The sequence below is a fragment of the Pseudomonas sp. TE3728 genome (assembly GCF_056279145.1).
In genome coordinates this window covers 4,418,390-4,476,060 of record NZ_JBWBQT010000001.1, presented here as the reverse complement: position 1 = coordinate 4,476,060, position 57,671 = coordinate 4,418,390, and the positions used below count along the sequence as shown (strand labels likewise).

49 protein-coding genes, 1 tRNA gene and 1 pseudogene (2 of these 51 running past the window's edge) are annotated in these 57,671 nt (G+C 59.0%); 26 read left to right on the top strand and 25 right to left on the bottom strand.

Features of this window, described 5'->3' with window-relative positions:
- The 5 genes from ACZ89R_RS19605 to tauD all read left to right on the top strand — a co-directional run.
- Positions 1–238 carry the 3' end of an efflux RND transporter periplasmic adaptor subunit gene (locus ACZ89R_RS19605; protein ID WP_429544859.1) on the top strand. It extends 545 nt beyond the left edge of the window, so the window shows 238 of its 783 coding nt (coding positions 546–783); its start codon lies off the left edge, out of view; it ends in the stop codon at positions 236–238.
- On the top strand, positions 235–1,554 hold the full coding sequence (locus tag ACZ89R_RS19600) for an efflux RND transporter periplasmic adaptor subunit (protein ID WP_429544860.1): 1,320 nt from the start codon (positions 235–237) through the stop codon (positions 1,552–1,554). Before ACZ89R_RS19605 ends, ACZ89R_RS19600 begins: the two co-directional genes overlap by 4 nt.
- A complete protein-coding gene (locus ACZ89R_RS19595) occupies positions 1,555–3,651 on the top strand; it encodes a site-2 protease family protein (RefSeq protein WP_429544861.1) in 2,097 nt (698 codons plus the stop codon).
- A gap of 12 nt (positions 3,652–3,663) precedes the next feature.
- Entirely contained in the window at positions 3,664–4,161 is a 498-nt protein-coding gene (locus ACZ89R_RS19590) for a GNAT family N-acetyltransferase (RefSeq protein WP_429544862.1), read from the top strand.
- Positions 4,162–4,233: 72 nt separating this feature from the next.
- Complete coding sequence (gene tauD / locus ACZ89R_RS19585) at positions 4,234–5,070, top strand: taurine dioxygenase (RefSeq protein WP_429544863.1); 837 nt, start codon at positions 4,234–4,236, stop codon at positions 5,068–5,070.
- Between the two features lie 117 nt (positions 5,071–5,187).
- Here the strand turns inward: tauD and mgrA are convergent, their stop codons facing one another.
- Positions 5,188–6,225, bottom strand: a complete 1,038-nt coding sequence (gene mgrA / locus ACZ89R_RS19580; RefSeq protein WP_201061574.1) for an L-glyceraldehyde 3-phosphate reductase — start codon at positions 6,223–6,225, stop codon at positions 5,188–5,190.
- A 235-nt stretch (positions 6,226–6,460) separates the two neighbouring features.
- The gene (locus tag ACZ89R_RS19575) at positions 6,461–7,351 is read right to left on the bottom strand and encodes a LysR family transcriptional regulator (protein ID WP_429544864.1); all 891 of its coding nucleotides are present in this window, start codon (positions 7,349–7,351) and stop codon (positions 6,461–6,463) included.
- A 125-nt stretch (positions 7,352–7,476) separates the two neighbouring features.
- On the opposite strand from ACZ89R_RS19575, the gene ACZ89R_RS19570 reads away from it, so the two are divergent.
- Positions 7,477–8,217 (top strand): SDR family oxidoreductase, encoded by a 741-nt coding sequence (locus ACZ89R_RS19570; protein WP_429544865.1) that lies wholly within the window; start codon positions 7,477–7,479, stop codon positions 8,215–8,217.
- A 174-nt stretch (positions 8,218–8,391) separates the two neighbouring features.
- Complete coding sequence (locus ACZ89R_RS19565) at positions 8,392–8,652, top strand: hypothetical protein (protein WP_427624218.1); 261 nt, start codon at positions 8,392–8,394, stop codon at positions 8,650–8,652.
- A gap of 26 nt (positions 8,653–8,678) precedes the next feature.
- Here ACZ89R_RS19565 and betT read toward each other — a convergent pair whose 3' ends face one another.
- Positions 8,679–10,634 carry a choline transporter BetT gene (gene betT / locus ACZ89R_RS19560; RefSeq protein ID WP_429547834.1) on the bottom strand — a complete coding sequence of 652 codons (1,956 nt, stop codon included), beginning with the start codon at positions 10,632–10,634 and terminating at the stop codon, positions 8,679–8,681.
- Between the two features lie 367 nt (positions 10,635–11,001).
- Positions 11,002–11,928, bottom strand: coding sequence for a serine O-acetyltransferase EpsC (epsC, locus tag ACZ89R_RS19555; protein ID WP_192346547.1), 927 nt, complete (start codon positions 11,926–11,928; stop codon positions 11,002–11,004).
- A gap of 190 nt (positions 11,929–12,118) precedes the next feature.
- Between epsC and ACZ89R_RS19550 the strand changes: the two genes are divergently transcribed.
- The 13 genes from ACZ89R_RS19550 (at position 12,119) to ACZ89R_RS19490 (ending at position 25,637) form a co-directional block, all read left to right on the top strand.
- On the top strand, positions 12,119–13,111 hold the full coding sequence (locus ACZ89R_RS19550) for a D-cysteine desulfhydrase (RefSeq protein ID WP_429544866.1): 993 nt from the start codon (positions 12,119–12,121) through the stop codon (positions 13,109–13,111).
- A 317-nt stretch (positions 13,112–13,428) separates the two neighbouring features.
- Positions 13,429–14,223: a cystine ABC transporter substrate-binding protein gene (gene tcyJ, locus ACZ89R_RS19545; RefSeq protein WP_123498316.1), complete on the top strand. Its 795-nt coding sequence runs from the start codon at positions 13,429–13,431 to the stop codon at positions 14,221–14,223.
- Positions 14,223–14,888, top strand: a complete 666-nt coding sequence (gene tcyL / locus ACZ89R_RS19540) for a cystine ABC transporter permease (protein WP_007903115.1) — start codon at positions 14,223–14,225, stop codon at positions 14,886–14,888. Before tcyJ ends, tcyL begins: the two co-directional genes overlap by 1 nt.
- 4 nt (positions 14,889–14,892) lie before the next feature.
- Entirely contained in the window at positions 14,893–15,642 is a 750-nt protein-coding gene (tcyN, locus tag ACZ89R_RS19535; protein ID WP_008068688.1) for an L-cystine ABC transporter ATP-binding protein TcyN, read from the top strand.
- Between the two features lie 504 nt (positions 15,643–16,146).
- Complete coding sequence (locus ACZ89R_RS19530; RefSeq protein WP_429544867.1) at positions 16,147–16,911, top strand: hypothetical protein; 765 nt, start codon at positions 16,147–16,149, stop codon at positions 16,909–16,911.
- A 404-nt stretch (positions 16,912–17,315) separates the two neighbouring features.
- The gene (locus tag ACZ89R_RS19525; protein ID WP_429544868.1) at positions 17,316–18,557 is read left to right on the top strand and encodes an SfnB family sulfur acquisition oxidoreductase; all 1,242 of its coding nucleotides are present in this window, start codon (positions 17,316–17,318) and stop codon (positions 18,555–18,557) included.
- A 38-nt stretch (positions 18,558–18,595) separates the two neighbouring features.
- The gene (locus ACZ89R_RS19520) at positions 18,596–19,789 is read left to right on the top strand and encodes an SfnB family sulfur acquisition oxidoreductase (RefSeq protein ID WP_123498309.1); all 1,194 of its coding nucleotides are present in this window, start codon (positions 18,596–18,598) and stop codon (positions 19,787–19,789) included.
- Positions 19,789–21,147 carry an LLM class flavin-dependent oxidoreductase gene (locus ACZ89R_RS19515; protein WP_429544869.1) on the top strand — a complete coding sequence of 453 codons (1,359 nt, stop codon included), beginning with the start codon at positions 19,789–19,791 and terminating at the stop codon, positions 21,145–21,147. The genes ACZ89R_RS19520 and ACZ89R_RS19515 overlap by 1 nt, the downstream gene beginning before the upstream one ends.
- 178 nt (positions 21,148–21,325) lie before the next feature.
- A complete protein-coding gene (locus tag ACZ89R_RS19510) occupies positions 21,326–22,135 on the top strand; it encodes a MetQ/NlpA family ABC transporter substrate-binding protein (RefSeq protein ID WP_429544870.1) in 810 nt (269 codons plus the stop codon).
- Between the two features lie 2 nt (positions 22,136–22,137).
- Positions 22,138–23,259, top strand: coding sequence for a methionine ABC transporter ATP-binding protein (locus ACZ89R_RS19505; RefSeq protein ID WP_429544871.1), 1,122 nt, complete (start codon positions 22,138–22,140; stop codon positions 23,257–23,259).
- Positions 23,249–23,893, top strand: coding sequence for a methionine ABC transporter permease (locus ACZ89R_RS19500; protein ID WP_030128490.1), 645 nt, complete (start codon positions 23,249–23,251; stop codon positions 23,891–23,893). Before ACZ89R_RS19505 ends, ACZ89R_RS19500 begins: the two co-directional genes overlap by 11 nt.
- A 561-nt stretch (positions 23,894–24,454) precedes the next feature.
- Entirely contained in the window at positions 24,455–24,811 is a 357-nt protein-coding gene (locus ACZ89R_RS19495; protein WP_218396851.1) for a DUF6124 family protein, read from the top strand.
- Positions 24,812–25,007: 196 nt separating this feature from the next.
- Positions 25,008–25,637 (top strand): class I SAM-dependent methyltransferase, encoded by a 630-nt coding sequence (locus ACZ89R_RS19490; protein WP_429544872.1) that lies wholly within the window; start codon positions 25,008–25,010, stop codon positions 25,635–25,637.
- Between the two features lie 107 nt (positions 25,638–25,744).
- Here ACZ89R_RS19490 and ACZ89R_RS19485 read toward each other — a convergent pair whose 3' ends face one another.
- The 3 genes from ACZ89R_RS19485 to ACZ89R_RS19475 are packed head-to-tail and all read right to left on the bottom strand — an operon-like array spanning position 25,745 to position 30,959.
- Complete coding sequence (locus ACZ89R_RS19485; RefSeq protein WP_429544873.1) at positions 25,745–28,795, bottom strand: efflux RND transporter permease subunit; 3,051 nt, start codon at positions 28,793–28,795, stop codon at positions 25,745–25,747.
- Positions 28,792–29,859, bottom strand: coding sequence for an efflux RND transporter periplasmic adaptor subunit (locus ACZ89R_RS19480; RefSeq protein WP_429544874.1), 1,068 nt, complete (start codon positions 29,857–29,859; stop codon positions 28,792–28,794). The genes ACZ89R_RS19485 and ACZ89R_RS19480 overlap by 4 nt, the downstream gene beginning before the upstream one ends.
- Entirely contained in the window at positions 29,856–30,959 is a 1,104-nt protein-coding gene (locus ACZ89R_RS19475) for an efflux RND transporter periplasmic adaptor subunit (protein ID WP_429544875.1), read from the bottom strand. Before ACZ89R_RS19475 ends, ACZ89R_RS19480 begins: the two co-directional genes overlap by 4 nt.
- A 246-nt stretch (positions 30,960–31,205) precedes the next feature.
- On the opposite strand from ACZ89R_RS19475, the gene ACZ89R_RS19470 reads away from it, so the two are divergent.
- The gene (locus ACZ89R_RS19470) at positions 31,206–32,366 is read left to right on the top strand and encodes an AAA family ATPase (protein WP_429544876.1); all 1,161 of its coding nucleotides are present in this window, start codon (positions 31,206–31,208) and stop codon (positions 32,364–32,366) included.
- A gap of 269 nt (positions 32,367–32,635) precedes the next feature.
- On the opposite strand, the gene ACZ89R_RS19465 is transcribed toward ACZ89R_RS19470, so the two are convergent.
- The 5 genes from ACZ89R_RS19465 to ACZ89R_RS19445 all read right to left on the bottom strand — a co-directional run bounded on the left by ACZ89R_RS19465 (position 32,636) and on the right by ACZ89R_RS19445 (position 37,749).
- Complete coding sequence (locus ACZ89R_RS19465) at positions 32,636–33,418, bottom strand: MetQ/NlpA family ABC transporter substrate-binding protein (RefSeq protein WP_429544877.1); 783 nt, start codon at positions 33,416–33,418, stop codon at positions 32,636–32,638.
- A gap of 263 nt (positions 33,419–33,681) precedes the next feature.
- Positions 33,682–34,614 (bottom strand): sigma 54-interacting transcriptional regulator, encoded by a 933-nt coding sequence (locus tag ACZ89R_RS19460; protein WP_429544878.1) that lies wholly within the window; start codon positions 34,612–34,614, stop codon positions 33,682–33,684.
- Positions 34,615–34,675: 61 nt separating this feature from the next.
- A complete protein-coding gene (locus ACZ89R_RS19455) occupies positions 34,676–35,257 on the bottom strand; it encodes an alpha/beta hydrolase (protein ID WP_429544879.1) in 582 nt (193 codons plus the stop codon).
- 729 nt (positions 35,258–35,986) lie between these two features.
- Positions 35,987–36,418, bottom strand: a complete 432-nt coding sequence (locus ACZ89R_RS19450) for a hypothetical protein (RefSeq protein ID WP_429544880.1) — start codon at positions 36,416–36,418, stop codon at positions 35,987–35,989.
- Positions 36,419–36,675: 257 nt separating this feature from the next.
- Positions 36,676–37,749, bottom strand: coding sequence for a fatty acid desaturase (locus ACZ89R_RS19445; RefSeq protein WP_429544881.1), 1,074 nt, complete (start codon positions 37,747–37,749; stop codon positions 36,676–36,678).
- A gap of 100 nt (positions 37,750–37,849) precedes the next feature.
- Here ACZ89R_RS19445 and ACZ89R_RS19440 point away from each other — a divergent pair, with 100 nt between their 5' ends.
- Positions 37,850–38,854: an AraC family transcriptional regulator gene (locus tag ACZ89R_RS19440; protein ID WP_429544882.1), complete on the top strand. Its 1,005-nt coding sequence runs from the start codon at positions 37,850–37,852 to the stop codon at positions 38,852–38,854.
- A 145-nt stretch (positions 38,855–38,999) separates the two neighbouring features.
- On the opposite strand, the gene ACZ89R_RS19435 is transcribed toward ACZ89R_RS19440, so the two are convergent.
- Both ACZ89R_RS19435 and ACZ89R_RS19430 read right to left on the bottom strand, forming a co-directional pair.
- A complete protein-coding gene (locus ACZ89R_RS19435) occupies positions 39,000–39,365 on the bottom strand; it encodes a response regulator (protein WP_030131593.1) in 366 nt (121 codons plus the stop codon).
- 110 nt (positions 39,366–39,475) lie between these two features.
- On the bottom strand, positions 39,476–40,162 hold the full coding sequence (locus ACZ89R_RS19430; RefSeq protein WP_429544883.1) for a Crp/Fnr family transcriptional regulator: 687 nt from the start codon (positions 40,160–40,162) through the stop codon (positions 39,476–39,478).
- A gap of 85 nt (positions 40,163–40,247) precedes the next feature.
- Here ACZ89R_RS19430 and ACZ89R_RS19425 point away from each other — a divergent pair, with 85 nt between their 5' ends.
- A complete protein-coding gene (locus ACZ89R_RS19425; protein ID WP_429544884.1) occupies positions 40,248–40,766 on the top strand; it encodes an Mpo1 family 2-hydroxy fatty acid dioxygenase in 519 nt (172 codons plus the stop codon).
- Positions 40,767–40,881: 115 nt separating this feature from the next.
- Here ACZ89R_RS19425 and ACZ89R_RS19420 read toward each other — a convergent pair whose 3' ends face one another.
- The 6 genes and pseudogenes from ACZ89R_RS19420 to dibA all read right to left on the bottom strand — a co-directional run bounded on the left by ACZ89R_RS19420 (position 40,882) and on the right by dibA (position 47,319).
- The gene (locus ACZ89R_RS19420) at positions 40,882–41,871 is read right to left on the bottom strand and encodes a sulfate/molybdate ABC transporter ATP-binding protein (RefSeq protein ID WP_429544885.1); all 990 of its coding nucleotides are present in this window, start codon (positions 41,869–41,871) and stop codon (positions 40,882–40,884) included.
- Positions 41,872–41,874: 3 nt separating this feature from the next.
- Positions 41,875–42,744, bottom strand: a complete 870-nt coding sequence (gene cysW, locus ACZ89R_RS19415; RefSeq protein ID WP_429544886.1) for a sulfate ABC transporter permease subunit CysW — start codon at positions 42,742–42,744, stop codon at positions 41,875–41,877.
- Between the two features lie 13 nt (positions 42,745–42,757).
- Positions 42,758–43,576, bottom strand: a complete 819-nt coding sequence (gene cysT, locus ACZ89R_RS19410; protein ID WP_429544887.1) for a sulfate ABC transporter permease subunit CysT — start codon at positions 43,574–43,576, stop codon at positions 42,758–42,760.
- Positions 43,577–43,814: 238 nt separating this feature from the next.
- Positions 43,815–44,828, bottom strand: coding sequence for a sulfate ABC transporter substrate-binding protein (locus tag ACZ89R_RS19405; RefSeq protein WP_007899632.1), 1,014 nt, complete (start codon positions 44,826–44,828; stop codon positions 43,815–43,817).
- A gap of 143 nt (positions 44,829–44,971) precedes the next feature.
- A complete protein-coding gene (gene oscA / locus ACZ89R_RS19400; protein ID WP_007941032.1) occupies positions 44,972–45,154 on the bottom strand; it encodes a sulfur starvation response protein OscA in 183 nt (60 codons plus the stop codon).
- A gap of 246 nt (positions 45,155–45,400) precedes the next feature.
- Positions 45,401–47,319 (bottom strand): annotated as a pseudogene (gene dibA / locus ACZ89R_RS19395) (phosphodiesterase DibA).
- Between the two features lie 147 nt (positions 47,320–47,466).
- Here dibA and desA point away from each other — a divergent pair.
- Together desA and ACZ89R_RS19385 are read left to right on the top strand one after the other, a co-directional pair.
- Positions 47,467–48,651: a delta-9 fatty acid desaturase DesA gene (gene desA, locus ACZ89R_RS19390; protein ID WP_063341922.1), complete on the top strand. Its 1,185-nt coding sequence runs from the start codon at positions 47,467–47,469 to the stop codon at positions 48,649–48,651.
- A gap of 268 nt (positions 48,652–48,919) precedes the next feature.
- Positions 48,920–49,909: a GGDEF domain-containing protein gene (locus tag ACZ89R_RS19385; RefSeq protein ID WP_429544888.1), complete on the top strand. Its 990-nt coding sequence runs from the start codon at positions 48,920–48,922 to the stop codon at positions 49,907–49,909.
- A gap of 136 nt (positions 49,910–50,045) precedes the next feature.
- On the opposite strand, the gene ACZ89R_RS19380 is transcribed toward ACZ89R_RS19385, so the two are convergent.
- The 3 genes from ACZ89R_RS19380 to gabD all read right to left on the bottom strand — a co-directional run bounded on the left by ACZ89R_RS19380 (position 50,046) and on the right by gabD (position 54,294).
- The gene (locus ACZ89R_RS19380) at positions 50,046–51,260 is read right to left on the bottom strand and encodes an HDOD domain-containing protein (protein WP_429544889.1); all 1,215 of its coding nucleotides are present in this window, start codon (positions 51,258–51,260) and stop codon (positions 50,046–50,048) included.
- Between the two features lie 134 nt (positions 51,261–51,394).
- Complete coding sequence (gene gabT, locus ACZ89R_RS19375; protein ID WP_007899625.1) at positions 51,395–52,672, bottom strand: 4-aminobutyrate--2-oxoglutarate transaminase; 1,278 nt, start codon at positions 52,670–52,672, stop codon at positions 51,395–51,397.
- Positions 52,673–52,851: 179 nt separating this feature from the next.
- Entirely contained in the window at positions 52,852–54,294 is a 1,443-nt protein-coding gene (gene gabD, locus ACZ89R_RS19370; protein ID WP_429544890.1) for an NADP-dependent succinate-semialdehyde dehydrogenase, read from the bottom strand.
- 349 nt (positions 54,295–54,643) lie between these two features.
- Here gabD and ACZ89R_RS19365 point away from each other — a divergent pair.
- Positions 54,644–54,720: transfer RNA gene (locus tag ACZ89R_RS19365), tRNA-Arg, on the top strand.
- A 264-nt stretch (positions 54,721–54,984) separates the two neighbouring features.
- Here the strand turns inward: ACZ89R_RS19365 and ACZ89R_RS19360 are convergent.
- Together ACZ89R_RS19360 and ACZ89R_RS19355 are read right to left on the bottom strand one after the other, a co-directional pair.
- Positions 54,985–56,067 carry a hypothetical protein gene (locus tag ACZ89R_RS19360; RefSeq protein WP_429544891.1) on the bottom strand — a complete coding sequence of 361 codons (1,083 nt, stop codon included), beginning with the start codon at positions 56,065–56,067 and terminating at the stop codon, positions 54,985–54,987.
- 1 nt (position 56,068) lies between these two features.
- Positions 56,069–57,671 carry the 3' portion of a restriction system-associated AAA family ATPase gene (locus tag ACZ89R_RS19355; protein ID WP_429544892.1) on the bottom strand. The gene runs 35 nt beyond the window's last position, so only the last 1,603 of its 1,638 coding nucleotides appear in the window; its start codon lies beyond the right edge, outside the window — the gene reads right to left on this strand; the stop codon is at positions 56,069–56,071.

Sequence of the window (57,671 nt, the reverse complement as noted above, 5' to 3'; positions counted from 1 at the left end):
CCGCACCCTGGAAATTCACCTCTTGGTCCCGTCGCGCTGGATGGGCAAGCTCAAGCCCGGCCAGACATTCAGTTTTGTCCCCGATGAAACCGGTCAGCCGCTGGATGCCACGGTCAAACGCCTCGGCGCGCGAATCGATGAAGGCAGCCAGACTTTGCTGCTGGTGGCGGCGCTGCCCAACGCCAACGGTCTGTTGGCCGGCATGAGCGGAACGGCGCATTTCGCGGAGCTCAAATGAACGCCCCGGTGACCGGCGGCGCCGAGCAGGTGTTCGCCAGGTTTCTCGACCTCGAACGCCAGACCCGCGCCGCGCGCACGCCTTCGCAACTGGCTTACAGCCTGGTCAATGACGGTCAAGCGCTGTTCGGTTTCCGCCATGCCGCGCTGTTGATCGCCGGCAAGGTGCAGGCGGTTACCGGTGTTAGTGCCGTGGAACCGAATGCGCCGTTCGTGGCGTTTGTCGAGCAAGCGGTCGCACAGCTGTTCAAGCTTGAGGTGCTGAAACAGGCGCGGGTGATTGCGCCTGATCTCCTTAGCGAATCGATTCTGGCCGACTGGCAAAGTCTGTCAGCCGCTCAGGTGTTTTGGCTGCCGCTGATCGATCATCAGGGCGAGGTGTTCGGCGGTCTGTGGCTGGCGCGGGATGTGCCGTGGAACCCTTCCGAACAAGTGCTGCTGTCGCAACTGGGCGACACCTACAGCCATGCCTGGCTGGCGCAGCAACCGCGCAAACCCTGGCGACTGCGCTGGACGCGCAAGCGTCAGATGGCGCTGCTTGCCGTGTTGTTGCTCGGGTTGCTGATTCCGGTGCGCCAATCAGTGTTGGCCCCGGCCGAAGTCGTCCCGTTGGGCGGTCGGGTGGTCGCCGCGCCGCTGGACGGGGTGATCGCCGAGTTTCTGGTCAAACCCAATCAGGCGGTGAAAACCGGCGACCTGCTGCTGCGCTTCGAAAGCACCACGCTCAAGGCTCAGGCCGATGTGGCCGAGCGCGCCCTGGGCGTTGCCGAAGCGGAACTCAAGGCCAATTCCCAACGTTCCTTCGCCGATGCCGAGTCCAGTTCGAAAATCGATCTGCTGGCGGCGCGAGTGGAGCAGAAGCGCGCCGAACGGGATTACGCCCGTGAACTGCTCAAACGCAGCGAAGTACGAGCGGAGCGGGACGGTATCGCGGTGTTCGCCGACGCCGAACGCTGGACCGGCAAACCGGTGCAAACCGGCGAGCGGCTGATGGAAATCGCCGACCCGAACCAGGCCGAATTGCGCATCGAGTTGGCCGTGGGCGATGCGATTGCCCTGGAACCGGGCGCACAAGTCGCGCTGTTTCTCGACAGTGATCCGCTGCAGCGGCACTTGGCCAAACTCGAACGTTCGGCCTACGAGGCGCAGCCCACCGCCGCCGGGCAACTGGCTTATCGACTGGATGCGACGTTCGACGCCGCGCCGCCACGTATCGGCCTGCGCGGCACCGCGAAAGTCTTCGGCGACCGTGCGCCGCTGGCGTTGTACCTGTTGCGCCGACCGCTGGCCGGGTTGCGTCAGAGCGTGGGCCTGTAGATGAACTTGCCGAGCCTGCGGGCGGACCTGCAATTGACAACGGCAGCCCCGGCCCTCGACGGGTCGCCGCGCTGGACCCTGGCCGACCCGGTGCGCGGGCGTTATTTCAAACTTGGTGCGGCGGCGATGCGCTTGCTGCGCCATTGGTCCCTAGGAGATCCGGAGCACGTGCTGCGTGCCGCCAATCGCGAACCGGGGCTACCGCTGGATGGCGCGGCGCTTGAGCAATTGCTGGAGTTTTTGCGCGGCCACGATCTGATCAGCGCTCTCGACCCGTCGCAGCGCGCCAGTTACAGCCTGAAAGCCGCGGCCCAGCGCCAAAGCCTGTGGCAAATCCTGCTGCATCAATACCTGTTTTTCCGGATTCCGCTGTGGCGTCCGGACGCCTTTCTCAATCGCGCCTGGCCGTGGCTGGAGCGTTTCGGCCCGCGTGCATTGCGCTACGGATTGCCCGCGACTCTGGGGCTTGGGGTGTTTCTGGTGTCGCGGGACTGGCAGCGGTTTATCGCGACCTTTCCTCACCTGTTCAGCCTCGGCGGTGCCCTGGCGTTTGCTGTGGCGCTGTTTTTCGCCAAGCTATGCCACGAGTTCGGCCACGCCTTCATGGCCAAGCGCGCCGGTTGTCGGGTGCAGAGCATGGGCGTGGCATTCATTGTGCTGCTACCGATGTTTTACACGGACGTCAGCGACGCCTGGCGCGTCAATGACCGCCGTGCGCGGTTGCTGATTGGTGCCGGCGGGGTGCTGGCGGAACTGGTGCTGGCGTGTATCGCGCTGCTCGCTTGGTCACTGCTGCCTGACGGCCCCGGACGTACGGCGGCGTTCATGCTCGCCAGTGCGACCTGGATCACCACGCTGGTGATCAACCTCAACCCGTTTATGCGTTTCGATGGCTACTTCTTGCTCAGTGACTTTTGGGAAGTGGACAACCTTCAAGGGCGGGCCTTTGCCTTGTGCCGCTGGCGGCTGCGCGAGTTTTTGTTCGGCTACGCAGCCCCGGCGCCGGAGCCTTGGTCACCGAAGATGCAGCGGCGTTTGTTGATCTGGGGGTATGGCGCGTGGCTGTGGCGCGCGGCGTTGTTTTTCGGGATTGCGCTGGCGGTCTATCACCTGTTCTTCAAGGTGTTGGGGATTTTCCTGATGCTGGTGGAGTTGGTGTGGTTCATCTTCCTGCCGATCCTGAGCGAGTGGCGGCAATGGTGGAGCCGTCGCGAACAGGCGCATGCGCCTCGGGTACTGTTTAGCGGTCTGGTGTTGCTTGGGCTGTTGCTGCTGCTGGCGCTGCCATGGCGCAGCGCGGTGGAGTTGCCGACAATGCTTGAGGCCGGACGCGCCAGCGCCCTGCACGCGCCCGTGGCGGCGCGGGTCAAAACGGTGAATGTGCACGACGGCCAGGTCGTCGCTCAAGGTGAGGTGCTGATCGAGCTGGAATCCCCGGATCTGGATTCACGCCAGGCCATCGTCCGTCGCGAAATCCAGATTCAGCAATTACAGATGCGTCGTCAGGCCGGCCGTAGCGAAACCGCGGCCGACGCCGGAATCGTCGAGCAGCGCCTGGCCGAAGCCGTGGCCGAATACCGAGGCTTGGCCGCCCAGCGCGAGCGTCTGTTATTGCGCGCGCCCCATGCCGGCAAGGTGCGCGATCTGCTGCCGCAGTTAACGGTCGGCCGCTGGCTTTCGACCAAAAATCCTTTGGCTCGGGTGGTCGAAGACGGTGCGCGGTTGCGCGGTTATCTGGCCGAAGCCGAACTCTGGCGTGTCGCCCCGGGTGCCAGCGGACGGTTCATCGCCGATGATCCGATGCACCCGGCGATCGCCGTGCAATTGAGCGAAATCGACACCAACGGCGTGGCTTATGTCGATCAGGAAGCGCTGACTTCCGATCACCACGGGCCGATCGCCGTGCGCCGCGATCAGCATCAGCGCGCCGAACCGGTACAGGCGCAGTACGGCGCGCGGTTGAGCATCCTCGAAAATACCCCGACGCCGGTGCAGCCGTTGCGCGGCATTGTGGTGTTGCAGGGCAGTGGCGAGTCGTTATTGGGCGTTGCCTGGCGACGCATGGCGGCGCTGGGAGTCAGGGAAAGCGGTTTCTAAGGAGGAACAGCGATGGCGAAAACCGATTCAGTGGCAGCGGACGGCTTGGTAGTCAGGCCTTCGCGGACCAGCGATGGACCTTTTCTGCACAGCCTTTACCAAGCGGCGCGGCCGGACCTGCAATGGATCGACGGTGAGCAGGAAGTGGTTGAGCAGGTGGTTGCCCAGCAATTCAGGGTGCAGGAACAAGGACTGGGGGAGAACTTCCCCAACGCCATGCATTATGTGATCGAGAAACTCGACACGGCCATCGGCGCACTGACCACCGACTTTGGCCCCAATGAAATTCGCGTGCTGTACCTGGCGTTTATCCCCCAGGCCCGCGGCAAGGGTTACGGTCGGACGGTGCTGCAAGGCGTGCAAAAAGCTGCGCAGCAAATTCGCTGCCCGGTGGCGACGGTGGTCTGGGCCAATAACCTCCATGCTCGCCAGCATTACCTGTCGCTGGGGTTTCAGGTTGAAGAACGCAACCCGGCGGCAGAGCGGTTGGTGTGGTACCCACAGGGTTGAGCCCGGGGCAAGGTCCCCTCGCCACAGGCTCGCTCCCACAAAAGCTCGATACCGAATTCGAAGAGAACCACCATGAGTAACCTGACAATCGTCCCTCTCAGCTGCGCCCTCGGCGCGCAAATCAGCGGCATCGATATCAGCCAGCCGCTGAACGTTGAGCAACGCGATGCCATCGAGCAGGCGCTGCTCAAGCATCAAGTGCTGTTCTTCCGCAACCAGCCGATCGAGCCGCAGCAACAAGCGCGATTCGCCGCCTATTTCGGTGAGCTGCATATTCATCCGATCTACCCGAACGTGCCGGAGCAGCCGCAAGTGCTGATCCTCGACACCGCCGTCACCGACGTGCGGGACAACGCGATCTGGCACACCGACGTGACCTTCCTGCCGACCCCGGCCATGGGCGCGGTGCTCAGCGCCAAACTGCTGCCCGAATTTGGCGGCGACACGCTGTGGGCCAGTGGTATTGCGGCGTATGAAGCGCTGTCCGCGCCGATGAAAACCTTGCTCGAAGGGTTGACCGCTACTCACGATTTCACCCGTTCGTTCCCGCTGGAGCGCTATGGCAATACACCGGACGCGTTGGCCCAGTGGGAAGAAGCCCGGCGCAAGAACCCGCCGCTATCTCACCCGGTGATTCGCACGCACCCGGTGAGCGGGCGCCGGTCGCTATTCGTCAATGAAGGGTTCACGTCGAAGATCAATGAGCTGTCGGAAACGGAAAGCGAGGTGATTCTGAAATTCTTGTTCGCCCACACCACACGGCCGGAATTCACCATCCGCTGGCGCTGGCAGAAAGACGACATCGCGTTCTGGGACAATCGTGTGACCCAGCACCACGCGGTGGATGATTACCGCCCGGCACGGCGGGTGATGCAGCGGGCGACGGTGTTGGGGGATGTGCCGTTTTAAGATCAAAAGATCGCAGCCTTCGGCAGCTCCTACATTAACTGCGTTCGCCACAAATATTGCGGTCGAACATCGATCCTGTAGGAGCTGCCGAAGGCTGCGATCTTTTGCTTTTTAGGGTTATTCAGCCGTCGAAGGCTTCTCCCAAAGATTGACCCCACCCTCCTGGGCAAACCGGTCAATCTCCGCCAGTTCTTCCACGCTGAAACTCAGATTCTTCAACGCCCCGACGTTCTCGATAATCTGCTCCGGCCGGCTCGCGCCTATCAGCGCCGAGGTCACCCGTGGATCGCGCAGGGTCCAGGCCAGCGCCAGTTGCGCCAAGCTCTGACCACGGCGCTTGGCGATTTCATTGAGCGCCCGCACATGGGCGATGTTGGCTTCGGACAGGTGCGACGCCTGCAACGAACCACCCCCCGGACGATTGACCCGCGCATCCGCTGGCACGCCATTGAGGTATTTGTCGGTCAACAGCCCCTGAGCCAATGGCGTGAAGGCGATCACGCCGGTGCCGAGTTCATCGGTGGTGTCCAGCAGGTCCTTTTCCACCCAGCGGTTGAGCAGGTTGTAGGCCGGTTGATGGATCAGCAATGGTACTTTCCACTCCTTCAGCAACCCGGCGATTTCACGGGTTTTCACCCCGGAATAGGACGAGATGCCGATGTACAGTGCCTTGCCCTGCTGCACGGCAGTGGCCAGTGCGCTGGCGGTTTCTTCAAGCGGCGTGTCCGGGTCAAAGCGGTGGGAATAGAAGATGTCTACGTAATCGAGGCCCAGACGTTGCAGGCTCTGGTCGAGGCTGGCCAGCACGTATTTACGCGAACCACCGCCCTGACCGTAAGGGCCGGCCCACATGTCCCAACCGGCCTTGCTGGAGATGATCAACTCGTCGCGGTACTGCTTGAAGTCTTCACGCAGCAAACGACCGAAGTTGATCTCGGCGCTGCCATACGGCGGGCCGTAATTGTTGGCCAGGTCGAAATGGTTGATGCCCAGATCGAATGCCGTGCGCAGCAACGAACGCTGGGTGTCGATCGGCGTGCTGTCGCCGAAGTTGTGCCATAAGCCCAGAGACAGTGCCGGCAGCACCAGCCCGCTGCGCCCCACGCGGCGGTAAGGGATGGAATCGTAGCGGTTTTCGGCAGCGGTGTAGGTCATCGAATCCTCTCTTGTCGGTCTTGAATGGGGTATCGACTGCTTTGCAAGTTGCCCAGCATACGCCCAGACAAACGCCAGAAAACCCCGGATTCGACTAATTGCTGAAACGTTTCACAGATTTTATCTTCAGGGTCAGCCCAATCGCCAAGATCGCAGCCTTCGGCAGCTCCTACGCTCGACCGCATATCACTGTAGGAGCTGCCGAAGGCTGCGATCTTTTGATCTTCGCTTGACTTCAAACGGCATCCGAAAACACTTCCCCCAACCAATCCACAAACACTCGAACCCGTGGCGACATGTGTTTGTTATGGGGATACAACACGGAAACCGGCATCGGCGGCGGTGGTGTGTTGACCAGAATTTCCTGCACCAAACCTTGGGAAATCAAAGTTTCCATTCGGTAATGCGGGCACTGGATCAGGCCCAATCCGGCAATCGCCGAGGCCGCGTAGATTTCCGCACCGAACACTGACAGCGCACCATCGATGGCCACTTCCTTGAGTTCGCCATCGACCATGAATTCGAACGGAAACAACTTGGCGGTGGTACGTGAAACGTAGTTCACCGCGCGGTGGCGGCTCAGGTCATCGAGGCTTTTCGGTTCGCCATATTTGCGCAGGTAGGCAGGACTGGCGCAGGTAATCTGTCGCAGGTTGGCGACACGTTTACCGATCAGTGCCGAGTCGCCCAAGGTGCCGGCGCGCAACACGCAATCAACGCCTTCGGCGATCAGGTCGACGAAGCGATCGGCCTCGCTGATGGACAGGTCGATGTCCGGGTAGCGCGCCATGAATTGCGGCAACGCCGGGATCACGAAGTGCTTGGCCAAGGTGCCGTGCAGATCCACTCGCAACCGCCCTTTCGGCGCTACGCTGCGAAATGCCAGTTCGGCCTCTTCCAGTTCCGCCAGCAACTGCACGCAACGCAGGTAATACGCCTCTCCATCCAGTGTCGGACGGACCTTGCGGGTGCTGCGCTCCAGTAAACGAGTGCCGAGCCAGGCTTCGAACTGATTCAGCGTGTGGGTCAGCGTCGCCCGTGGCAGATTCAGGTCATCGGCCGCCAGGGTGAAGCTGCTGCGCTCGTAGATCCGCACGAACACCTTCATCGCTTTGACTTGGTCCACGGGTCACTCCTGGCGCTGGATTGTTGGTGATTATTGAACAGTCAAGGCAACTCTCATGCATTTATCGGCCTGAGTAAACATGTGAGTCTGGCTCCCACTTCAAACCACTCCAAGGAATCAACGCCATGACTGCTCAAACTTCGAAAGTTGCCATCGTGACCGGCGCCTCCCGCGGCATCGGCGCTGTCATCGCCAGGCAACTGGCCAGCGAAGGTTTCGCCGTCGCCATCAACTACGCCAGCAGCGCCACTGAAGCCTCAAAACTGGTGGTGGAGCTGCGTCAGGCCGGGCATCAGGCCATAGCGGTCAAGGCTGACGTGGCCAATGCCGACGACGTGCGCCGGTTGTTCGACGAAACCGAAACGCAATTGGGCAAGGTCGATGCGCTGATCAACAACGCCGGCATCCTCAAAGTGATGCCGCTGGCGCAGCACACCGACGAACTGTTCGACCAGACTTTCAACATCCACGCTCGCGGCACCTTCAACACCTTGCGTGAAGCGGCGACGCGTCTGAACAGCGGCGGCCGGATCATCAACTTCTCCAGCAGCACCGTTGGCCTTAACTTGCCGGGCTACGCGGTGTACATCGCCAGCAAAGCGGCTGTGGAATCCCTGACCCAGGTGTTCGCCAAGGAAATGCGCGGGCGCAACATCACCGTCAACGCGGTGGCGCCTGGCCCGGTGGCGACTGAGCTGTTTTTGCACAGCAAGAGCGAAGAGCAAATCCAGACTTTCGCCAAGATGCCTCCGCTGGAGCGTTTGGGTCAGCCGGAGGATATTGCTCGCGTTGTGTCGTTTCTGGTGGGGCCGGATTCGGCTTGGGTCAATGGGCAGATTTTGCGGGTGAATGGTGGGTTGGTTTAAGCGCAGCGGTGCCTATGCTCAATAAGTAGCAAGGACACCGAGGTGACCCCATCGCGAGCAGGCTCGCTCCCAAAGATGACCGAGCTCTCATCCAGCAACGCGGTTGAATGTGGGAGCGAGCCTGCTCGCGATGGCTGCCTCAAAAGCAATGCATACCTGAAGGGTGGACTCACCATGCACACAGCAATCATCATCTTCTTCGGCCTGGTCCTGCTGGCGCTGATGCTGTTCATCGGCGAGAAAATCGGTTTCCCCCGCCAGACCCTGGCCTACAGCTTTGTCGTGCTGTGGCTGGCGTTGACCTTGATCAACGGCGCGGTCGGCATGGTCAACGCCGGCCAGCCGTTGAGCACGGAACTGGTGGTGGGTAGCGCGGTATTCGGCGTACCGGTTGCGGCGCTGGTGTTGTTCATGACGATGAGCACTGACGCCTGACAAGACGTCAGCGCCACCCTTCTCAATCAACGCACCAGGTGCAAGAACTGCATGTGCCGCTCGTACTGGTCGAGGATATCGTTGATGACCTGCTCCTTGGTGTAGCCCACCAGATCGTAATCCTGACTGCCCTCTCTCAAATGCACTTCGGCGCGGTGGTAACGACGGTTGTTGAGTTGCTTGGAACCCATGCCGCCACGGGCGAACGATGGCGTGAAGTACCCGCGCATCTGCACCTGATAGATGAACGGATGCAGTTCGCCGTGACCGATCTCCAGGCTGACGTTGTCATTGGCCGGATCGGGCTGAGTGACCACGTGCAAGCCCTTCTCGACGAACACAGCCGTCACTTCTTCAATCGCCGGGCGCACCGTCGTATCGAGGAAGCGATAGACCTCATCGCGCGACGGGAAATGCACCGCCTGACTCAAGCGCTGACGCCAACCTCCGCGTCGCGAGCCGGACACCGGCGCGAGGGAATGCAGTTGCGCGATCTGCTTCTGCGATTCCAGATAAAACGCCTTGTGCAGCCCCCACATCATCAGCAGCAAAATCAACGAGAACGGCAATGAGGTCAGCACCACCGCTGACTTCAAGGCGTCGATGCTGCCGGAGAACAACAGCGCGCTGGTCACCAGCGCCGTCATCGCGCCCCAGAACACTCGCAGCCATTTCGGCCCGTCTTCATCCGGGTTACCGCCCTTGGCGGACAACGTCGACAACACCACAGTGCCGGAGTCGGCGGACGTCACGAAAAATACGAAACTGATGAACACCGTGACCGCAATCACGGTTTTGCTCCACGGGTAGGTTTCCAGCAGCAGGTACAGGGTCATCGACGGGTTGTCGACGGCCGACATACCGAGCGCGCTCATGCCGTGGTTGAGAACCTGGTCGATGGCGCTATTGCCGAAGATCGACATCCACGCCAAGGTGAAACCCAGCGGGATCAGCAACACGCCGAAGACGAATTCGCGGATCGTCCGACCCCGGGAAATCCGTGCGATGAACAGGCCCACGAACGGCGACCATGCAATCCACCAGGCCCAGTAGAACACCGTCCAGCCGCCCAGCCAGTCGCTCGGCTTATCGTAGGCGTAGAGGTCGAAACTCTTCATCGGCAAGGCGCCGAGGTAGTCGCCGATGTTCTGGATCAACGTGTTGAGCAAGTGCTGGGTGGGGCCGGCGAATAACACGAACAGCAGCAGCGCACAGGCCAGCAGCATGTTGATGTCGGACATCACCCGTACGCCTTTATCGACGCCGGACACCGCGACGATGATCGCCGCGCCCATCATCAGCGTGATCAGGCCGACCTGAATCCACTGGGTGTGGGCGATGCCGAACAGGTAATCGAGGCCCGAGTTGAGGTGCAATACGCCAAAGCCCATATCCGCGCCGAGGCCGAACACCGTGGCAATGATGCCGAAGCCGTCCACCGCGTAGCCGATCGGGCCGTTAATGCGCTTGCCGATCAGCGGGTACAGCGCCGAACGCAGAGCCAGCGGCAGGTTATGTCGATAGGCGAAATAGGCCAGCGCCATGCCGACGAAGGCGAACACGCCCCAACCGTGCAGGCCCCAGTGCAGAAACAGAATCTGCATCGCCTGACGCGCCGCATCCGCCGTACCAGCCTCACCTTGCGGCGGTTGTGCCAAGTGCGTCAGCGGTTCGGACACACAAAAGAAAAACAGCGTGATGCTGATCCCGGCGGCGAACAGCATGCCGGCCCAGGACAGGTAGCTGAATTCGGGCTCGTCGTGGTCGGCACCGAGCTTGATCTTGCCGTAGCCAGACAAGGCGGTGACCACCACGAAGACCAGATACAGCGTCATCGCGAGCATGTAGTACCAGCCGACCGTATTGGCCGCCCAGTTTTGCGCTTCCAGAAGCCAGGCACCGGCCTGTTCGGGTATCGCCATGACCACAACGGCGAACAACAGAATAAAGGTCGCCGCGAAATAAAAAACCGGCGGATTCATGCGGACCTGGCCGCTTGTGGGGGTGGACGGTGCACTCATGAAAATTGCACCTCAAGGGGATGAAACAGGGCAATCAATAACGGACTCGGCAAAGGCAAGCCTCCTGTTGTGAGCGGGCAGCAAACCGACGGTTTAACTTGAATGAGCGTTCAAGTTAAACATGGATAGGGGGCTAAGGACTAATCGCAGGGCTCGGCGGTAGTTTTCGTACGCTAGCTCAAGGATGGGTATTACGCGGGGTTTGGGGGATTTTGTAGGAGCCGTAGGAGCTGTCGAGTGAAACGAGGCTGCGATCTTTTCAAGGTCAAAAGATCGCAGCCTCGTTTCACTCGACAGCTCCTACAGCCAGTGAAGACTGTTTATCTGTCTACTTCTGCGTCCCATCATCATGCTGCAAATTCGCCTGGCTGAGGTTGCACCCCGCCGGCACACTGCGGGTCAGCCAGACGTTGCCGCCGATGGTCGAGCCTTTGCCGATGGTGATCCGCCCCAGAATCGTCGCGCCGGCATAGATCACCACATCGTCCTCGACGATCGGATGGCGCGGATGGCCCTTTTGCAACTGGCCGTCTTCATCCGCCGGGAAGCGCTTGGCGCCCAGGGTCACCGCCTGATAAATCCGCACGCGCTCACCAATGATCGCGGTCTCGCCGATCACCACACCCGTCCCGTGATCGATGAAGAAACTGCGACCGATCTGCGCCCCCGGATGGATGTCGATGCCGGTGGCCGAGTGGGCGATTTCCGCGCTGATCCGCGCCAGTAGCGGCAAGCCGGCGCGATACAAATGATGGGCCAGACGATGGTGAATCACCGCCAGAATTCCCGGATAGCAGAGCAACACTTCATCGACACTGCGAGCCGCCGGGTCGCCGTGATAGGCCGCCAGCACGTCGGTGTCCAACAGAGTGCGCAACCCCGGCAAAGCCAGTGCGAAATCCTGAATGATCTGGATGGTTTTGGCTTCGACTTCAGTGTCGGCCTGGGCACTGTGGCGCGCGGCGTAACGCAGTTCGAGCCGCGCCTGAGCCAGCAACGCGTTCAGCGCCACGTCGAGTGTGTGGCCGACGTAGAAATCTTCACTCTCCTCGCGCAAATCCACCGGGCCCAGACGCATCGGGAACAGCGCACCGCACAAGGCTTCGAGAATATCCGCCATGGCCGCTCGGGACGGCAACTCGCGACCGCCCTGCTCGCCGCTGGCACGGCCGTTTTGTGCGCGCCACTGCTCGCGCGCCGTACGCAGTTGGCTGACGATGGTCTGCAATTGCCAATGGCTGGAACGCTCGCTCACGGTAAAAACTCCTCACGGGCGGCCGGACTGTCTGGCCGCATTAACCGCGATTACTTTACGGCAACGGCTTGCAGCCGAATTAAGAACCAATAGTGCTGTGCTCAATACTTTTGGCTATAAGCGATTGGCAGTTGCCCCACTAAATACCCGTGCCTATAGTCCTGACATCTTCCTCCGCCAGTACGGACCCATGATCAAACAACAGCTTGCCCGCTTTAACCGCCTCGACCTGCTCGGTCATCCTACTCCCCTGGAAAAACTCGAACGCCTGTCGACCTGGCTGGGCCGCGATGTCTACGTCAAACGCGATGACCTGACGCCATTGGCACTGGGCGGCAACAAGCTGCGCAAACTCGAATACCTGGCCGCCGATGCCTTGGCCCAGGGCGCTGATACGTTGATCACTGCGGGCGCGATCCAGTCCAACCATGTGCGCCAGACGGCTGCCATTGCGGCCAAGCTTGGCCTGGGCTGCGTGGCCCTGCTGGAAAATCCGCTCGGCATCGACGACAGCAACTATGTCGGCAACGGCAATCGGCTGTTGCTGGACCTGTTCGATGCCAAGGTCGAGCTGGTGGAAAACCTCGACAACGCCGACGAGCAATTGGAAGCGCTGGCCGGGCGTCTGCGCAGTAACGGCAAGAAGCCGTATCTGGTGCCGATTGGTGGCTCGAATGCATTGGGCGCTTTGGGTTATGTCCGTGCAGGCCTGGAACTGACCGAACAGATCAAGGACACCGGGCTGAATTTCGCCGCCGTGGTGCTGGCGTCCGGCAGTGCCGGTACCCACAGCGGCCTGGCGCTGGCCTTGAGCGAAGCAATGCCGGATTTGCCAGTGATCGGCGTGACCGTTTCCCGTAGCGATGAAGATCAACGACCGAAAGTCCAGGGCCTCGCCGAGCGCACGGCCGAGCTGCTCGGCGTGAGCCTGCCGGCGAATTTCAAAATCGAACTGTGGGACGAGTATTTCGGCCCGCGTTATGGCGAGCCGAATGCCGGGACACTGTCGGCGCTGAAGCTGCTGGCGAGTCAGGAAGGGTTGTTGCTGGATCCGGTGTACACCGGCAAGGCCATGGCCGGTTTGCTCGACGGCATCGGGCGCCAGCGCTTCAATGACGGCCCGATCATCTTCCTGCACACCGGTGGGGCGCCGGCGTTGTTTGCCTATACAAGTTTTTTGTAAGGATCGAAGATCAAAAGATCGCAGCCTTCGGCAGCTCCTACATGGATAGGGGTTAACCCGGAATTTGCGGCGCGCATGATCCATGTAGGAGCTGCCGAAGGCTGCGATCTTTTCGAAGACATCTGATATCTCCAAAAAGAATAACAAATTTAATATTTAGTATTTTCCTATCTAAAGGCAACATCATATAGTCACGCCGCAGGCGAATTTGCAGCAAGACGCATAAGCTGCTTTAGGGCAGGATATCGCAGTCGTTCAAATCCCGAATTTGCCAACTTTCCTTAAGCGTCTTCCATAAGAAAACACAGGGGCTTGTCATGAATTTTTCCGCATTACGTCGAAATCTGCTGGTGGGTTCGCTGGGCCTGGCGCTGAGCGCCGGCCTGCTCGGGCAGGCAGTGGCTGGTGAGCAGCTGCAAAAAATCAAGGATGCAGGCGTGATCAACGTCGGTCTGGAAGGCACTTATCCACCGTTCAGCTTCGTCGATGCCGACGGCAAACTGAGCGGCTTCGAAGTCGAGTTCTCCGAAGCCTTGGCCAAAGAGCTGGGCGTGAAGGTCAAACTGCAGCCGACCAAATGGGAAGGCATCCTCGCTGCGTTGGAATCCAAGCGTCTGGACGCGGTGATTAACCAGGTGACCATCACCGAAGAGCGCAAGAAGAAGTACGACTTCTCCACGCCTTACACCGTTTCCGGGATTCAGGCGCTGACCCTGACCAAAAACAAAGACACCATCAAGACCGCCGCCGATCTGGCCGGCAAGAAAGTCGGCGTGGGCTTGGGCACCAACTACGAGCAGTGGGTGAAAGAGAATGTGCCTAAGGCTGACATCCGCACCTACGAAGATGATCCGACCAAGTTCCAGGATCTGCGCGTCGGCCGCATCGACGCCATTCTGATCGACCGCCTGGCCGCGCTGGAATATGCCAGGAAGGCCAAGGACACTGCCGCCGCCGGCGAAGCGTTCTCCCGCCAGGAAGCCGGTATTGCCCTGCGCAAAGGCGAGCCTGAGCTGCTGGCCGCGGTGAACAAAGCCATCGACAAGCTGCGTGCCGACGGTACGCTGAAAAAGCTGTCGGAAAAATACTTCAGCGCTGACGTCACTCAATAATGGGAGAAGCTTTCCAACTTGCGCTGGACTCCGCGCCCTTTCTGCTCAAGGGCGCGTACTACACGGTCATCCTGAGCCTGGGCGGAATGTTCTTCGGCCTGCTGATGGGCTTCGGCCTGGCGTTGATGCGGCTGTCGCGCTTCAAACTGGTGAGCTGGATCGCCCGCATCTATGTGTCGTTCTTTCGCGGCACGCCGTTGCTGGTGCAACTGTTCGTGATCTATTACGGCTTGCCGCAACTGGGCATCGAACTTGATCCATTGCCAGCGGCCCTGATCGGCTTCTCGCTGAACATGGCCGCCTACGCCTGCGAAATCCTGCGTGCCGCCATCAGCTCCATCGAGCGCGGCCAATGGGAAGCTGCCGCCAGTATCGGCATGACCCGCGCGCAAACCCTGCGCCGGGCCATCCTGCCGCAAGCGGCGCGCACGGCCTTGCCACCCTTGGGCAACAGCTTTATCTCGCTGGTCAAGGACACGGCGCTGGCAGCCACCATTCAGGTGCCGGAGCTGTTCCGTCAGGCACAGCTGATTACCGCTCGCACCTTCGAAATTTTCACCATGTATCTTGCCGCTGCGCTGATCTACTGGGTTCTGGCGACTGTACTGTCGCACCTGCAGAACCAGTTGGAAGCGCGGGTCAATCGGCACGACCAGGAGTCCTGACCCAATGATTGTCGTGGAAAAACTGACAAAGCAGTTCAAGGGTCAGGTGGTGCTCAACGGCATCGATCTGCAGGTGAAGGAAGGCGAGGTGGTGGCGATCATCGGCCCCAGCGGCTCGGGCAAGACCACCTTCCTGCGTTGCCTGAACTTTCTCGAGGAGCCTAGCAGCGGCCGGATCAAGGTCGGCGACATCGAGATCGATGGCAGCCGCCCCCTGAACCAGCAGCAGAGCCTGGTACGGCGCTTGCGCCAGCACGTGGGTTTTGTGTTCCAGAACTTCAACCTGTTCCCCCATCGCACGGCCCTGGAGAACGTGATCGAAGGCCCGTTGGTGGTGAAAAAGATCCCGCGCGCCGAAGCCGTTGCCCTGGGTAAAAAGCTGTTGGCCAAGGTCGGCCTGGCGGGCAAGGAAGACGCTTACCCGCGACGCCTCTCTGGCGGTCAGCAACAGCGTGTGGCGATTGCCCGGGCGTTGGCGATGGAACCGGAAGTGATCCTGTTCGATGAACCGACCTCGGCGCTGGACCCGGAACTGGTGGGTGAAGTGTTGGCGACTATCCGTGGCCTGGCCGAGGAGAAACGCACCATGGTGATCGTTACCCACGAAATGGGCTTTGCCCGGGACGTGGCCAACCGTGTGGTGTTTTTCGACAAGGGTGTGATCGTCGAACAAGGCGAAGCCAAGGCACTGTTTGCCAACCCGAAAGAGGAACGGACGAAACAGTTTCTCAGCAAGTTTCTTAATAACGCTTAGTGCTGCCCCACTCGAAAACTGTCAACTTCCATGGATGGAAGTGACATTAACTCCGCTTTATAAAAGCAAATAGCATCTTTCAACGACTTACACCATTCGCCCCCACCCTAAATAACTTCCCGGCCTCCCATGCGGTACATATATATGTCCTGCAACAGATTCATATCGCCTAAAATTTACAAAATACCCTGCTACCCACGCTCAGAGGGTTGCTGCCTAAGAGGCATAAAACCCACCAAATACCCCACTTTATTCGACAGAGTGATGCGGTTTATTAACCCTACTGCGTAGGAGCTTTCTGAATCACGCAAGAACTAACCTTTAACCAACCCACGCTATTGACACCTATTCAAACGCACTCTTATCTAGTTCCCAACAGGCAACAGCCATCACACTCATTATTATTTAATCGCGCCAATAGCGAATCGTTTTGTTGCTTGGTAATTCACGCCTTTCGATCTTTCAGAAATGGACTTCGCGGCAAAGCCTCAAGGAGAGAAACCCATGACCAGCACTTCCAACAAACCTGAACTTGCAGCCCCGACCCTGGCGCAAAGCCACAAGGCCGGTATCAACATCACCTCGGCCGCTCATCTTATGATCGACGTGCCACCCTACCCCGGCATGGATGAAGGCGATCTGATCGAGCTGTTTTGGGACAACTGCTATGTCGCCTCCAGCGTGTTGGGGGCCGACCATGACAGTAAAGCCGTGAGCCTGCGGGTGCCGGAAAGCTTCATTGCCAATGGTTCTGCCCGCGTCCATTACAAGGTCATGCAGGTGGGGCAAGGGCCAGCGGTATCACCGGCGGCGCGCGTCCAGATCAAACTCGATTGCCCGGGCGGCCTGCCCTCGCCCCTTTGCGATGAGGAAAACCAGAGCCTGGCGCCGGTGTTTATCCCCGAGACCATTCGCCGTCAGGGGGTCAATCCGAACCAGGTCAAGCGCGGTGTCCCGTTGACCATCGAACCGTACCTGAACATGGCCGCCGACGACGAAATCACCTTGCGCTGGGGCGACGTGCGCATGGACCTGCCCAAGCTCAAGGCTTGCGATGTGGGTCAGCCGATTCAGGTGTGGGTGCCCCCGGCGATCATTGTCGAAGCCGGCGAAGACCTTCGACTGGAAGTGACCTACTGCATCCTCGACCGCGTGGGAAACAACTCGCGGTGGGCACCGGCCCGCACACTGAAGATCGGTTGCGCCAATCCCTACCTGAAAGTGCCGCCGAAAGAAGCGCTCATGGCTGCTGAATCCCGAAAGAAGTGAAGCCCCTGTAGCAACACTCCTGTTGTGTCATGAGGTTTTTTTGTGGCGAGGGAGCTTGCTCCCGCTGGGGTGCGAAGCGCCCCTGAAACCGACAAACGCGTTCTTTCAAATTGAACCCCGTTAACGGTTTTTGCGACTGCTGCGCAGCCGAGCGGGAGCAAGCTCCCTCGCCACAGGGGCTCCGACCACTTGGGCGAAGTCACCCTTCTATGCATATTCCTAAAAGTTAGTTCATTAATTATTTATACACGTTTAGGGTATATACACCGGACCACCGGACATTCGTGTTTTTCGTTCGCCGCAACCTGCGGCGCTTTCATGAGATGTGAGGTAGGTATGGTCCGGAACACAATCACCCCAGTGCAAATCGCCAGGGCATTGCGTGCAGCCAAGGAGCGGCACTGATGTCCAGTCTGGCAGACGCAATCGTCCAGAGTGATCTGGACATCGCCCCATTGTTGTTGCCCGCGCAGGTCTTGCGCAACGACGCACAAGCCATCAAGGCTGCCCACGAGCTGGCGCAAGTCGCCCGCCTGCAAGCAGCCAAACGTGACCAGCAACGCAAGTTGCCGTGGTCGGAAATCGAGCAGTTCACCCGCAGCGGTCTGGGCAGTATTTCCATCCCGCGAGAATACGGTGGCCCGCAGGTTTCATTCGTCACCCTGGCCTCGGTGTTCGCGATCATTTCAGCGGCCGATCCTGCGTTGGGGCAGATCCCGCAGAACCAGTTCGGGATTCTCAACCTGATACTCGGCGCCGCCACCGAGTCGCAGAAAAAGCAGCTGTTCAAAAGCGTCCTCGAAGGCTGGCGGATCGGTAACGCGGGACCGGAGCGCGGGACCAAAAACACCCTCGAGCTCAAGGCGCGGATCAGCGCCGACGGCGATGGCTTCGTCATCAACGGGCAGAAGTTCTATTCCACCGGCGCATTGTTCGCCCACTGGGTGGCCGTCAAAGCGCTGAACGACGACGGCAAGCAAGTGCTGGCCTTCGTCCGTCGTGGTACCCCGGGGTTGCGCATCGTTGATGACTGGTCGGGTTTCGGCCAGCGCACCACCGCCAGCGGCACCCTTTTGCTCAACAACGTGCGGGTCGACGCCGAGCTGGTGGTGGATAACTGGAAGATCAACGACAGCCCGAATACTCAAGGCGCCGTGTCGCAGTTGATTCAAGCAGCCATCGACGCCGGCATTGCCCGGGGCGCCATCGATGACGCCATCGAATTCGTGCAAAAACGCGCACGCCCCTGGATCGACGCCAAGGTCGACCGGGCCAGCGACGACCTCTACGTGATCGCCGACATCGGCAAGCTGAAAATCGAACTGCATGCCGCCGAAGCGTTGTTGCGCAAGGCCGGGCAAATACTCGATCAGGTCAACGCCGCGCCGCTCACCGCCGAGTCCGCTGCGCGCGCCTCGATTGCCGTGGCTGAAGCCAAAGTGCTGACCACCGAGATCTCGCTGCTGGCCAGCGAAAAGCTCTTCGAACTGGCCGGCAGCCGCGCCACCCTCGCCGAATTCAACCTCGACCGCCACTGGCGCAATGCCCGAGTGCACACGCTGCACGACCCGGTGCGCTGGAAGTATCACGCGGTCGGCGCTTACCACCTCAATGGAACATTGCCTGCGCGGCATTCCTGGATCTGACGACCAGAACCTTTTTGACCAGATCCCTGGAGAAACACATGACTCTTTCTCACCACGTCGCGGTCATCACCAGCGATGAGCAAGCCCTGATCGTCGCCAGTGACCTGGCCGACGATTTCAAACGCGACAGCGCCCTGCGCGACCGCGAGCGTCGTTTGCCGTACCCGGAACTGGAAGTATTTTCCCGTTCGGGTCTTTGGGGCATCAGCGTGCCAAAGGAATACGGTGGCGCCGGGGTTTCCAACGTCACCCTGGCCAAGGTCATCGCGTTGATCGCCCAGGCCGACGGCTCTCTCGGACAAATCCCGCAGAACCATTTCTATGCCCTCGAAGTGCTCCGTGTGAACGGCACCGACGAACAGAAAAAGCGCCTCTACGCAGAAGTGTTGGCCGGCCAGCGCTTCGGCAATGCACTCGCGGAACTGGGCACCAAAACCGCCCATGATCGCGTCACCAGTCTGACTCGCGATGGCAACGGCTACCGCATCAACGGCCGCAAGTTCTACGCCACCGGCGCGATTTACGCCCAGCGCATCCCCACGTCAGTGGTGGACGAAAACGGCGTGCAGCAATTGGCCTTTGTCCCGAGCAACAGCAAAGGCCTGACGGTGATCGACGACTGGAGCGGTTTCGGCCAGCGTACCACCGGCAGCGGTTCGGTGGTGTTCGAGGATGTCTACGTCGCCGCCGAGGACGTGATCCCGTTTCAAAGCGCGTTCGAGCGCCCGACCACCGTCGGCCCGCTGGCGCAGATTCTCCATGCCGCCATCGACACCGGCATCGCCCGCGCCGCGTATGAAGATGCGCTGCATTTTGTGCGCACCAAGACCCGGCCGTGGATCGACGCCACTCATGAAAAAGCCACCGAAGACCCGCTGACCATCAAGAGCTTCGGCCACTTGAGTATCCGTCTGCACGCCACCGAAGCCCTGCTGGAACGCTCCGGCGAACTCCTCGACCAGGCCCAGGCCGACACCAACGCCGAGACCGTCGCCGCTGCGTCGATTGCCGTCGCCGAAGCCCGGGCCATCAGCACCGAAATCTCCCTCGCCGCCGGCAGCACACTGTTCGAACTGGCCGGCAGCCAGGCAACCCTGGCCGAACACGGCCTGGACCGCCACTGGCGCAATGCCCGGGTGCATACCCTGCACGACCCGGTGCGCTGGAAATATCACGCCATCGGCAACTACTACCTCAACGATGAAAACCCTCCATTGCGAGGGACCATTTGATGGCTGATGCCAAAAAGAAAATCCTGCTCAACGCGTTCAACATGAACTGCATCGGGCACATCAACCATGGCCTGTGGACCCATCCACGGGACACCTCGACCCAATACAAAACCATCGAATACTGGACTGAACTGGCTCAGTTGCTGGAACGCGGACTGTTCGACGGTTTGTTCATCGCCGACATCGTCGGCGTGTACGACGTCTATCAAAACTCGGTGGACGTGCCGCTTAAAGAGTCGATCCAGTTGCCGGTCAACGACCCGCTGCTGCTGGTTTCGGCCATGGCTGCAGTCACCAAAAACCTCGGCTTCGGCCTGACCGCCAACCTGACCTACGAACCGCCATATCTGTTCGCCCGGCGTATGTCGACGCTTGATCATTTGAGCCGTGGACGGGTCGGCTGGAACATTGTCACCGGCTATCTGGACAGCGCCGCCAAAGCCATGGGCCTGAGCGAGCAGGTGGAACACGACCGCCGCTACGACCAGGCCGACGAGTACCTGCAAGTGCTCTACAAACTCTGGGAAGGCAGCTGGGAAAACGGCGCGGTGCTCAACGACCGAGAGCAACGGATCTACGCCCAGCCGGACAAAGTGCACAAGGTCGAGCACAAGGGCGAGTTCTATCAGGTCGAGGGCTATCACCTCTGCGAACCGTCGCCGCAACGCACGCCAGTGCTGTTCCAGGCCGGCAGTTCCGATCGCGGTTTGCTGTTCGCCGGTCGGCATGCCGAGTGCGTGTTCATCAGCGGTCAGAACAAACCGGCGACCCGGGTTCAAGTGGACAAGGTGCGCGCCAGCGCCGTCGAGGCCGGGCGCAATCCCTGGGACATCAAGGTGTTCATGGGCTTGAACGTGATCGTTGGCGAGACAGAAGAGCTGGCCTGGGCCAAGCACGCCGAGTACCTGAGCTACGCCAGTGCCGAGGCCGGTGTGGCGCATTTTTCGGCGTCCACCGGGATCGATTTTTCCGAGTACGAACTCGACGAACCAATCCAGTACGTGAAAAGCAACGCCATCCAGTCCGCCACCAAGAACCTGCAAAACAACGACTGGACCCGCCGCAAACTGCTGGAACAACACGCCCTCGGTGGTCGCTACATCACCGTGGTCGGCTCGCCGCAGCAGGTGGCCGATGAACTGGAATCGTGGATCGCCGAAACCGGCCTGGACGGCTTCAACCTGACACGGATCGTCACCCCGGAAAGCTATGTGGACTTCATTGAGCTAGTGATTCCGGAGTTGCAACGCAGAGGGTCGTACAAGACCGCTTACGACGACGGCAGCCTGCGGGAAAAGCTGTTTCACGAAGGGGCGCATTTGCCCGAGCAACATACGGGCTCAGCGTTCCGGCGCTGATCCCTGTGGCGAGGGAGCTTGCTCCCGTTTGGCTGCGCAGCAGTCGCAAAACCTGCTGACGAGTTTCAACTGACTGACCTCATTGAATGGTTTTTGGGCCGCTTCGCAGCCCAGCGGGAGTAAGCTCCCTCGCCACAAAGGTGTGCAACAAATTTAATCATTGACTGGAAGACATCTCATGATCAAAAAACTGTTCAACCACCCAGTCAAAGCACTGGCCCTGGCCCTCGGCCTCTTCAGCTCCATCACTTTCGCCGCCGACGCACCACTGAAAGTCGGCACCACCGCCGCCTTCGCCATTCCCCTGGAAGCCGCCGTAGAAGAAGCGTCCAAACAAGGCCTGAAAGTCGAACTGGTGGAGTTCAGCGACTGGATCGCCCCCAACGTCAGCCTCGCCTCGGGCGACATCGACGTGAACTATTTCCAGCACATCCCGTTCCTGGAAAACGCCAAGGCCGCCGCCGGTTTTGACCTGGTGCCGTTCGCCCCGGGCATCATCAACAACGTCGGCCTCTACTCGAAGAAATACAAAAGCTTCGACGCGTTGCCCGAAAGCGCCAGCGTGGCCATCGCCAACGACCCGATCAACAGCGGTCGCGGCCTGCAACTGCTGGCCAAGGCCGGGCTGATCACCCTCAAACCGGGTGTCGGCTACAAGGCCACCGAAGAAGACATCATCGCCAACCCGAAGAAAATCAAAATCCTTCAGGTCGAGGCCGTGCAACTGGTGCGCGCCTACGACGATGCCGATCTGGTCCAGGGCTACCCGGCCTACATTCGCCTGTCGAAGACCTTCGATGCCAGTTCCGCCCTGCTGTTCGATGGCCTCGATCACAAGGAATACGTAATCCAGTTCGTGATCCAGCCGAAAAGCAAAACCGATCCACGCCTGATCAAATTCGTCGACATCTACCAGCATTCGCCAGCTGTTCGCGCGGCGCTGGATAAAGCCCACGGCAAGCTCTATCAAGCCGGCTGGGAAAGCTGAGCATGACGGCCGCGATCCAACGGCGACTGGAACTTCCGGAGCCACATAACGCCACACAAACCGAACTGCACCCAGACCTCAATCGCGCCCATGTGCGCTTCATCGGCCTGGGCAAAACCTACAACGGCCAGCAAGGTCCGGTGGCGGCCTTGCACGGCATCGACCTGGCGATCCAGCGCGGTGAAGTATTCGGCATCATCGGTCGCAGCGGTGCCGGCAAGTCATCGCTGATCCGCACCATCAACCGCCTCGAACAACCGAGCAGCGGGCGGGTGCTGATCGATCAGGTGGACATCGGCGAGTTCGATGAAGACCGCTTGGTGGCGCTGCGGCGGCGGATCGGCATGATCTTCCAGCACTTCAATCTGATGTCGGCCAAGACGGTTTGGCAGAACGTCGAATTGCCGCTGAAAGTCGCCGGCGTACCTAAGGAGCAGCGCGAGCAGAAAGTCCGCGAACTGCTGGAACTGGTGGGCCTGCAAGAGAAACACAAAGCCTACCCGGCGCAGCTGTCCGGCGGGCAGAAACAACGCGTCGGCATCGCCCGCGCACTGGTCCATGATCCCGAGATTCTGCTGTGCGACGAGGCGACTTCGGCGCTGGATCCGGAAACCACGCAATCGATCCTCGGCCTGCTGCGCGAGATCAATCAGCGCCTGGGCCTGACCATCGTGCTGATCACCCACGAGATGGCGGTGATCCGCGACATCTGTGATCGGGTCGTGGTGCTGGAACACGGGCGAATCGTCGAGCAAGGGCCGGTCTGGGAAGTCTTTGGCAACACGCAGCATGAGGTCAGCAAGACCTTGCTCGCGCCATTGCAACACGCTCTGCCGGAAGAACTGCAAAGCCGCTTGCGTCCACAGCCGCAGTCTTCGGATGCCGCTGTAGTGTTGCGTTTGCAATTCACCGGTAGCGCCAGCGAGGAGCCAGACCTGGCGGCGCTGTTCAGCGCCCTCGGTGGTCGCGTGCGCTTGCTGCAAGGGGGCGTGGAACGGATTCAGGGGCATGCCCTCGGGCAATTGCTGCTGGCGGTGACCGGCTCGTCCCTCGGCGCCGAGGAATTGCGTCAGCGCGCCGGCCACTGGGCGCAACAGGTGGAGGTGCGGGGTTATGTGGTTTGATCGCTTGCTTCAGGGTTTTATCGACACGTTTTTGATGGTGGGTGTGTCGTCGTTGATTGCGCTGCTGGCGGGCATTCCGTTGGCGGTGATTCTGGTCACCAGTTCCAAGGGCGGGATCTACGAAGCACCGGCGTTAAACCGCGCATTGGGTGCATTCGTGAACCTGTTTCGCTCGATTCCGTTTCTGATTTTGATGGTGGCGCTGATTCCGTTTACCCGGTTGATTGTCGGTACCACGTATGGCGTTTGGGCTGCCGTGGTGCCACTGACCATCGCCGCCACGCCGTTCTTTGCACGCATCGCCGAGGTCAGTTTGCGCGAGGTCGACCATGGGCTGATCGAAGCGGCGCAAGCGATGGGCTGCCGGCGCTGGCATATCGTCTGGCATGTGCTGTTGCCCGAGGCGCTGCCGGGGATTGTTGGTGGTTTCACCATTACGTTGGTGACGATGATCAACTCGTCAGCCATGGCCGGGGCGATTGGGGCTGGTGGGTTGGGGGACATCGCTTATCGGTATGGGTATCAGCGCTTTGATAGCCAGATCATGTTGACGGTAATTGTGTTGCTGGTGGTGTTGGTTGCGGTGATTCAGTTGGGTGGGGACCGGTTGGCGCGTGGACTCAACAAGCGCTGATCGAGATAGCAGCCGCGATGCTCACCTTGTAGCAGCTGGCGAAGCCTGCGTTCGGCTGCGAAGCAGTCGCAAATCCTGCTTTCACAGTCTTCCTGAAACACCGTGAACTCTGATTTCACGACTGCTTCGCAGCCGAACGCAGGCTTCGCCAGCTGCTACAGACCGCGTTACGTCTTAACTGACTGGCATTAAGACAATCCCCTCGCCGAAGCGTAAGTTTTCTCACAAGAAAATCAGAGTGCCAGCAGGCCCGATCCCTTTCATTTGCAGGACGTTTCCTAGATCATTCCGCTCGCTTGCGCCGACAGAATCTGGTGGCTAGTCTCGGTTCGTCACTGCTCATCAGTGATCGGGTTTAGTCGCCCGGATCTTTCCAGGCGCACAGCGCCACCTCATGTCAGGTGTTTTTCATTGCCTGAAAGTTATGGTGGCTGTGCGCAGGGCACCCTCGGGTGCGCCGGTATTGCCTGGAGACCGGTCGACTAACCTGCGTGCAGCCGCCACCCCTATTCGTTTAGTCGCGATAACGGTTGGCTCCAATTAATTCCAGGAGTTTTACCAATGAAAAAATCCGTACCCGATCCACCTCCCGAAAACCCCACCAACGAAACCGCCACCGACGACCTGCTCAGGGATCGATCGGCGCTCTACCGTGCGATCGATTTCCACCTCACCGGCAAGCAACCCACAGCACCCGATGAATTACGCTTCTACAACGTCAGCAAAGACGTGAGCTTCGAAGACGCCCAGCTTTATGTGGCGGATCTGTTGCGCTGCGCCTCGGTCACGGCGTATCAGTGCGGCGATCAACTCAAGGGGGCCGATCGGGCATTGGTGTTCTCCGTCTGGCATTTGCTGGAGATTGCCAAGGCGATGGTTGATCGGTCCATTGAATGCCTGGGGATGAAACAGAGTTGAGTCTGGCTGAAGTCATTGGTCGCCAGTGATACCGCTTTCGCGAGCAAGCCCGCTCCCACATTCGATCTTCGGTGAACATGGAATTTGTGTTCGACGCGATCCAGTGTGGGAGCGGGCTTGCTCGCGAATGGCTGCGCAGCAGCCCCCGGCGTCATGGCGTATATTCGACGAATCCCAATTACCTGCGCAGCCAACCATGAAACAGACTCCCGACGACCTGGAGCAGATCACTTCCACCACCCTGGGCCATTACAACGCGGTGGCCGAGGACTTCCGTGAAGGCACTCGCGATCACGATGTCAGCCAGAACATCGATGCCCTGTTGCGGCATATCCAGGGTGAGGCGCCGTTCAGCATTCTCGATTTTGGCTGCGGCCCTGGCCGTGATCTGAAAACCTTCACCCGCCTGGGCCACAGCGCCGTCGGGCTCGACGGTTCTGAAAAGCTTGCACAGATGGCCCGGGAGGACAGTGGTTGTGAAGTCTGGCAGCAAGACTTTCTGAAACTCGATTTGCCGGCCGAACGCTTCGACGGAATTTTTGCCAATGCCGTGCTGTTTCACATTCCGAGTCAGGAGTTGCCTCGGGTGCTGAAGCAACTGCGCGGGGCGTTGAAACCGGGCGGTGTGTTGTTCAGCTCTAATCCGCGTGGCGAGAATCAGGAAGGCTGGAACGGGCCGCGTTATGGGGCTTATTACGATCTTCAGGTGTGGCAGCAAATGCTGACTGAAGCGGGGTTTGTGGAGCTTGAGCATTACTACCGGCCAACGGGGCTGCCGCGGGAGCAGCAGCCTTGGTTGGCGAGTGTCTGGCGTAAGCCTGTGTAGCCTGTCAGGACGCCATCGCGGGCAAGCCCGCTCCCACAGTGATTTCTGGCGTTCACAAAATCCCTGTGGGAGCGGGCTTGCCCGCGATGAGCGCGCAGCGCTCGCCTCTATGCCTCTTTCTTCGGCTCGCGAACCTTGTACCAGGCCACATACAACGCCGGCAAAAACAGCAGCGTCAGCAACGTGGCGATGATGATCCCGCCAATCATCGCGTAGGCCATCGGCCCCCAGAACACTTCCCGGGCAATCGGGATCATCCCCAAACTCGCCGCCGCCGCCGTCAACAATATCGGGCGGCGCCGGTGTTCCGTGGCCTGCACCACCGCGTCCCACGGCGTGTAGCCACTCTTCTCGAAAGAGTCGATCTGGGTCACCAGAATCACCGAGTTGCGGATGATGATGCCGATCAGCGCCAGAATCCCCAGGATGGCCACGAAGCCCATTGGCGTGCCGGTCGGGATCAGCGCCAGCACCACGCCGATCAGGCCCAGCGGCGCGACGCTGGCCACCAGGAACAGCTTCTGCACGCTGTGCAACTGGATCATCAGGAAGGTCGCCATCAAAAACAGCATCAACGGCACGACCTTGGCGATTGGCCCCTGGGCCTTGCCGCTTTCCTCCACCGTACCGCCAGTGGCGACTTTGTAGCCCACCGGCAAACTGGCGGCGAACTTGTCGATGTCCGGCTTTAGCTGTTGCACCAGGTCGGTCGGCTGAATCTCGTCGCGCACCGCGGCCTTGATGGTGATGGTCGGTTTGCGATCACGACGCCACACCAGCGGCTGTTCGAGTTCATACCGCACCGTGGCAAACGCCAGCAGCGGAATCGACGTGCCGCTCGGGGTGACGATCTGCAAGTTCTCCAAGGTTTTCGGACTGCCGCGTTCGGCATCCTCGGCACGACCCACCACGTTGATCAGGTAGATATCATCATCGACCTGCGTGACCGGTAAGCCGACGACGATGCTGTTCATCAGGTTCGCCACATCCTCCGATGACAGCCCCAGTTGCCGTGCCCGGTCTTGGGCGATGTCGATGCGCAAGACTTTGCCCGGCTCGTTCCAGTCGTAAATGATTTCGCCGATGTGCGAGTTCTTATCCAGCTCGGTGGCCAGGGCAATCGCATGTTTGCGCACCTGATCGATGTCTTTGCCGCTGACCCGGTACTGAATCGGCCGCCCCACCGGCGGGCCCATTTCCAGCGCCTGGACGTAACTGCCGACACCGACGAATTCTTCGCGCAGGCGCTTTTGCAAACGCTCGGTCAGGGCCGTGCGCGATTCCAGGCCTTTGCTGACGATCACCAGTTGCGCGTAGTACGGGTTCTGCAATTGCTGGTCGAGGGGCAGGTAGAAACGGATCGCCCCCTCGCCGATGTAAGTGCTCCAGCGCACGATGTCCGGGTCGTCCTTGAACGTCGCTTCAAGCTTGTCCACCACCTTGCGGGTTTCGGCGATCGAGGCGTTTTGCGGCAGGTTCAGGTCGACGAGAATTTCCGGGCGGTCGGAGGACGGGAAGAACTGGTTCTGCACGAACTGCATGGAAAACACCGAGAGCACAAACAGCGCCACGGTGATGCCGATGGCCCACCAGCGATTGCGCATGGCCCAGAGCAGGCCGCCATTGAACGCCCGACCGATGCGCCCAGGCTCTGCGTCGTGAGGTTTCACATTGGCGCTCAGAATGTGCACACCGAGTACCGGGGCGAACAGCACGGCGACGATCCACGACACCAGCATCGCCACTGCGATCACCGCGAACAGCGTGAAGGTGTACTCACCGGCCGAGCTTGCGTTCAAGCCGATCGGCACAAAACCGGCGACGGTGACCAAGGTGCCGGTGAGCATCGGGAATGCGGTCGAGGTGTAGGCGAAGGTCGCCGCCTGCTCTTTGGTTTCGCCCATTTCCAGGCGCGTGACCATCATTTCCACGGTGATCATCGCGTCGTCCACCAGCAGGCCGAGGGCGATGATCAGCGCACCGAGGGAAATCCGCTGCATGGTGATGCCGCTGTATTCCATGAAGAGGAAGACCATCGCCAGCACCAATGGAATCGAACACGCCACCACCAGCCCGGCACGCACGCCAAGACTGACGAAGCTGACGATCAGCACGATCACCACGGCTTCGAACAACGCACTGGTGAAACCGCCGACGGCTTCTTCCACCACTACAGCCTGGTCGGAAACGGTGTGTACACCGACGCCCACCGGCAGGTCCGCCGTCAGCTCAACCATGCGCAGGTGCAGCGCCTTGCCGAAGTCCTGAATGTTGCCGCCCTTCTTCATGGCGATCGTCAGGCCAATGGCCGGCTGGCCGTTGAAACGAAACTCCGGGGTGGCCGGGTCGACGTAGCCACGGCTGATGTTGGCGATATCGGCCAGTCGATAGAAGCGATCGTTGAGCTTCAGGTTGACATTGGCCAGGTCTTTTTCAGAGGCAAACTGGCCCGAGGTCCGCACCGAAATCCGCTCCGGGCCGGCCTCGATCACCCCCGCCGGCGTTACCGCATTCTGTGATTGCAGGCTCTGCACCACTTGGCGCTGATCGATGCCGAGGGCGGCGAGTTTGCGGGTGGAAAAATTCAGGTACAGCACTTCATCCTGCTCGCCGACCATCTCGACCTTGCCCAACCCCGGGACTTCACGGATTTCGGCACGCACCTGTTCCACGTAATCGCGCAACTGGCGCATCGACAGGCCATCGGCGGTAAAGGCATACACCGAACCGAACACATCGCCGAACTCGTCGTTGAAACCCGGCCCTTGCAGGCCCTTCGGGAAGTCACCGCGAATGTCGTTGATCTTCTTGCGCACCTGGTACCAGATTTGCGGGATGTCCTTGGCACTGGTGGTGTCGAGCAGGTTAACGAACACCGTTGATTCGCCGGGGCGGGTGTAGCTTTTCACGTAGTCGAGCGAGTCGAGTTCTTCGAGTTTTTTCTCGATCCGGTCGGTGACCTGCTTGAGGGTCTGTTCCTGGGTCGCGCCGGGCCAGCGAGTCTGGATCACCATGGTTTTGATGGTGAACGAGGGGTCTTCTTCGCGCCCCAGGTTCAGGTACGAAAACACGCCCATCAGCAGCGCGACGAACATCAAATACCAGACAAACGACTGATGTTTGAGGGCCCACTCGGATAAGTTGAAACTCCCTTTCATTGCGGGCTGTCCTCGTCAATTTTCACTTTCTGCCCCGGTTTGAGGCTGTTCACACCCGCGCTGACTACCCGCTCGCCGGTTTTCACGCCGTTGGCCAGGACCACCGTGGCATCGGTCCGGCTGATCAGGCTGACCTCCCTTGGCGAAACGGTTTGCGTCTGTGGATCAACAACCCAGATCCGCAGTTTTCCATCGACCTCCTGCAGCGCACTCACCGGCAGTTCGAGGCGCGGCTTGATCGCGGAGCTGAGGGTCACGCTGATTGCCGTGCCGAGGCGAAACCCTGGTGGCGTATCGGCCAGGCTCAGGCGGGCACGACGGGTGCGGGTCGCGCTTTGCGCCTGGGGTTCGATCTCGCGCACGATGGCGGTGCTGGTGATGCTCGGGTCCAGTTGTGAAGCCACCTGGAACACCACGTCGGCTGGCAACTGATCGACCAGGGTATCGGGCAGGTCGATCACCGCTTCCTTGATGTCCGGCTGCGCCAGGGTCACTACCTGCTGGCCAGCCGTGACCACTTGCCCGGCTTCAGCGTTCCACGCGGTGACGATGGCTTTGTGATCGGTGCGCAGCTCAACGTAGTTGAGTTGGTCCTTCGCCTGATCGACGGCGGCCCTGGCTTGATCGAGGGACGCCTGGGTGGTTTTCAGGTCGGTCTGGGCGATGTCCAGCTGCGCCTGCGCACCAACCCCGCGATTGAACAGTTCCTGCTGACGCCGGGCGTTGGCCTGAGCGTTGATGAGCTGCGCCTGAACCCGCGCCAGATCACCCTGGGCGGAGCGCAACTGGTTCTGCTGATCGGTGGGGTCGAGGGTCGCGAGCAACGCGCCCTTCTGCACTTCAGCGCCGACATCGACGTTACGGCTGGCGATACGCCCCGGCACCCGGAAACCGACGTTGCTTTCGTAACGGGCCTGGATGCTGCCGGCAAACCGGCCGAGGTTTTCTTGATTGAGCGCCTTCACTTCCACCGACAACACCGGCCGAACCGGTTCTGGCGGCGCTTCCTCCTTGGAGCAAGCAACCAGTAGTGCAACGGCGGACAACAGCAACAGGCGCTTCATGGCTGGGCTCCTGTCGCTGAAGGCTGGTAAGTGTTTTCGACAATCTCCACGCGCACGCCCGGATGCAGTAACTGGCCGCCCGCGGTGACGACTTTTTCGCCCCCGTTGAGGCCAGCGCTGACAATGACTTTGCCGGTCAGGTAACGGCCGACGGTGACGGTGTGCAACTGCGCCTTGCCCTCGGCATCCACCAGCCACACGGCCGGGTCACTGAGGTTTTTGGTCAGGGCCGCCCAGGGCAATTCCACTGCGGTTTTGCCCACCGGCTTGGCGGTGGCGCTCACCACCGACCCCAGCTGCATGCCCTCGGGAAGGCTGTCGAGGGTGACTTTGACTTGCACTGTGCCAGTCTGCGCCGAGACTGCCGGCGTGACTTCCCGAACGGTGCCCGTGGTCTTGATTTTCGGGTTGTCGAGCAGGCTGACCACAATCGATCTATCCGACGGCGGCTCAGTCAGCAGTGATTCGTACACGTTGAACACCGCGTCACGCTCGCCGTCCCGGGCCAGGCTGAAAATCGGCACTGTGGCTTGTACCACTTGGCCGACTTCAGCCTGGCGCGCGGTAATCACCCCCGGCGCATCGGCAATCAACGCGGTGTAGCTCAGTTGATCACGGGCGTTGGCCAGCTGCGCTTGAGCGGCGGTCAGCGCGCTCTGACTGCTGCGCAAGGCGGCTTGGGCGGAGTCGTATTCGCTCTGGCTGGTGTAGCCCTTGGGCAGGAGTTTTTGTTGGCGAACGAAGGCGGCGGCGGTTTGTTTGACCCGCGCCTGTTCGGCAACGACCTGGGCCTGGGCAGAGTCGACGCTGGTTTGCAGGTCCTTGGGATCGAGCTTGGCCAGCACTTGTTTGGCCGAAACCCGGTCACCGACATCGACCATGCGCTGGATGATCTTGCCGCCCACACGAAACGACAGTTCGGTTTGTACTCGCGCCTGGACGTCGCCGGTGAGTGTCACTGCGGCGGCGTAATCGGTTGGCTTGACCTCTTGCACGAAGACTCGTGGGCGGTCCTTCTCGACGGGCTTTTTATCGCCACAGGCGGTCAGCAGGACGATGAGGCTCAGGCCAACCATGAATTTCAATCCGGGACCTGCCATGCAAACTCCTTTGCGCTGTACAAACGTGCCAGTGACGATACGACTGTGAGCTTAGAACAGTGTTCCACCTTCGCCCGCGCAGATAACCATTTCCCTGTAGGAGCTGCCGAAGGCTGCGATCTTTTGACATTAGCGGTCGTGATATCGCCGGAAGATCAAAAGATCGCAGCCTTCGGCAGCTCCTACAACGTAAATTCGCCAACGGGGTTATCCTGATGCCGATTTGGGGCTTAGAGAACGTTTTCCATGCTCAAAACCCTCGCGGTGGCTAATTACCGCTCGATCAATAAATTGGTGATTCCGCTTGGCCGGTTGAACCTGATCACCGGCCCCAACGGCAGCGGCAAGTCCAATCTCTACCGCGCCTTGCGCCTGCTGGCGGAAACCGCTCAGGGCGGGGTGGTCAATGCGTTGGCACGCGAGGGTGGGCTGGATTCGACGTTCTGGGCAGGTCCGGAAAACATCACCCGACGCATGCGCAATGGGGAAGTCCCGATCCAGGCGACCGTGCGACACGGCGCCAAACGCCTGCGCCTGGGGTTTGCCGGTGAAGATTTCAGCTACTCGATCGCGCTGGGCCTGCCAGAGCCAAGTCATTCCGAGTTTTCTCTGGACCCGGAAATCAAAAAGGAATGCATCTGGTCCGGGCCGTTCTATCGACCGGCCAGCCTGTTGGTGGATCGCGATGGCGCGCTGATCCGCGCTCGGGTCGGTCGCGACTGGGAAGTACTGGCCCAGCACACGCCGAACTTCGACAGCCTGTTCGATCAGGTCGGTAGCTTGCGCACCTCGCCGGAAGTCTTGCAGCTGCGTGAGTTCATCCGCCGCTGGCGCTTCTACGACCACTTTCGCAGCGACGCCGACGCACCAGTGCGCCAACCGCAACTGGGCACCCGCACGCCAGTGTTGCACCACGACGGTCGCGACCTCGCTGCAGCGTTACAGACCATCCGCGAAATCGGCGATCCCGAAGCTTTGCAGGCAGCGATCAGCGATGCATTCCCCGGCGCAACGTTAAACATAGCGCCGCTGCAGGGCGGACGGTTTGCGATCGAGTTTTATCAGGAAGGCTTGTTGCGGCCCTTGTCCGCCGCCGAGTTGTCGGATGGGACATTGCGCTATTTGTTGCTGGTTGCGGCATTGCTGACGCCTCGGCCGCCGACGTTGATGGTGTTGAACGAACCGGAAACCAGTCTGCATCCGGACCTGTTGCCGGCGTTGGCGCGGTTGATCATTCGAGCGTCCGAGCAGTGTCAGGTATGGGTGGTGTCTCATGCGAGACGGTTGATCTCGGCGTTGCAGCAAGACCCGGAATGCAATTGCATTGTACTGGAGAAGGATTTCGGCCAGACCGGGATAGTCGGGCAGCGGATGCTGGATGAGCCGGTGTGGTATTGGCCGGATTGAGCGGCGTCTTATCTGGCTGATTTGCTGCGGCAGTGGGAAATTGCTGATGGTGTTGCGCAAGGCGCTGAAGGCGCGGGCGGCCTGAAACTTTAAAGCAAAAGATCGCAGCCTCGTTTCACTCGACAGCTCCTACAGGGATACGCATTTCAATGTAGGAGCTGTCGAGTGAAACGAGGCTGCGATCTTTTGATCTTGGCGTAATAAAAAACGCCGACGCTGTATTAGCCGTCGGCGTTTGAAACCTTGAAGAGGTTTGATACTGCGATCAATCAGAACGCCGGCAGTACCGCGCCGCTGTATTTCTTGGCGATGAACGCCTTCACTTCCGGGCTGGTCAGGGCCTTGGCCAGTTTCTGGATGGCGACGCTGTCCTTGTTGTCTGGACGCGACACCAGGAAGTTCACGTAAGGCGAATCGGCACCTTCGATCACCAGTGCATCTTTAGCCGGGTTCAGACCCGCGTCCAGCGCGTAGTTGGTGTTGATCATGTCCAGGTCGACCTGATCCAGAACACGCGGCAGCATGGCCGATTCCAGCTCCTTGAACTTGAAGTTATGCGGGTTCTTGGCGATGTCTTTCGGGGTGGCCACGGCGTTTTTCGGGTCTTTCAACTCGATCAGGCCAGCCTTCTGCAGCAGGATCAGGGCCCGGCCGCTGTTGCTGCCTTCATTGGGGATGGCGATGGTTGCGCCGTCTTTCAGCTCAGCCAGGCTTTTGACTTTTTTCGAGTAGCCGCCAAACGGTTCGACGTGCACGCCGATCACGGTCACCAGGTTAGTGCCTTTGCCTTCGTTGAAGTTTTTCAGGTACGGCAGGGTCTGGAAGTAGTTGGCGTCCAGACGCTTCTGGTCGACCTGCACGTTCGGCTGAACGTAGTCGGTGAAGACTTTGATCTCCAGGTCCACGCCTTCTTTGGCGAGGGTCGGCTTGATCAGTTCAAGGATCTCGGCATGTGGAATCGGGGTCGCCGCCACCACCAGTTTCTCGCCAGCCTGGGCCAGGCCCGCGGTCAGGGCAGCCGCCAATGCGGTAAACAACAGAACCTTTTTCATGCAGTGTCCTTATCGAAATTCGCGGCCATCATCGACGACGGCTGATTAGTACGAGTGCCAGTGATGTGCTATCGCTGGCGTGACGCGGACAATACCGGGATTTTTTATTCCCTAACAATATCTTTTATTCACTTTCATATTCCATTTTGTTCATAAAACCGCCACGCCCGATGTAGGAGCTGCCGAAGGCTGCGATCTTTTGATTTTGGCGATTTCAAAGGCACCGAAAATCAAGATCAAAAGATCGCAGGCTGCGCCAGCTCCTACACAAGCCCGGTGTCTTTGAGCAGTTTTTTCAAGGCGTCTTTTTCGACGGCGGAACCGTTGCCGAGGATTTTTTTGAGTTGCTGTTCGATCTGAAGCAGCGATACCGATGCCTCGGGCAAATTCAAATGCTCCGGCAAAATCTCATCGCCGGTACTCACCAACAACGCAAAGTGGATAACGTTCTCCAACTCCCGGGTGTTGCCCGGCCAACTGTGCTGCTCCAGCAGATGCTGTGCGGCGTCGCTGATCAATGGCACCGGCAGGTCGAGGCGTTGGCTGTAGATGCCGAGGAAGTATTCGGCCAGCGACAAAATATCACCCACCCGTTCGCGCAAGGCTGGCAGTTCGAGCTGGCCTTCGCTGAGGTAGTGATAGAGCCGCTCATGGAATTTTCCGGCAGCCACGGCCTGAGCCAAATCGATGCTGGTGGCGGCCACCAGACGTACGTCCACCGGGCTTGGCTGCTGAGCGCCAACGCGAGTGACTTCGTGGTTTTCCAGGGCTGCGAGCAGCTTGATCTGGATTGGCAACGGCAAGTCGCCGATCTCGTCCAGATAGAGCGTGCCGCCATTGGCCGAACCGAACCATCCCGCACGACTGCTGGCCGAACCGCTGTAACTGCCGGCGGCATAGCCGAACAGTTCAGCGTCGGCGTAGGTCGGGCTGATCGCCCCGCAATTGACTGACACGAACAATCCACCACGGTCACTGGCGCGATGGATGTGCCGCGCCAGCAGTTCTTTACCGCTGCCGGTTTCACCGCGGATCAATACCGAGATCGAACGTGGCGCCAGTTGTTCCAGCTCCTGGCGCAACTGCCGGGAACGCGGATCGACGAACACCAACGCCTTGGCGCGAATGCTCAGCGGGCTTTTTTCCGCATCAGGAAAGGTCAGCAGCGGCTGACCGAAGGTTTCATGCAAGCTCATGGCAGACTCCCGCCCCAAAACCGCCGGGAGGCGGGGGCGTTTTCTTAAAAAAATAAAGGGTTCAAGCGCGACGCAGGGCGTGTTGCTCCATGCGGTTTTGCAGACGATAGAGGTACGCAAAACCCTGCTCCCAACGCTGATGACCGGACTTCACGTTGATGTGCCCGGCCCCCGATAAAATCCCCGCCTCGGCGCCCCAGTTACGTGCCAGCTCAAGCGCTCGTGGCGCACTCACGGCACTATCGTTATCGGAGCTGACGATCTGGCTCGGGAACGGCAGCAACGTTGTCGGAATCGGTGCGAAGTTGCGCAAGGCCGGAGCACAGGCCGGGCGTTCGACGTCCGCCGGCGCGACCAGCAAGGCGCCGCGCACCTGACGCAAAAACTGCAACGGCGCCGTAGCGGCCCAATGCGCAACCGTGATGCAACCCAGGCTATGGGCGATCAGAATCACTGGCGTGCTGTCGGCGGCAATCGCCTCGGCCAGTGCCGCGACCCAGTCCTCACGACGAGGCGTCAGCCAGTCGGCCTGCTCTACACGCGCACTGTTTGGCAGGCTGTTCTGCCAATGGGTTTGCCAATGATCTTCTGGCGATCCTTGCCAGCCCGGCACAATCAGGTAGCGAATTGATTCGTTGCGCATGGGGGAGCTCTCCTGCTGCGTGTCTGTTCGTGACCGAGTATAGGGAGGAGAGTTATATTCGTTAAGGAATAAGAAGCTATTTATTAAGACCAATATCGAATATTAAGCCGATCACCTATGGGAGCGAGGCTGCTCGCGATAGCGGTAGATCAGTCACCATCAATGTTGCATGTGACGACGCCATCGCGAGCAGGCTCGCTCCCACAGGGGTTGGTGTTTGCCAAGAAAAAAAAGGGGCCGCACCCTGCCAAGGAGACGGCCCCGGAAATCGGAAATCTATTAACGCGCGGTAATCACCGACAAATCCCTGCCCCCTCGGGTAAACGTTTAGCGCAAAAAGGTTTCGGTTCAATGAATCTTGAAATCGACGGGCAAACTGACCTAGCCGTTCTGGGCGATTTCATTCCGTGCACCAATCGGTGGATGAATCATTGGGCCAGCCGCTTATTTCTCAAAGTAATTTTTAAAATTATACTTAGATAAAAATAGAATATTAAAGGCCATGAGAGTGCCACGCCACGTCATACTAGGCTTGTAGCCAACAGACATATGGCGATGCTTTTAAAAAATTGAAATTATTCGTAGAAGGCATGAACTTACGAAAGAATCCAGACGAATACTGACAAAAAAATAATTCAAATATTTTGCAAAAATTGGTTATGGCGCTCACAAACCAAAACAGGCTGATGCACTGTTAATGCACCAGCCTGTTGACAACTACAACAACTCTTATTGCTTGACGAACTCTCCGCCCAACAATACTACATCACCATCAAAGTTATTACGCGCACCCGCAGCCCGAAGTCGGGAATAGTTATGATCCGGTGAAAACAGTGCCCAAGCCTGATACCCAGTGCCATCATTCAAACCGGTAAAGGTGATGATGGTCGGTTGCCCGGTGCTGTTCTGAAAGTGGTAGTGCCCATAACTGACTTCGTAGTTCACATCACCTTGACTGAACGAGCCACTGAATGTGCCATTCGAATCATTACCATCGGTAATTACCAGTTTGGCGCCGGTGTTGGAGTTCACGTAAGTACCATTAATGCTCGACATGGTTCGACTTCCTTTATCGTTTAAATAAGTATCTTCCGATGAGAGCAAGTTTCCTCCTGGAAACTCACGCCACTGAGCATGGTTCGCCCCTTGAACTTTGTCCATGCAAGAAAGCCATTATTTTTCTACAAAAATGCAATAAGCACTATGCAAACACTTCATAACCTATTCCAAATTCAAGCACTCATTAACTCTCTTTGTTCTAAGTCAGAAATCGCTATACATCCCTTCATTGACGACATAAGCGGTTCATCGTGGTCACGCCCGCTCCCACAGTGGGTCGGAGTGAACACAAAATTTGTGGCCAACTCAAAACCTGTGGGAGCGGGCTTGCCCGCGAAGAGGCCCTGAACCACACCCCATCAAGCCCTGACTGAACGCATCTCTTCTGCCACCACCGACTCCTTGCGCACAAACCGGTTCGCCCGCCCGAACGTGCCGAAATCATTGAACCGCACCCCCATCTCGCGCATCACCTTGTGCGCCACCGGGACGGTCATCTGCCGAATGTAAAACGGCTCCTTCACCACAAAATGATGGATCCCGTGGCTGCTGCCGAAGTTGAAGCAGAACGCCTGCAACGGCCACATCCACCAAGGGTTCAGCACCTGAGTCTGCTGAATCATATTCCCCGGCTCCACGTCACCGTAGTAGTGCATGTTCGAGCTGACAAAATGCAGGCAGAACGTGCGCAATACGTTGGGGCCGATGATCACGACGGCCGCGATGTCGATCACCTGCATTACCGCCAAAGTAGTCGCCGACCATTCGATGGGCGCCCCCAGCAAATGCGCAATGCCGTTGGCGACGTGAAAACCGAGAAACACGTACCACGCTCCCCAATGCACCAGCGCCAGCGGTGCGTAAACCTTCAGAAAACGCTTGATGATGCTGAATTTGTGCGCCCGGGTCTTGGCCCGCAGCATGCGGATGAACGCCGACATCACGTTGTCGCCGACCATCAATAGCCGCGCGATTCCCCACGGCTCACCGTTGGTGATCGCCCGCTCTTCCATGTCGGCGTCGGTGCCGGACACCTTATGGTGATTGAGGTGCAAATGACGGCGGATCCAGGGATTGATGGTGCTCGGTCGCGCCAGCCATACCAGGCCCATCATCAGGTTGTGCGGCACGCGCTGTTTGCGGAAGTACATGCTGTGGATCAGGTCATGCTCCAGCTCATGAGTCAGCGAGGCGAAAAACGCGTTGAGCAACAGGCATACCCACCAAGCCATGTACCCGGTGATGTACAGCGCTGCGGAGGCGATCATGCCGACCAACGCGAAAGCCAGAATACCTGCGCCCAAGGCGTCCTGATGGTTGAGAATCGGGTAGCGCTGACGCAGTTCGACGCCTTTGGCCAATACCACCTGGCGAATATGCGCTGATCGCTGTGCTGCATTCAGTCGCTGGGGACTTGCACAAGTACCGTCCATGCTTCCATCCTCTGGTTATTGATGTTCGCATCCTGCCTTGCGATGCTGTACGGAGCGGTAGCCGTGAACGCCAACCTGTTGACCGGACGCGCCATTCAACATGACTGAACCGACCTCCCTCGCCAGCTGGACCCGTGCCCTGCGCAAGCAGCTCGAAGCGCTGGGTCTCGACAGCACTACCCTGTGCCAACAGGCGGGGCTCGACCCGCAGTTGATGGACGACCCGAACGCCCGTTACCCGTTGTCCGGCACCACGCGCCTGTGGCAAATCGCGGTGCAGGTCAGCGGCGACCCGGCGATTGGCTTGCGGGTGTCGCGTTTCGTCAGCCCCACCACCTTTCATGCGCTGGGTTATGCGTTGGTGGCCAGTGGCAGCCTGCGGGAAGTTTTCGAGCGCATCGTGCGTTATCACCACGTGGTCAGCGACGCGCTGGATCTGGAACTGATCCGCGCCGAGGATCGCTACTACTTCCGCCTGAAAATCCCCCAAGGCAACCCCGCGCCAGCCTTCGAGGCCATCGACGCCTTCGCGGCGATTTACGTGCGCACCTGCCGCAATCGCCTGGGCCGTGACTACGCCCCGCTGGCGGTCTACCTGCGTCGTCCGGAACCGGCCGACCCGCACCAATGGCACAAAGTGTTCCGCTCGCCGGTGTATTTCAACGCCGATGAAGACCGACTGGAATTCGCCCTGGTGGATTTCGACAGTCACCTGGACGACGCCAACCCGGAACTGGCCGAACACAACGAAACCGTGCTCAAACGCACCCTGGCGCAACTCAAACCCCTGACCTGGGAGCGCAAGGTTCGTGACGCCATTGAAGAGCAATTACCCGAAGGCGAACCGTCGGCCGACCGCATCGCCCAGGCGCTGCACTTGAGTCTACGCAGCCTGCAACGGCACTTGGCGGATGAAGGTTGTCGGTTCGATACGCTGCTCAATGAAAGCCGGGAAAACCTGGCACTGCTGCATCTGCGCGACCCACTGTGCTCGTTGGGCGAAATCAGTTATCTGCTGGGGTTCGCCGACACCAGCAGCTTCAGCCGCGCGTTCAAACGCTGGACCGGAATGACGCCGGGGCAGTTTCGGGATGGGTTGCAGTGACAGATCCGAGAGGTGTTTTGAGTTTTCCGGCCTCTTCGCGGGCAAGCCTCGCTCCCACAGGGTTTTCGGTTGCTGTGATTCACCCAGAACCACTGTGGGAGCGGGCTTGCCCGCGATAACCATTTCTCAAACACCACTGAAACCGCTATCGCCCGCGATCCCGCCGCAACAGCTTGCGCACCCGCTTCACCAGTTCACTGACGGCAAACGGCTTGAGCAGGTAATCATCTTCATGCAATTCCAACCCGCGCAGCCGATCTTCAATGCCATCCTTGGTGGTGAGGAGCAGCACCGGCGTGTCGCCGAGCTTGCGGATCTGTTGCAGCAACTGCCAGCCGTTGAGTCCCGGCAGCATCACGTCGAGGATGATCAGTTCGTATTCGCCGGATTCGATAAAGCGCCGGCCGTCCATGCCATTGAGCGCCACATCTACCGCGTAACTCGCTTCGCTCAAGCCTTTGGCCAGGAGGCTGGCGGTCTCGGGTTCGTCTTCCACTAGCAACACACGCATGGCACACCTCGATTGTCGTCGTCACAGGCTAGGCGCGTTCGCGGATAAAGCCCATCAATACCGTGGTGATTTCAAAAGATTGCAGTCTTCGCAGCGCCTACAGGTGCACGTCAAATCATCGCCAACGCCCGCAACCGCTCGGCATCCAGAATCTCGATCTCGCCGTACTTGAGATCCACAACCCCTTGCCCCTGCAAATCCTTGAGGAGCTGGTTGGTGGTCTGGCGCGACAGCGACAGCATCGACGCCAGTTGCTCCTGAGGCAGTTGCAGAACACGGCGCGGCGGGTCGATTTCACCGTAACCCTCGGCGATCATCAGCAAGCGATGAGCCAAGCGTGCCGGGGCAGGCATCAGGCTCAGCTGTTCGAGGTTGATGAAGGTCAGGCGCAGTTTGTGGCTCATCAACAACGCCAGTTGCCGCCAGTAAACCGGTTGTTGGTCGAGTACCTTCAGTAGTGTCGCCTGCGGGATGTGCAACAACGTGCACTGGCCAACGGCGTAGGCATCGTGTGTTCGCGGTTGGCCATCGAACAGGCAGATTTCGCCGAACCAGTGCGGGGCTTCCACCAGGCTCAGTAGCGCTTCCTTGCCCTGCTCGCTCACCGCGCCAATACGCACCGCCCCTTCGAGCACTGCATACAGCCCGCACGGCGGATCACCGCGTTTGAATAGCAGTTGCCCCGACGGCAGGCGCCGAACCCGGGCCGCAGCCAGCAGACTATCCTGTAAAGGAACAGGTAAATGACTGAACCACTGCCCCGTATCCAGGCGCGAACGCCAAACCTGCATGTCCATGAAAACTCCTGGAGATTGTCGCCTGGCTGACAGAGCGAGAGATGTAACCCGGGGCATCATCCATCACCCTACAGGAGGAATAACAATGAAAAGCCTCGTTGACCATCTCAGTCAATACGCCGCCTACCACCGTGACCCGCGCAATATTGCCAGCCACTTTATCGGTATCCCGCTGATTGTAGTGGCGGTTGCGGTGTTGCTGTCGCGGCCGCAATGGGGCGCAGGCTGGATTTCGCCGGCAGTGCTGGTCGCGATGGCATCGGCGTGGTTTTACTTGCGCCTGGAGGTGCGTCTTGGGGTGTTGATGACCGTGTTGCTCGGTCTGTGTATTTGGGCGGGTCAGGTTCTCGCACAGCAAAGTACGCTGGTGTGGCTGGCCAGCGGCATCGGGATGTTTGTGCTGGGGTGGGCGATTCAGTTTGTCGGTCACCACTATGAAGGACGCAAACCGGCGTTTGTCGATGATGTGACCGGGTTGATTGTCGGGCCGCTGTTCGTGGTGGTTGAGTTGGCGTTTTTGCTCGGAATGCGGCGCGAGCTGAAAGAGCAGATCGAGGCGCGAGTGGGTGGTGTGCGGATCAATCCGAAAAAAGCGGCGGCTTAGGCCGCTTTAAAAGATCGCAGCCTGCGGCAGCTCCTACAGGGTTTTCGGTTGGCCACAAATGTGTGCTCAACCCGGATCCACTGTAGGAGCTGCCGCAGGCTGCGATCTTTTGATCTTAGAGGTTGGCGACTTTCTGCCAGACCTTGGGCTTGAAGAACAACGTCTCACCCTTGGCCAATCCAACCAGGCTGTCATGGTCTTTCACCACTTCAGCCTCGATCAACTCGCTCTGGCCTTCGACCTTCAACGTCACCCGCGTGGTAGCGCCCAACGGACGAATATCCCGCACTTGCGCCGCATGGTGATCTTCCAGCTCATGCCGCGACAGCGACACTTCGTGGGGACGGAACAGCACGTGCCGGTCTTCGCCCAAATGCAGACGGTTCGAGTCGCCGAGGAAGTGATAGACGAAATCGCTGGCCGGGTTTTCGTAGACGTCGCCCGGTGAGCCGATCTGCTCGATCACGCCCTTGTTCATCACCACGATACGGTCGGCGACTTCCATCGCCTCTTCCTGGTCGTGGGTCACGAACACCGAAGTCAGGTTGATGTCTTCGTGCAGCCGTGCAAGCCAGCGACGCAGCTCTTTACGGACCTTGGCATCCAGCGCACCGAAGGGTTCGTCGAGCAGCAAAACCTTCGGCTCCACCGCCAAGGCACGGGCCAATGCGATGCGCTGACGCTGGCCGCCGGAGAGTTGTTCCGGGTAACGATCGGCCAACCAATCCAGTTGCACCATGTTCAGCAGTTCGTGGACTTTAACCGCGATCTGGCTCTCGCTCGGGCGTTGGTTTTTCGGCTTCATTCGCAGGCCGAACGCGACGTTGTCGAACACCGTCATGTGCCGGAACAGAGCGTAGTGCTGGAACACGAAACCGACATTGCGATCACGCACGTCGTGGCCGGAGACGTCTTCTCCGTGGAACACGATGTTGCCCTGATCCGGGGTTTCCAGGCCGGCGATGATCCGCAGCAACGTGGTCTTGCCGCAGCCGGACGGCCCCAGCAACGCCACCAGCTCGCCGCTTTGAATGTCCAGGCTGATGTTGTCCAGCGCCTTGAACGCGTGGAAGTTTTTGCTGACGTTACGCACTTCGATCGACATGACTTATTCCTCCGCGGCGCTGGCGCGCAGGCGGTTAATACGGTTTTCGCTCCACTGCTTGAGCAGCAGGATGAAGAGCGCCAGGATCAGCAACAGGCTCGCCACGGCGAACGCGGCCACGTGGTTGTATTCGTTGTAGAGGATCTCGACGTGCAGCGGCAGGGTGTTGGTCACCCCGCGAATGTGCCCGGAAACCACCGACACCGCACCGAACTCCCCCATCGCTCGCGCAGTGCAGAGCACCACGCCATAGATCAGGCCCCATTTGATATTGGGAACGGTGACGTGCCAGAACATCTGCCAGCCATTGGCGCCAAGCAGGCGCGCGGCCTCTTCCTCCTGAGTGCCTTGTTCCTGCATCAGCGGGATCAGCTCACGGGCCACGAACGGCACGGTGACGAAAATCGTCGCCAACACGATGCCCGGCAAGGCGAAGACGATCTGGATGTCATGATCCTGCAACCACGGACCGAACAGCCCCTGGGCGCCGAACATCAACACGTAGACCAGGCCTGCGATCACTGGCGACACCGAGAATGGCAGGTCGATAAGCGTCACCAGCATGCTCTTGCCACGGAACGAGTATTTGCTCACGCACCACGCCGCACTGACACCGAACACCAGGTTCAGCGGCACCGAGATCAGCACCGCAATCACGGTGAGTTTCAACGCCGACAAGGCGTCCGGCTCGAAGATCGCGGTGAAGAATGCACCCAGGCCCAGTTTCAGGCCCTGGGACACCACGATGAACAATGGCAACAACAGAAACAGTGCAAAGATCAGCCAGCCGAGGCCGATCAGGAGTCGCCGCGACGTGGCACTGCCACGGCGGGCGGCGTTCGAGGAGGCTGCTGCAATAGACGATTGGGACATTTTTCGCGCCTCCTTATGGGGTTTCGATGCGCCGCTGCAGCAAGTTGATCAGCAGCAACAGGACAAAGGAAACCACCAGCATCAGTACACCAATGGAGGTGGCGCCGGTGTAATCGTACTGGTCGAGTTTGACCATGATCAGCAGCGGCAGAATTTCGGTTTTCATCGGCATGTTGCCGGCGATGAAAATCACCGAACCGTACTCGCCGACCCCACGGGCAAAGGCCAAAGCAAAACCGGTCAGCCAGGCTGGCAGCAGCGCCGGCACCAGAATATGGCGGAAAACCTGTAACGGTTTCGCCCCCAGGCAAGCCGCCGCTTCCTCTACTTCACGGGGGATATCAGCCAGTACAGGCTGTACCGTACGTACCACAAATGGAAGCGTCACAAAAGTCAGCGCCAGCGTGATGCCGAGGGGGGTGTAGGCGATCTTGAAACCCAGGTCCGCAGCGAACTGACCCACCAGGCCAGCGGGGGTGTACAGCGCGGTCAGCGCGATACCGGCCACCGCAGTGGGCAATGCGAACGGCAGGTCGATCATCGCGTCGATGACTTTTCGCCCCGGGAACGTGTAGCGCACCAGCACCCAGGCCAGCAGCGTGCCAATGATGCCGTTGATGATCGCGGCATAGAGCGCGGTGCCGAAGCTCAGCTTCAACGCCGCCAGCACCCGTGGCGCCGAGATGATGACCCAGAACTGCTCCCAGGTCAGTTGAGCGGCATGCACGAACATCGCCGCCAGTGGAATGAGCACAATCAAGCTGAGGTACACCAAGGTGTAGCCCAGCGTCAGCCCGAAGCCGGGTATGACGGGGGAGATACGACGCGACATAAAAGTCCTTGGTTGAGAACGCGCTAAGCCCCGACGGTGAAATCGGGGCCTGTTGGCTAATGCCAGCCAGTTAAGGATTTGGACACTGCAGTCCCTGTGGGAGCGAGCCTGCTCGCGATAGCGGCGGGTCAGCCAACATTTATGCTGAATGTACCGCCGTCATCGCGAGCAGGCTCGCTCCCACAGGTTCAGCACCTTAACTGCCTGGAATCAGGTCCATTGACTGATCCATTTCAGGTTACTGCGCCTGATAAATCTGGTCGAACACGCCACCGTCATTGAAGAATTTCGGTTGCGCGGTTTTCCAGCCACCGAAGTCCTTGTCGATGGTCACCAGTTCCAGTGTCGGGAACTGTTTGGCGTACTTGGCGGCCACCTCTTTGTCACGTGGACGATAGAAGTTTTTCGCCGCGATTTCCTGGCCGGCCGGGCTGTACAGGTGCTTGAGATACGCTTCAGCAATGTCGGTGTTGCCCTTTTTCTCGGCGTTCTTGTCGACCACGGCCACCGGTGGTTCGGCCAGGATCGACAGCGAAGGCACGACGATGTCGAACTTGTCAGCACCGCCGTCTTCTTTCAAGGCCAGGAAGGCTTCGTTTTCCCAGGCCAGCAACACGTCGCCCTGACCATTGTTGACGAAGGTGATGGTCGAACCGCGAGCACCGGTGTCCAGCACAGGCACGTGTTTGAACAGAGTCTGCACGTACTCTTTAGCCTTGGCTTCGTTACCACCATTGGCTTTCAGGCCATAGGCCCAGGCCGCGAGGAAATTCCAGCGCGCCCCGCCGGAGGTTTTCGGATTCGGGGTGATGACTTCCACGCCGTTTTTGGTCAGGTCGCCCCAGTCCTTGATGCCTTTCGGGTTGCCCTTGCGCACCAGGAACACGATGGTCGAGGTGTAAGGCGTGCTCGCTTCCGGAAGGCGCTTCTGCCAGTCGGCCGGCAGGCTCTTGCCGAGCTTGGCGATTTCGTCGATGTCACCGGCCAGGGCCAGGGTCACCACGTCGGCCCGCAGACCGTCGATCACCGCCCGGCCCTGCTTGCCCGAACCACCGTGGGACTGCTGGATTTTCACGTTGTCGCCAGCGTGGTCTTTTTTCCAGAAGTTGATGAACTCGGCGTTGTACTCCTGGTACAGCTCACGGGTCGGGTCATACGACACGTTGAGCAGCTCGTAATCCTTGGCAACCGCGGAACCCGCAAAAAGGGCACTGGCCAGGGCGGCCAAAGCAAAATGACGAATCGACGACATGGTGAAAGCTCCTGGAATTCTTGGTGTGTTGGCTTTTCTTATGGATTTCTGGAATCGGGTTGCCTGTTCAAAGATCGCAGCCTTCGGCGGCGCCCACAGGCGCGTAGGAGCTGCCGAAGGCTGCGATCTTTTGATCTTTCGTTTCAGCTCGGTTTGTTGCCCGGGTTCTGCAATCGGAATTTCTCTTTGCGTTCGATCTGAACCACCTGGGCGTTGTGCACGGTGATTTCCACCGCGCCAAAGCGCAGATCGCGTAAAGCGCTTTGGATCTCACGCAAAATGGTGGCTTCGTCCTGCCCGTCAACACTACGTAGGGATGCGCTCATGGTGCTGCTCCTTAATGAGATATGCCTGGCAGTGGCGGGCACTGCTTACGGCGTGAGAGCAATAGTAGATAGGCGCATATATTCTTAAAAAGACTATTTAAGAATTTTTATATAACCAAAAGACTGATTGTTCCCATGCTCCACGTGGGAATGCCGCCCGGGACGCTCTGCGTCCCTGATCGAGAGGTGACGCAGAGCGTCACTGGATGCATTACCACGCAGAGCGTGGGAATGAACATCAAGCGCTCATCCAATCACTGGCGCCCGGCCCAATCCAATAATGTCGCCGGCACTGGCCGCCCAAACCAGTACCCCTGCCCCAGATCGCAGTCGTGTTCGAGCAGGAAACTCGCCTGCTCGACCTGCTCGATCCCCTCGGCATGCACTTGCAGCCCCATGCTCTGCGCCAGCGCAATAATCACCCGCACAATCGCCACGTCATCCTCATCACTCGGTAACCCTGCGACAAATCCCTGATCGATCTTGAGCTTCTGCACCGGCAGTCGCTTGAGCCGCAGCAATGATGAATAGCCCGTACCGAAATCATCAATGGCCAGCCGCACGCCCAACTCGCGTAAACGATGCATCTGCTCCAGCGCCACTTCCGGGTCTTCCATCACCGCGCTTTCGGTGACTTCCAGCTCCAGATACGCCGGATCCAGGCCCGTGTCGTGCAGCACCTGGGCCACTTGCTGATACAACTCGCGGCGGGCAAACAGGCGAGAAGAAACGTTCACCGCGACAAACGATAACACCACGCCCGCCGCTTGCCACTGGCACATCTGCTGGCAGGCCTGACGCATGATCCAGGCATCGATCTCGGCAATCAGCCCGGTGCGTTCGGCAATGGGGATGAATTCAGCCGGCGACACCAACCCACGTTGCGGATGCTCCCAGCGCACCAGCGCCTCGACGCCGATCAGGCGACGGGTTTTGAGGTCATGCACGGGCTGGTAATAAACCCGCAATTGCTCCTGCTCCAGCGCCTGGCGCAATTGGAACGCGATCTCGACGCGCTGCTGGGCATGCGCAGTCAATTCTTCGGTGTAGAGGGCATAGCCATCGCGCCCAGCGCTCTTGGCCTTGAACAGCGCCGAATCGGCGTTGCGCAATAGCTGCTCGGCGCTCAAGGCATCGCTGGGGAACAGGCTGATGCCAATGCTGGCGTTGATGAACAGCGAATGCCCGTCGATCTGGAACGGCTCTTTAAGGCCATCGATGACCCGCTGAGCCAGTGCCGCGGCGTGCCCCGGTTGCGGGCAGTTTTCAGTCAATACCGCAAATTCGTCGCCACTGAGCCGTGCCAGCGTGATGCCCGGGTCGAACAAGGCATTCAGGCGCTCAGCTATGGCCTTGAGCAACCGATCACCGACACTGTGACCGAGACTGTCATTGATCAACTTGAAATGATCGAGGTCGATCATCAACAACGCACAACCGCGCTTATGGACCTGCGCCGAAGCCACGGCCTGCCCGGCGCGGTCGGTGAGCAGCAGGCGATTGGGCAGATCGGTCAGCGGATCGTGATGGGCCAGGCGCGTCAGTTCATGTTCGGAGTTCTTGATCGCGCTGATGTCGGAAAACACCGCAACGTACTGGCTGAGCCGACCCTGCTCGTCGCGAATGAGGCGGATCGTCTGCCATTGCGGGTAGATCTCCCCGCTTTTACGACGGTTCCAGATTTCCCCGCTCCACTCGCCGAGGCTGTCGAGTGTCGTGAACATCGCTTGGTAGAAACCCGGCGGGTGATGACCCGACTTGAACATGTTCGGTCGTTGCCCCAGCACTTCCTCGCGCTGGTAGCCGGTGATTTCCATGAACGCCCGGTTCACATGGACGATCAACCCGTTGCTATTAGTGACCAGCACCCCTTCACGGGTGCAATCGAACACCGCTGCCGCCTGACGCAAACGCTCCCGGTCGGCATTGCGCTCGCGCAATTTGGCGCCGACACCCAGGCAGCGAAACAATCGTGCCCGTGCAATGAAGATCAGCCCGGCACTGAACGCCACCCAGGCATAACCGTTGATCAGCTGCCAGCGCAGCAGGTCGGTGGAATTATCGAAGAACCTGTTCAATAAATAACCACTAAACTGGAGCCAGGTTACGGAAAGCAAAAGGTAGAGCAGCGCTGCACGCAAAGCATCGCGATAGGTGGCTGACATTAGAGCGTCCATGTCCCTGTAAAAAGGCTGGAATTATAGATTAAAGACACATCCAGCCACTCTTATCTGAAAGGGCGACTGGTTTTATCTGTGGGCTAAGTGATAATGCAACGGCTGTTTTTTTCTTTATCGAGGGTCCTATAGGCTATGTGGTACGAAGGTTTTCTTGGCTTATCGCCCTGGTCACTGGTGGCAGTCACCCTGCTGATGACCCATGTGACGATCGTCGGCGTCACGGTTTATCTGCATCGCTATTCAGCCCATCGCTCGCTTGAGCTCAATGCCGGCCTGAAACATTTCTTCCGCTTCTGGCTGTGGTTGACCACGGCGCAGAACACCCGCGAGTGGACAGCTATCCACCGCAAACACCACGCCAAATGCGAAACCGTCGACGACCCGCACAGCCCGGTCATCAAAGGGCTGTCCACCGTTCTGCGCAAAGGCGCCGAGCTGTACCGCGCCGAAGCGGAAAACCCCGAAACCCTGCGCATCTACGGCAAGAACTGCCCCGAAGACTGGATCGAACGCAACCTCTACAGCCGCTTCCCGCTGTTGGGTGTGGCGATCATGGGCGTCATCGACCTACTACTGTTCGGCACCATCGGCATCACCATCTGGGCTATCCAGATGATGTGGATCCCGGTATGGGCCGCCGGCGTGGTCAATGGCCTGGGCCATGCCATCGGCTACCGCAACTTCGAATGCCGCGATGCGGCGACCAATCTGGTGCCTTGGGGCATCCTGATCGGCGGCGAAGAACTGCATAACAACCATCACACCTACCCTAACTCCGCCAAACTGTCGGTGAAGAAATGGGAATTCGACCTCGGCTGGGCCTGGATCCAGGTTTTCAGCTTCCTGCGTCTGGCCAAGGTCCAGCGGGTTGCGCCGATCGCCCACCGCGTTGAAGGCAAAGGCAGCCTGGACATGGACACTGCCATGGCAATCCTCAACAACCGCTTCCAGATCATGGCCCAGTACCGCAAGCTGGTGATCGCGCCGCTGGTCAAGCAAGAGCTGGAAAAGGTCGATCACTCGGTCCGTCATCAGTTCCACCGGGCCAAGCGTTTGCTGTCGCGGGAAACCAGCCTGCTGGACGACAAGCACCATATGCGCATCCAGACCATGCTCGAGCACAGCCAGGCGCTGAAGGTAATTTACGAGAAACGCCTGGCCTTGCAACAGATCTGGGTCAAGACCAGCTCAAATGGTCACGACATGCTGGCTGCCATCAAGGATTGGGTACACGAGGCCGAGGCCAGCGGGATTCAATCCCTGCGTGACTTCGCCGGCCAGTTGAAAACCTACTCCCTGCGCCCTGCCAACGCCTGATCCTCTGATAACGGCTTGCCTCTGCTGAAGAGGCTTGCCTGGCGAGGGAGCTTGCTCCCGCTCGGCTGCGCAGCAGACGTAAAACCTGACGACGCGTTTTAGTTGAAAAAAACGCGTCGCCAGTACCGCCCAGCGGCCTCCTCCCCCATCACCACAAATACCGGGAACTTCGCTCCAAATCCCCTATCTCAAAGACACTTCGCCATCCAGGCGGGCTCTGTTTCTGGCCGCTGTCGACATAGCGGCATGCCCTTTGAGATTTGTGCCGATGGTCCATAAAAACCTACAAGACACATCCCTTCCACAGTGGCCCGAGGCCGCGCAAACCCTGATGGCGCTGATGCATGCCCAGGGTGAAGTGGCGCGCCTGAGCGAACGCGAACAGCTGTTCAGCTCGCTGCTGGTCAGCGTCAACGCCGTGCTTTGGGCATATAACTGGGAAACCCGCCAGGTGCTTTACGTCAGCCCGGCCTATGAACGGATTTTCGGCCGCCCCGCCGGTCTGTTGCTGTCCGACTACAACCACTGGCGCGACAGCGTCTATCCCGACGATCTGGACTACGCCGAGCGCAGCCTCGCGCAGGTGCTGGTCAAAGGCGCCGTTGAAGACCGCGAGTACCGCATCATCGCTGCCGACGGCCAGGTGCGCTGGCTCAGCGACAAGTGTTTCATCAACCGTCAGGCCGAGCCGGGTCAACCGGTGATCATCGTCGGCATTGCCGAAGACATCACCGAAAAAAAGCAGATGGAAGCCCAGCTGCAACATCTGGCCAGCACCGACGTGTTGACCCAAAGCAGCAATCGCCGACACTTCTTCGAATGCGCCCATCGCGAATTCGAGCAGGCGCGGTTGAACGGTGCGCCGATGGCGTTCCTGCTGCTGGACATCGATGACTTCAAAGTGGTCAATGACACCTACGGCCATCAGGAAGGCGACAAGGTGCTGCAACGCATCGCCGAGAGCGGTCGCGCGGCCCTGCGGCGTGGTGATCTGTTCGGACGGATCGGCGGTGAAGAATTCGCGGCAGTGTTTCCCGGCTGCGCACCGGACATGGCCATGCAAGTGGCCGAGCGCCTGCAACGGGAAATTCAGCGGTTAAGCTTCAACCATGACGACCAGACCTTCGGCATCACCGTCAGCCAGGGCCTGAGCAGCCTCACACACGAGGATGAAAGCATCGACAGCCTGTTCGCCCGCGCCGATGCGGCGATGTACCAGGCCAAGCGCCAGGGTAAGAACCGGATTATCTCTGGCTGAGCCCAAAATTCCGGTTCAACACCAAACCAATGTGGGAGCGAGCCTGCTCGCGATGAGGTGCTGACATTCAACATTGATGTTGGCTGATCAACCGCTATCGCGAGCAGGCCCGCTCCCACAGGGTTTCGTGTCAGATTCACTTCTTGCGCAAACGCATCAGCTCCGGCAATCCGATCTTGAGCAATCGCGCTGTGCGGCTCTTGGCCAGCACCTCGATCCCCTCATGCTCGGTCAGGCGCGCCAGTTGCGCGGCCATGTTCATCACCAGCGCTTCTCGGGAGTAAACCCCGCCACCGAACTGGTAAACCGCCGCAATCAGCTCCCGCAGCTCCAAGGGCAGCCGCCAGCGGGTCCGTAGCGCCGAACCATAGGCCGCGCCGAACTCGGCCAATGCATCGCCGACTTCCTGCCATTCATCCAGCTCACCGCCAGCTTCCTTCCACTCCTGCAAACAACGCAGCAACGCCAGGTCGCCGAGGCAATGCAGCATGCCTGCGCAATAACAGCGCGCCTGATCCAGATCCAGCAAACGCGCCAGTGTCCGGGCGTATTCGGCGGTGTGCAGCGACAACTGCCAATAACGCTCGGCATAGTCCGCCAGCTGCGGATCACTGAGCCGGGCACTGCGTTTGAGAGCGAGCCCCAGAATCAGGTTCATGCTTTGCCCGGTGCCCAAGCGTTGCAGCGCCTGGGCCAGGGTTTGCACAGCGACACCATGATGCTGGGCTGCGCTGTTGGCGGCGGCGATCAGGACAGCGGTAATTTGCGGATCAGTGCGGATTTCGTCTTCCAGCCGCGTCAGATCGAGGCCATTGGGGTTGAGGCTACGTTTGATCGCCACCTGCACATCGGTCATCAACGGCGCACCCTCCGCCAGTTCGCGACGTCGCTCCAGGTACACCGACAAGGTCATGCCTGGCGCCAATGACGGCGCCTCACAGGACACCTCTTCGCCGGCGTTCAGCAACAAATCCTGCAGGCGCTGGGTCAGGTTTTCGATGTTCAAGGGTTTGGTCAGGTACGCCGTGGGCGCCAGGGGCAAGACTTCGCGCACGCTGGCGCTGTCGTTGCGGCTGCTCATCAGAATGAAGGGCAGCGGCGGATTACGCTTACGCTGCCGGACGCTGCGCAGAACATTCAGGCCATCAACGCCAGGCAACTCCCAGTCGACGATCACCAGGTCATAAGGGTTTTCCGCCAACAGCTGCAAGGTTTCCTGGCCATCGGCACACAGGTCCAGCCGCGCGTCGCAGCGCACATTCAACAACACCTGCTTGAGCAGGTCGCGGGACCAGGGGTCGGCCTCGGCAATCAGCACACGCGGCACAGCGGGTAACACCACAGCAGTCATCGCACACTCCAACGGCAATGCTTGCACCTTAGTCAATGATGGCCATTCGATACAGCTCAATTGCCCTGATGTGTTTCAAGCACCATAAAAAAACCCGCCGAAGCGGGTTTTTTGTCGATCAGATCACAAATCAATCAGAGCTCAGAGAAGCACTCTTCGATGATCGCCAGACCTTTGTCCAGTTGCTCGTCCGGCGAGGTTAGCGGTACCAGTACGCGCAGAACGTTGCCGTAGGTGCCGCACGACAGCAGGATCAGGCCCTTGTCACGCGCCTTGGCCACAACCGATGCCACAGCAGCAGCGTTCGGCTTGTGGCTGTCGCCGTCGACGAACAGCTCGACCGCAATCATCGCGCCCAAAGCACGTACTTCGCCGATGACCGGGTATTTGGCCTGGATGGCTTTCAGGCCAGTTACCAGACGCTCGCCAACCGCTTTGCAGCGATCCAGCAGGTGCTCTTCTTCGAACACTTCCATCACGGCCAGGGCCGCGGCGCAAGCGATCGGGCTACCGGCGTAAGTACCACCCAGGCCGCCTGGAGCGATGGCGTCCATGTATTCGGCCTTGCCGCACACACCGGCCAGCGGGAAACCGCCAGCGATGGATTTGGCGAAGGTGGTCAGGTCGGCAGCAACGCCCATCTGTTCCATGGCGAAGAAAGTGCCGGTACGGCCAGCGCCAGTCTGTACTTCGTCAGCGATCAACAGAATGCCGTGCTGGTCGCACAAAGCGCGCAGACGCTTCATGAACTCTTTAGGCGCGACGTAGAAACCACCTTCGCCCTGAACCGGCTCGATGATGATGGCAGCGATGTCACGCGGCTCGGCGTCGTTCTTGAAGATGCGTTCGATGCTGGCGATCGAATCGTCGATGCTCACACCGTGCAATTCGTTCGGGTACAGCGCGCGGAAGATGCCGCCTGGCATCAGGCCCATGCCGGCCGAGTAAGGCACGACTTTACCGGTCAGGCCCAGGGTCATCATGGTGCGACCGTGGTAAGCGCCGGTGAACGCGATCACACCGGCACGGCCAGTGGCTGCACGCGCGATCTTGATGGAGTTTTCCACGGCTTCGGAGCCGGTGGTCACCAGCAGGGTTTTCTTGGCGAAATCACCTGGCACCTTGGCGTTGATTTTTTCGCACACTTCCACGTACGGCTCGTACGCCAGAACCTGGAAGCAAGTGTGGGTCAGCTTGTTCAGCTGTTCGGTCACGGCGGCGATGATTTTCGGGTGCACGTGACCGGTGTTCAGCACGGCGATACCGCCGGCGAAGTCGATGAACTCGCGACCTTCAACGTCGGTCACGGTGGCGTTCTTCGCGGACTCGGCGAAGATCGGGTGAATCTGGCCAACACCGCGCGGTACAGCGGCTTCGCGGCGTTTCATCAGGGATGCGTTAGTCTTGCTCATAGTGTCCTCATTCACCGCTCATCGGGCGGCGTGGTTCAAGGAAAATGCGGCGGGGAGGCAACTACGACAGCATGCGATGATCGACTGCCACAGCTTTCCCGGCCACAGAGAAAATTCCGTTTGAAGCGCGCAAAGGGACAGCGCTCTCGTGCCCTTTGCGCTTGAAGCAATGCCTTGCCTTAGATGCCCAGGCAGAGGTATTTGATTTCCAGGTAATCCTCGATGCCGTACTTGGAGCCTTCACGGCCCAGGCCCGACGCCTTGATGCCGCCGAACGGCGCGACTTCGTTGGAGATCAACCCGGTGTTGACGCCGACCATGCCGTATTCCAGGGCTTCAGCCACACGGAACACACGGCCCAGGTCGCGAGCATAGAAGTACGAGGCCAGACCGAACTCGGTGTCGTTGGACATCGCGATCACGTCAGCTTCATCTTTGAAGCGGAACAGTGGCGCCAATGGACCGAAGGTTTCTTCCTTGGCCACGGCAGCGTTATTCGGCACGTTGGTCAGGATGGTCGGCTCGAAGAAGTTGCCTTGCATGCTCTTGCCGCCCGCCAGCACGGTGGCGCCTTTACCGACGGCATCAGCAATGTGCTCTTGCACCTTGGCCACGGCTTTTTCGTCGATCAGCGGGCCAGTGGTGGTGCCGTCTTCCAGACCGTTACCGATCTTGAGTTTGGCCACGGCCACTTTCAGTTTTTCGGCGAACGCGTCGTAGACCGAATCCTGGATGTACAGGCGGTTGGCGCAGACGCAGGTCTGGCCGTTGTTGCGGTACTTGGAAATGATCGCGCCTTCGACGGCCTTATCCAGGTCCGCGTCGTCGAACACGATGAACGGCGCGTTACCGCCCAGTTCCAGCGAGACTTTCTTGATGTCCTTGGCGCACTCGGTCATCAACTGACGGCCAATTTCGGTCGAACCGGTGAAGGACAGTTTGCGCACGATCGGGTTGCCGGTCAGCTCGCTGCCGATATCGCCGGCGCTGCCGGTCACCACACTGAACACGCCGTTCGGAATACCGGCACGCTGAGCCAGTTCAGCCAGGGCGAACGCCGAGAACGGGGTTTGCGAAGCAGGCTTGAGCACCATGGTGCAACCAGCGGCCAGGGCCGGGCCGGCTTTACGGGTGATCATCGCGGCCGGGAAGTTCCACGGAGTAATCGCAGCGGTCACGCCGATCGGCTGCTTGATCACGATCAGGCGCTTGTCTGGCTGGTGGCCCGGAATCACGTCACCGTAGACGCGTTTGGCTTCTTCAGCGAACCACTCGATAAAGGAAGCGGCGTAAACGATCTCGCCCTTGGCCTCAGCCAATGGCTTGCCTTGCTCCAGAGTCATCAGGCGCGCCAGGTCGTCCTGGTTCTCGATGATCAGTTCGAACCAGCGACGCAGCTTGTTCGCGCGTTCCTTGGCGGTCAGGCTACGCCAGGCCGGCAGCGCTCTGTCAGCGGCTTCAATCGCACGGCGGGTTTCGGCAGCGCCCATTTTCGGCACAGTGCCCAGAATTTCGCCCGTTGCCGGGTTATTGACCTTGATCGTCTGACCGTTGTCCGCATCGACCCAAGCGCCATCGATAAAGGCTTGCTGGCGGAACAACTGGGTGTCTTTAAGCTGCATGTCGGCTTTCCTTAACAGCACCGCGGCAAACGCGGAGCGAATTATGATTGTAGAAAGGCGCCTTATAGGCTGCCGTCAGGGAAATCATTCACCGGGCTGAAGCACATAAATAGCGCACAAATCGAACTCGTGCGGTTCAGCACCCAGACAAGAGCGTTTGAAATCTCAAACGAATCCTAGGATCAAAGGGGGTAAAGGACAATAGGCTGTTCGAAAAAAAGAACGAAAACGCCGCATTTGCCTATTTTTTCAGATCAGCGTAGCAAACGCAGGTTACGCTTTTGAAAAAGGCAGACGATTCAGCAGCATGGACGCCCGCAGCGCATATGAGTATCATGGCGCCCGCATCGCACCAGTAGCTCAGCTGGATAGAGTACTGCCCTCCGAAGGCAGGGGTCGTGGGTTCGAATCCCGCCTGGTGCACCATATGTAGAAACGAGAAAGCCTCAGATCTTTAGGGTCTGGGGCTTTTTTGTGGGTGATGGGAAAGCTATATGCAGCAGGATTTCTTTGAACGGAACTGTGGCCTTCGGCCGAACAAGCACCTTCTGATCTGTTGCATAAAAAACTGTAACTCATTGGAGGGATAGCCTCACGCTTTGGACCCTATTAATCAGTTACGAGTAAGGAATTTCGTTGCCATCGCAACAGAAGAACACCAACAGGCCTCAGATTATAGATCGCCAGTTACTAAACCACTGCAACTAACACAGGTGGTTGTGGCGCCCCCGTCAAATCCCGAAGTATTGGTAGCAGACGTTGGCAGCCAGCGGCACATCGGCGAAGTAGAAACCTAAAGACGGCGGCCTTCAGGAACGCTCGATCGCTAAAACCACATCCAGTGAGATACTGCTCATAGCGACTCACTGCATCAGCCACGTCATCGTCTCCTGCAAATTGAAGGGTTGCAGTGAAACAATAGGTTCGAAAATCACTGAGCCACTGATTGAAAGTGATGTCATCTAAAACATCGCGCTTCCAACGCTCTTTGATATGGAAGATCTCATCCCAAGTCTCAACCGCCTCGTCCATCGGAAAAAACTCGATCACCCAATCAGTAACAATGGGGCCAGGCGTCAATTCGTCGACAACGCTGTTACTTAGCGAGACTACTAGTCCGTTCGTGACATAGGGATCACACGCAAGTCGGCGCTGACCGTCGCTGCCTCGAAGTGGATCCTGCGCGCGCTTGTAGGTTGCATTGCAACGCCCGCCCATTGGAGCCAAGTTTCGAAGGTTCGCGGCGGCAAAAGGATACTTAGAACGCGGGATGTAGTGATCTAAATCTTCTTGCGGCGCTCCTGGTGCATCAAGACCTTCGCACCCACAGAATGGACACACACGTGCAGGAATACTCCCGCACAAAGCTTTGTACTGGCGCTGACGAATCTCATACTCAGTCAGCAGACCAAACGCAAAAGTGAAAAGAGCTTTCGCCGGTTGCTGAGCAGCAGCTGGAAGATCCGCGAGTTCATCACAATCGCAATGGCGAGTCAGCAGATCTGAGATTCTATTCTGGCCTTCGAGCGCCTCAAGGACAATTTGACGCTGCGCCGGAGTAAGTGCCCTAATAGCTTTTGCGTAATCCTTCAGCCGTTTTGCAAGGCCCGTTCTCCCTGACAATTTTACCCGATATGCGTCAGGAAGAATGTTAGGCCAACTTGGCATTCTCTTCCGCTCATCAACGAGTTCATGTATGCGCTGTACTGCGGCTACGAGACTGTCGTGTAACCAGTTCTCTGCGGTGACCGCAATCGGGTAGCCAAAAAGCATATCAGTCCCCCGACTTCCGTCGCAGTTGGCGTACACGATCCGCGAGCATTATTTTTTCGACCGAATCCCCCAGTTCCTGCATGCGATCATGTATCACCTGCGGATCATCCGATGCTTTTAGTTCTTCAATCATCGCCTTGGGAACGTCAGAGATTGGAGGTCGTATTTCAAAGCACTCCGCCAGAATCGAATCGAATGTCGTCCCGAACGTTTCGACATCGGGATGACGTACTTCAATCTTCCCAGTTTCTATATTCTTTCTAAAAATTAGCACGCGCTCCTTTGGCATGTCGGAGGGCACAAATGGTGAGTGTGTTGTCAGTAGACAGTCTTGCCTGGATGCCGGGCACTCATCTTTACGAGCACCGCTCGCTGTTGGAAGACTAAGTACCTTCGACATGAGTTTCACCCGCCATTGCGGATTAAAGTGAGACTCTGGCTCATCTAAAAGGAAGAGCACCTCTGGGAAAGAAATCATGCACATCGTCCCCAGGAGCTGCACCTGCTGATGCTCACCATCAGAAAGAGAAACGTAATCAACCGTTCCTCGGTCCCCCTGTGCGTCGAACACGACCCGCTCGAATCTAAATACCTTGTCCTCATCCTGCGGTTCGGGCAAGCGAGAAGCGAATTTGCGCATTTGAGCTTCACGCTTGAATCTTTCACGAGTAGCTTTGGGAATGGCGAGATCATTAAGCATCGCGAGTTTGTGAAGTGCCGCGTATAACTCCAGAGCACTAGACCAAAAGGTGGCGAATGCTTTACGAGTCTCATCCGTCACAAAAAAATCGAACGTGTAGCTATCACTGTTAGGCTCATGGTGATAGCACGTAGCGCAGCGCCGAAGCTGATCTAGGTACGTCTCCAACTCACCGGTGAGCTGTATTCCTTTCCGTCTGTACTTGCTTTTCTTTGGCGCTGTAGTCTTGGGTGCCGCAGAGTGTGCAAGCTGAACAACACATCGAAAAGAGTGAAGACCTTGGACACGCGCATCGTTCAATAAAGCGTCTCGCTGCTCGACAGCTCCTAATAGAAGGTTAGCCACCAACACTTCTAAGTGAGTGCCATAATCGATCAGCATCAACCTCGTATCAGGAACTGATTCTGACTCCATTGACTTATCTAACGCACGACGGGTCACTTCGTCGGCATAGCCGCTACGGGAAACTAGAAACGGCAGACTAAGAGTCTCATTTGCCCCAGAAGTATAACCAACGACCTTCGTTGGCAATAACGCTACAGTCGAGCGGTCAGTTAAATTGCAATCTATCCAGTCACCGCCCTCCATTTTTTTGGCAAGTGTTATTATCGGCTTTTTGCGCCCGTGCAAAAGCCGGCTAGCAAGGACATGCACAGGTTTATCTTGCCCGGGAACCGAGATTAGATACTCAATCTCGAACAGCAAGTCTTCATTGCCTTCTGTGCGCTCCTCGCTGGGAACTGAAGCATGAAATAAAGATTGAAAAGCTTCCGCGATTACCTGAATGAGCTGAGACTTACCCGCCCCATTAGGGCCAATGAGGCAGAGCGGCTGAAACTCAGACACACTGCTATATGAGTCTCGCAGGCGTACATCGAGACCGTCCAATAAGCCGCCACATGAC

Bases quoted from the DNA above. Each gene is read 5' to 3' on its own strand.
- betT (WP_429547834.1), bottom strand. From the start codon at position 10,634: ATGAATCCGCCGGTTTTTTATTTCGCGGCGACCTTTATTCTGTTGTTC.
- mgrA (WP_201061574.1), bottom strand. From the start codon at position 6,225: ATGACCTACACCGCTGCCGAAAACCGCTACGATTCCATCCCTTACCGC.
- ACZ89R_RS19440 (WP_429544882.1), top strand. From the start codon at position 37,850: ATGACTGAACCGACCTCCCTCGCCAGCTGGACCCGTGCCCTGCGCAAG.
- ACZ89R_RS19590 (WP_429544862.1), top strand. From the start codon at position 3,664: ATGGCGAAAACCGATTCAGTGGCAGCGGACGGCTTGGTAGTCAGGCCT.
- ACZ89R_RS19500 (WP_030128490.1), top strand. From the start codon at position 23,249: ATGTGGTTTGATCGCTTGCTTCAGGGTTTTATCGACACGTTTTTGATG.
- tcyJ (WP_123498316.1), top strand. From the start codon at position 13,429: ATGAATTTTTCCGCATTACGTCGAAATCTGCTGGTGGGTTCGCTGGGC.
- ACZ89R_RS19515 (WP_429544869.1), top strand. From the start codon at position 19,789: ATGGCTGATGCCAAAAAGAAAATCCTGCTCAACGCGTTCAACATGAAC.
- ACZ89R_RS19455 (WP_429544879.1), bottom strand. From the start codon at position 35,257: ATGCGCAACGAATCAATTCGCTACCTGATTGTGCCGGGCTGGCAAGGA.
- ACZ89R_RS19550 (WP_429544866.1), top strand. From the start codon at position 12,119: ATGATCAAACAACAGCTTGCCCGCTTTAACCGCCTCGACCTGCTCGGT.
- ACZ89R_RS19525 (WP_429544868.1), top strand. From the start codon at position 17,316: ATGTCCAGTCTGGCAGACGCAATCGTCCAGAGTGATCTGGACATCGCC.
- ACZ89R_RS19565 (WP_427624218.1), top strand. From the start codon at position 8,392: ATGCACACAGCAATCATCATCTTCTTCGGCCTGGTCCTGCTGGCGCTG.
- ACZ89R_RS19600 (WP_429544860.1), top strand. From the start codon at position 235: ATGAACGCCCCGGTGACCGGCGGCGCCGAGCAGGTGTTCGCCAGGTTT.
- cysT (WP_429544887.1), bottom strand. From the start codon at position 43,576: ATGTCGCGTCGTATCTCCCCCGTCATACCCGGCTTCGGGCTGACGCTG.
- ACZ89R_RS19435 (WP_030131593.1), bottom strand. From the start codon at position 39,365: ATGCGTGTGTTGCTAGTGGAAGACGAACCCGAGACCGCCAGCCTCCTG.
- ACZ89R_RS19445 (WP_429544881.1), bottom strand. From the start codon at position 37,749: ATGGACGGTACTTGTGCAAGTCCCCAGCGACTGAATGCAGCACAGCGA.
- ACZ89R_RS19495 (WP_218396851.1), top strand. From the start codon at position 24,455: ATGAAAAAATCCGTACCCGATCCACCTCCCGAAAACCCCACCAACGAA.
- oscA (WP_007941032.1), bottom strand. From the start codon at position 45,154: ATGAGCGCATCCCTACGTAGTGTTGACGGGCAGGACGAAGCCACCATT.
- ACZ89R_RS19520 (WP_123498309.1), top strand. From the start codon at position 18,596: ATGACTCTTTCTCACCACGTCGCGGTCATCACCAGCGATGAGCAAGCC.
- ACZ89R_RS19425 (WP_429544884.1), top strand. From the start codon at position 40,248: ATGAAAAGCCTCGTTGACCATCTCAGTCAATACGCCGCCTACCACCGT.
- tcyL (WP_007903115.1), top strand. From the start codon at position 14,223: ATGGGAGAAGCTTTCCAACTTGCGCTGGACTCCGCGCCCTTTCTGCTC.
- ACZ89R_RS19530 (WP_429544867.1), top strand. From the start codon at position 16,147: ATGACCAGCACTTCCAACAAACCTGAACTTGCAGCCCCGACCCTGGCG.
- ACZ89R_RS19485 (WP_429544873.1), bottom strand. From the start codon at position 28,795: ATGAAAGGGAGTTTCAACTTATCCGAGTGGGCCCTCAAACATCAGTCG.
- cysW (WP_429544886.1), bottom strand. From the start codon at position 42,744: ATGTCCCAATCGTCTATTGCAGCAGCCTCCTCGAACGCCGCCCGCCGT.
- ACZ89R_RS19385 (WP_429544888.1), top strand. From the start codon at position 48,920: ATGGTCCATAAAAACCTACAAGACACATCCCTTCCACAGTGGCCCGAG.
- desA (WP_063341922.1), top strand. From the start codon at position 47,467: ATGTGGTACGAAGGTTTTCTTGGCTTATCGCCCTGGTCACTGGTGGCA.
- ACZ89R_RS19470 (WP_429544876.1), top strand. From the start codon at position 31,206: ATGCTCAAAACCCTCGCGGTGGCTAATTACCGCTCGATCAATAAATTG.
- ACZ89R_RS19490 (WP_429544872.1), top strand. From the start codon at position 25,008: ATGAAACAGACTCCCGACGACCTGGAGCAGATCACTTCCACCACCCTG.
- tcyN (WP_008068688.1), top strand. From the start codon at position 14,893: ATGATTGTCGTGGAAAAACTGACAAAGCAGTTCAAGGGTCAGGTGGTG.
- gabT (WP_007899625.1), bottom strand. From the start codon at position 52,672: ATGAGCAAGACTAACGCATCCCTGATGAAACGCCGCGAAGCCGCTGTA.
- ACZ89R_RS19595 (WP_429544861.1), top strand. From the start codon at position 1,555: ATGAACTTGCCGAGCCTGCGGGCGGACCTGCAATTGACAACGGCAGCC.
- ACZ89R_RS19420 (WP_429544885.1), bottom strand. From the start codon at position 41,871: ATGTCGATCGAAGTGCGTAACGTCAGCAAAAACTTCCACGCGTTCAAG.
- ACZ89R_RS19380 (WP_429544889.1), bottom strand. From the start codon at position 51,260: ATGACTGCTGTGGTGTTACCCGCTGTGCCGCGTGTGCTGATTGCCGAG.
- ACZ89R_RS19465 (WP_429544877.1), bottom strand. From the start codon at position 33,418: ATGAAAAAGGTTCTGTTGTTTACCGCATTGGCGGCTGCCCTGACCGCG.
- tauD (WP_429544863.1), top strand. From the start codon at position 4,234: ATGAGTAACCTGACAATCGTCCCTCTCAGCTGCGCCCTCGGCGCGCAA.
- ACZ89R_RS19475 (WP_429544875.1), bottom strand. From the start codon at position 30,959: ATGGCAGGTCCCGGATTGAAATTCATGGTTGGCCTGAGCCTCATCGTC.
- ACZ89R_RS19430 (WP_429544883.1), bottom strand. From the start codon at position 40,162: ATGGACATGCAGGTTTGGCGTTCGCGCCTGGATACGGGGCAGTGGTTC.
- ACZ89R_RS19450 (WP_429544880.1), bottom strand. From the start codon at position 36,418: ATGGACAAAGTTCAAGGGGCGAACCATGCTCAGTGGCGTGAGTTTCCA.
- ACZ89R_RS19480 (WP_429544874.1), bottom strand. From the start codon at position 29,859: ATGAAGCGCCTGTTGCTGTTGTCCGCCGTTGCACTACTGGTTGCTTGC.
- ACZ89R_RS19460 (WP_429544878.1), bottom strand. From the start codon at position 34,614: ATGAGCTTGCATGAAACCTTCGGTCAGCCGCTGCTGACCTTTCCTGAT.
- ACZ89R_RS19570 (WP_429544865.1), top strand. From the start codon at position 7,477: ATGACTGCTCAAACTTCGAAAGTTGCCATCGTGACCGGCGCCTCCCGC.
- ACZ89R_RS19505 (WP_429544871.1), top strand. From the start codon at position 22,138: ATGACGGCCGCGATCCAACGGCGACTGGAACTTCCGGAGCCACATAAC.
- ACZ89R_RS19510 (WP_429544870.1), top strand. From the start codon at position 21,326: ATGATCAAAAAACTGTTCAACCACCCAGTCAAAGCACTGGCCCTGGCC.
- ACZ89R_RS19405 (WP_007899632.1), bottom strand. From the start codon at position 44,828: ATGTCGTCGATTCGTCATTTTGCTTTGGCCGCCCTGGCCAGTGCCCTT.
- gabD (WP_429544890.1), bottom strand. From the start codon at position 54,294: ATGCAGCTTAAAGACACCCAGTTGTTCCGCCAGCAAGCCTTTATCGAT.
- ACZ89R_RS19360 (WP_429544891.1), bottom strand. From the start codon at position 56,067: ATGCTTTTTGGCTACCCGATTGCGGTCACCGCAGAGAACTGGTTACAC.